At 43.4% G+C, this 57,671-nt stretch carries 48 protein-coding genes and 1 tRNA gene (1 of these 49 running past the window's edge); 18 read left to right on the forward strand and 31 right to left on the reverse strand.

Going from position 1 to position 57,671, the window contains the following annotated elements:
- Positions 1-42 precede the first annotated feature (42 nt).
- From A2W93_03500 to A2W93_03565, 14 genes are all read right to left on the reverse strand, one after another.
- Positions 43-564, reverse strand: coding sequence for a hypothetical protein (locus A2W93_03500; protein OFY56501.1), 522 nt, complete (start codon positions 562-564; stop codon positions 43-45).
- Between the two features lie 58 nt (positions 565-622).
- Complete coding sequence (locus A2W93_03505) at positions 623-880, reverse strand: hypothetical protein (protein ID OFY56502.1); 258 nt, start codon at positions 878-880, stop codon at positions 623-625.
- Between the two features lie 9 nt (positions 881-889).
- On the reverse strand, positions 890-1,483 hold the full coding sequence (locus A2W93_03510) for a hypothetical protein (GenBank protein OFY56503.1): 594 nt from the start codon (positions 1,481-1,483) through the stop codon (positions 890-892).
- On the reverse strand, positions 1,480-2,562 hold the full coding sequence (locus tag A2W93_03515) for a hypothetical protein (protein OFY56504.1): 1,083 nt from the start codon (positions 2,560-2,562) through the stop codon (positions 1,480-1,482). The genes A2W93_03510 and A2W93_03515 overlap by 4 nt, the downstream gene beginning before the upstream one ends.
- The gene (locus A2W93_03520) at positions 2,562-2,750 is read right to left on the reverse strand and encodes a hypothetical protein (protein OFY56505.1); all 189 of its coding nucleotides are present in this window, start codon (positions 2,748-2,750) and stop codon (positions 2,562-2,564) included. The genes A2W93_03515 and A2W93_03520 overlap by 1 nt, the downstream gene beginning before the upstream one ends.
- Complete coding sequence (locus A2W93_03525) at positions 2,747-3,607, reverse strand: hypothetical protein (GenBank protein ID OFY56506.1); 861 nt, start codon at positions 3,605-3,607, stop codon at positions 2,747-2,749. Before A2W93_03525 ends, A2W93_03520 begins: the two co-directional genes overlap by 4 nt.
- A gap of 1 nt (position 3,608) precedes the next feature.
- Positions 3,609-3,932 carry a hypothetical protein gene (locus A2W93_03530; protein OFY56507.1) on the reverse strand — a complete coding sequence of 108 codons (324 nt, stop codon included), beginning with the start codon at positions 3,930-3,932 and terminating at the stop codon, positions 3,609-3,611.
- 1 nt (position 3,933) lies between these two features.
- The gene (locus tag A2W93_03535; GenBank protein ID OFY56508.1) at positions 3,934-4,326 is read right to left on the reverse strand and encodes a hypothetical protein; all 393 of its coding nucleotides are present in this window, start codon (positions 4,324-4,326) and stop codon (positions 3,934-3,936) included.
- A 1-nt stretch (position 4,327) separates the two neighbouring features.
- Entirely contained in the window at positions 4,328-4,711 is a 384-nt protein-coding gene (locus A2W93_03540; GenBank protein OFY56509.1) for a hypothetical protein, read from the reverse strand.
- A gap of 71 nt (positions 4,712-4,782) precedes the next feature.
- The gene (locus A2W93_03545) at positions 4,783-5,493 is read right to left on the reverse strand and encodes a hypothetical protein (GenBank protein OFY56510.1); all 711 of its coding nucleotides are present in this window, start codon (positions 5,491-5,493) and stop codon (positions 4,783-4,785) included.
- A 30-nt stretch (positions 5,494-5,523) separates the two neighbouring features.
- A complete protein-coding gene (locus A2W93_03550; GenBank protein OFY56511.1) occupies positions 5,524-6,048 on the reverse strand; it encodes a hypothetical protein in 525 nt (174 codons plus the stop codon).
- Between the two features lie 34 nt (positions 6,049-6,082).
- Positions 6,083-7,933: a hypothetical protein gene (locus A2W93_03555; protein OFY56512.1), complete on the reverse strand. Its 1,851-nt coding sequence runs from the start codon at positions 7,931-7,933 to the stop codon at positions 6,083-6,085.
- Positions 7,930-8,430, reverse strand: a complete 501-nt coding sequence (locus A2W93_03560; protein OFY56513.1) for a hypothetical protein — start codon at positions 8,428-8,430, stop codon at positions 7,930-7,932. Before A2W93_03560 ends, A2W93_03555 begins: the two co-directional genes overlap by 4 nt.
- A complete protein-coding gene (locus A2W93_03565; GenBank protein ID OFY56514.1) occupies positions 8,427-8,633 on the reverse strand; it encodes a hypothetical protein in 207 nt (68 codons plus the stop codon). Before A2W93_03565 ends, A2W93_03560 begins: the two co-directional genes overlap by 4 nt.
- A 263-nt stretch (positions 8,634-8,896) precedes the next feature.
- Between A2W93_03565 and A2W93_03570 the strand changes: the two genes are divergently transcribed.
- Together A2W93_03570 and A2W93_03575 are read left to right on the forward strand one after the other, a co-directional pair.
- Positions 8,897-9,928, forward strand: coding sequence for a hypothetical protein (locus A2W93_03570; GenBank protein ID OFY56515.1), 1,032 nt, complete (start codon positions 8,897-8,899; stop codon positions 9,926-9,928).
- Between the two features lie 362 nt (positions 9,929-10,290).
- Positions 10,291-10,608 (forward strand): hypothetical protein, encoded by a 318-nt coding sequence (locus A2W93_03575; protein OFY56516.1) that lies wholly within the window; start codon positions 10,291-10,293, stop codon positions 10,606-10,608.
- Here A2W93_03575 and A2W93_03580 read toward each other — a convergent pair.
- The 4 genes from A2W93_03580 to A2W93_03595 form a co-directional block, all read right to left on the reverse strand.
- Complete coding sequence (locus A2W93_03580; protein ID OFY56517.1) at positions 10,593-10,790, reverse strand: hypothetical protein; 198 nt, start codon at positions 10,788-10,790, stop codon at positions 10,593-10,595. The two genes, A2W93_03575 and A2W93_03580, sit on opposite strands and share 16 nt — an antisense overlap.
- 156 nt (positions 10,791-10,946) lie before the next feature.
- Positions 10,947-12,176 carry a hypothetical protein gene (locus A2W93_03585; GenBank protein ID OFY56518.1) on the reverse strand — a complete coding sequence of 410 codons (1,230 nt, stop codon included), beginning with the start codon at positions 12,174-12,176 and terminating at the stop codon, positions 10,947-10,949.
- Positions 12,177-12,415: 239 nt separating this feature from the next.
- Positions 12,416-12,500: transfer RNA gene (locus A2W93_03590), tRNA-Ser, on the reverse strand.
- A gap of 24 nt (positions 12,501-12,524) precedes the next feature.
- Entirely contained in the window at positions 12,525-12,785 is a 261-nt protein-coding gene (locus tag A2W93_03595; GenBank protein OFY56519.1) for a hypothetical protein, read from the reverse strand.
- Here A2W93_03595 and A2W93_03600 point away from each other — a divergent pair.
- Entirely contained in the window at positions 12,784-13,146 is a 363-nt protein-coding gene (locus tag A2W93_03600; GenBank protein OFY56520.1) for a hypothetical protein, read from the forward strand. The genes A2W93_03595 and A2W93_03600 overlap by 2 nt on opposite strands.
- Here A2W93_03600 and A2W93_03605 read toward each other — a convergent pair.
- From A2W93_03605 to A2W93_03615, 3 genes are all read right to left on the reverse strand, one after another.
- Positions 13,135-13,386: a hypothetical protein gene (locus tag A2W93_03605; GenBank protein OFY56521.1), complete on the reverse strand. Its 252-nt coding sequence runs from the start codon at positions 13,384-13,386 to the stop codon at positions 13,135-13,137. The genes A2W93_03600 and A2W93_03605 overlap by 12 nt on opposite strands.
- 63 nt (positions 13,387-13,449) lie before the next feature.
- Positions 13,450-13,758: a hypothetical protein gene (locus tag A2W93_03610; protein OFY56522.1), complete on the reverse strand. Its 309-nt coding sequence runs from the start codon at positions 13,756-13,758 to the stop codon at positions 13,450-13,452.
- 436 nt (positions 13,759-14,194) lie between these two features.
- Positions 14,195-15,064, reverse strand: coding sequence for a hypothetical protein (locus A2W93_03615; GenBank protein ID OFY56523.1), 870 nt, complete (start codon positions 15,062-15,064; stop codon positions 14,195-14,197).
- 299 nt (positions 15,065-15,363) lie between these two features.
- Between A2W93_03615 and A2W93_03620 the strand changes: the two genes are divergently transcribed.
- Entirely contained in the window at positions 15,364-15,981 is a 618-nt protein-coding gene (locus A2W93_03620; GenBank protein ID OFY56524.1) for a hypothetical protein, read from the forward strand.
- A gap of 501 nt (positions 15,982-16,482) precedes the next feature.
- Here the strand turns inward: A2W93_03620 and A2W93_03625 are convergent.
- On the reverse strand, positions 16,483-17,655 hold the full coding sequence (locus A2W93_03625) for a hypothetical protein (protein OFY56525.1): 1,173 nt from the start codon (positions 17,653-17,655) through the stop codon (positions 16,483-16,485).
- Positions 17,656-18,525: 870 nt separating this feature from the next.
- Positions 18,526-19,761, reverse strand: a complete 1,236-nt coding sequence (locus tag A2W93_03630; GenBank protein OFY56548.1) for a peptidase T — start codon at positions 19,759-19,761, stop codon at positions 18,526-18,528.
- A gap of 180 nt (positions 19,762-19,941) precedes the next feature.
- Between A2W93_03630 and A2W93_03635 the strand changes: the two genes are divergently transcribed.
- From A2W93_03635 to A2W93_03655, 5 genes are all read left to right on the forward strand, one after another.
- Entirely contained in the window at positions 19,942-20,121 is a 180-nt protein-coding gene (locus A2W93_03635; GenBank protein OFY56526.1) for a hypothetical protein, read from the forward strand.
- Entirely contained in the window at positions 20,108-21,502 is a 1,395-nt protein-coding gene (locus A2W93_03640; protein ID OFY56527.1) for a Xaa-Pro aminopeptidase, read from the forward strand. Before A2W93_03635 ends, A2W93_03640 begins: the two co-directional genes overlap by 14 nt.
- A 24-nt stretch (positions 21,503-21,526) precedes the next feature.
- Positions 21,527-22,129: a riboflavin synthase subunit alpha gene (locus A2W93_03645; GenBank protein ID OFY56528.1), complete on the forward strand. Its 603-nt coding sequence runs from the start codon at positions 21,527-21,529 to the stop codon at positions 22,127-22,129.
- An 87-nt stretch (positions 22,130-22,216) separates the two neighbouring features.
- On the forward strand, positions 22,217-22,570 hold the full coding sequence (locus A2W93_03650) for a hypothetical protein (GenBank protein OFY56529.1): 354 nt from the start codon (positions 22,217-22,219) through the stop codon (positions 22,568-22,570).
- Between the two features lie 43 nt (positions 22,571-22,613).
- Positions 22,614-23,903, forward strand: a complete 1,290-nt coding sequence (locus tag A2W93_03655) for a hypothetical protein (protein OFY56530.1) — start codon at positions 22,614-22,616, stop codon at positions 23,901-23,903.
- 683 nt (positions 23,904-24,586) lie between these two features.
- Here A2W93_03655 and A2W93_03660 read toward each other — a convergent pair.
- On the reverse strand, positions 24,587-33,562 hold the full coding sequence (locus A2W93_03660; protein ID OFY56531.1) for a hypothetical protein: 8,976 nt from the start codon (positions 33,560-33,562) through the stop codon (positions 24,587-24,589).
- Positions 33,563-33,844: 282 nt separating this feature from the next.
- On the opposite strand from A2W93_03660, the gene A2W93_03665 reads away from it, so the two are divergent.
- The 5 genes from A2W93_03665 to A2W93_03685 all read left to right on the forward strand — a co-directional run bounded on the left by A2W93_03665 (position 33,845) and on the right by A2W93_03685 (position 38,960).
- Complete coding sequence (locus tag A2W93_03665) at positions 33,845-34,891, forward strand: hypothetical protein (GenBank protein OFY56532.1); 1,047 nt, start codon at positions 33,845-33,847, stop codon at positions 34,889-34,891.
- The gene (locus tag A2W93_03670) at positions 34,888-35,631 is read left to right on the forward strand and encodes a hypothetical protein (protein ID OFY56533.1); all 744 of its coding nucleotides are present in this window, start codon (positions 34,888-34,890) and stop codon (positions 35,629-35,631) included. Before A2W93_03665 ends, A2W93_03670 begins: the two co-directional genes overlap by 4 nt.
- 85 nt (positions 35,632-35,716) lie before the next feature.
- A complete protein-coding gene (locus A2W93_03675) occupies positions 35,717-37,930 on the forward strand; it encodes a hypothetical protein (protein ID OFY56534.1) in 2,214 nt (737 codons plus the stop codon).
- 93 nt (positions 37,931-38,023) lie between these two features.
- Positions 38,024-38,437: a hypothetical protein gene (locus tag A2W93_03680; GenBank protein ID OFY56535.1), complete on the forward strand. Its 414-nt coding sequence runs from the start codon at positions 38,024-38,026 to the stop codon at positions 38,435-38,437.
- A gap of 145 nt (positions 38,438-38,582) precedes the next feature.
- On the forward strand, positions 38,583-38,960 hold the full coding sequence (locus tag A2W93_03685; GenBank protein ID OFY56536.1) for a hypothetical protein: 378 nt from the start codon (positions 38,583-38,585) through the stop codon (positions 38,958-38,960).
- Positions 38,961-38,977: 17 nt separating this feature from the next.
- On the opposite strand, the gene A2W93_03690 is transcribed toward A2W93_03685, so the two are convergent.
- From A2W93_03690 to A2W93_03710, 5 genes are all read right to left on the reverse strand, one after another.
- On the reverse strand, positions 38,978-39,997 hold the full coding sequence (locus A2W93_03690) for a hypothetical protein (protein OFY56537.1): 1,020 nt from the start codon (positions 39,995-39,997) through the stop codon (positions 38,978-38,980).
- 10 nt (positions 39,998-40,007) lie between these two features.
- The gene (locus A2W93_03695) at positions 40,008-44,153 is read right to left on the reverse strand and encodes a hypothetical protein (GenBank protein OFY56538.1); all 4,146 of its coding nucleotides are present in this window, start codon (positions 44,151-44,153) and stop codon (positions 40,008-40,010) included.
- 57 nt (positions 44,154-44,210) lie between these two features.
- Positions 44,211-44,552 carry a hypothetical protein gene (locus A2W93_03700; GenBank protein ID OFY56539.1) on the reverse strand — a complete coding sequence of 114 codons (342 nt, stop codon included), beginning with the start codon at positions 44,550-44,552 and terminating at the stop codon, positions 44,211-44,213.
- 368 nt (positions 44,553-44,920) lie between these two features.
- On the reverse strand, positions 44,921-45,415 hold the full coding sequence (locus A2W93_03705) for a hypothetical protein (protein ID OFY56540.1): 495 nt from the start codon (positions 45,413-45,415) through the stop codon (positions 44,921-44,923).
- Positions 45,416-45,417: 2 nt separating this feature from the next.
- Positions 45,418-46,263 (reverse strand): hypothetical protein, encoded by an 846-nt coding sequence (locus A2W93_03710; protein ID OFY56541.1) that lies wholly within the window; start codon positions 46,261-46,263, stop codon positions 45,418-45,420.
- A 2-nt stretch (positions 46,264-46,265) separates the two neighbouring features.
- On the opposite strand from A2W93_03710, the gene A2W93_03715 reads away from it, so the two are divergent.
- The 4 genes from A2W93_03715 to A2W93_03730 all read left to right on the forward strand — a co-directional run bounded on the left by A2W93_03715 (position 46,266) and on the right by A2W93_03730 (position 49,481).
- Entirely contained in the window at positions 46,266-46,685 is a 420-nt protein-coding gene (locus A2W93_03715) for a hypothetical protein (protein OFY56542.1), read from the forward strand.
- A gap of 249 nt (positions 46,686-46,934) precedes the next feature.
- Positions 46,935-48,179: an MFS transporter gene (locus A2W93_03720; protein ID OFY56543.1), complete on the forward strand. Its 1,245-nt coding sequence runs from the start codon at positions 46,935-46,937 to the stop codon at positions 48,177-48,179.
- Positions 48,180-48,315: 136 nt separating this feature from the next.
- Positions 48,316-48,924 (forward strand): hypothetical protein, encoded by a 609-nt coding sequence (locus A2W93_03725; protein ID OFY56544.1) that lies wholly within the window; start codon positions 48,316-48,318, stop codon positions 48,922-48,924.
- On the forward strand, positions 48,918-49,481 hold the full coding sequence (locus tag A2W93_03730; GenBank protein ID OFY56545.1) for a hypothetical protein: 564 nt from the start codon (positions 48,918-48,920) through the stop codon (positions 49,479-49,481). Before A2W93_03725 ends, A2W93_03730 begins: the two co-directional genes overlap by 7 nt.
- 214 nt (positions 49,482-49,695) lie before the next feature.
- Here A2W93_03730 and A2W93_03735 read toward each other — a convergent pair whose 3' ends face one another.
- Together A2W93_03735 and A2W93_03740 are read right to left on the reverse strand one after the other, a co-directional pair.
- A complete protein-coding gene (locus A2W93_03735) occupies positions 49,696-55,779 on the reverse strand; it encodes a hypothetical protein (protein OFY56546.1) in 6,084 nt (2,027 codons plus the stop codon).
- A gap of 233 nt (positions 55,780-56,012) precedes the next feature.
- A protein-coding gene (locus tag A2W93_03740) for a hypothetical protein (protein ID OFY56547.1) crosses the window boundary here: on the reverse strand, positions 56,013-57,671 show its 3' portion. The gene runs 7,287 nt beyond the window's last position; the window shows 1,659 of its 8,946 coding nt (coding positions 7,288-8,946); the start codon falls outside the window, past its right edge; the stop codon is at positions 56,013-56,015.

The raw sequence follows: 57,671 nt of genomic DNA on the forward strand, positions 1-57,671 counted from the left end.
TTGCAAGGGCTGTCAGAGCTGCTACTATCCACCAGACCCTTTTCATTTTACAATTTTTATGGTTTTTGAATACTCGATTTTACAATTTGGGTTTTTGCAGGTGATGGCCTGCTGCAATTTTCGGCGTGAGAAAATCCATAGCCAAGGCTTAACGCGATCGCCTTTGTAAATGACCTGGATCAGGCTGTCTCGGCTTTCAATATGTACCCGCTGTGTGTCTGCTATGGCAATGCCCGACACCGTATAAAAAGCATCACAGTAATTGAAAACTCGTACCGGAATGGTGTCGTATATCAGGCTGTCGCGAAGAGTGGTCACAATGTCTTTCTGTTCATGAATGACTGTTTCGGAATATTGGTCAACGCGACCAGGCTTGATTTTCAGATTGCGGATTTCTGCTAAAATTTCCGGATAAATTTCTTTTAGCTCATCGTATTTCAGTTGAATAGCATCCACTTTTGCGACCAATATCCCGTTGCGGGATTTGTAATACTGTACCTCCTGATTTGCGGCAACAAATGATTGTTCCAGTCGAATGCGATTACTACGTTCGCTCTTGTACATTCTGCCCGTTATAAATGAAATAAAGGCAAACAGAAGCACGATGCAGAGCCAGATCAGATTATTGCGGTTTCGTTTCATTATCGTTGTTGTTACTTGGGCGTTTAGTTTCACTCCAGATGTAAGAGGTGAGAATGGTCATGATTCCTGCAACACAGGCCGATGCAAGAACTTCCATGTTGTTGAGTACAGAAACAAAGGCCAGGATTGCCAGAATAATTCCGGCGATCAGACTGATCAGATATCTTTTGGAGCGTTTCATTTCAATTCTTTTTTTTCTTGTTCTTTCGGATGCTTCGCCACAGGAATAGCCCGCCAATTCCGAGGATCATAAATCCAAGCAATCCGGACTTTTTTTTTCATCATCGGATAAAACCTTTTGCAGATACTCAACAGGAATGGCTTTCAGCATGATCTTCTTTGCTTCGCCAACTGTGATTTTTCCATCTTTGTTGATGTCGAGCGCCGGATTTCTTTCCGCTACAATTGAGGCGGGAATTGTTGCTGACTGAATGATGTAGGTGTCTGGTTTTCCAACAGCAGCAGGCCAGAAGGTAATCATGTACAGATCGTAATAGCTTTTCATTCTTCCGGCGTAGGGTTTGAAATATTTGTACACGTAGTCTAACTGCTTCAGATTGGTCATTTTGAAAAGCAGTTGGGTGCTTGTCCCCAGCCACATGGCTGTGGATGGCATAAACTGAATTAATCCGGTTGCGCGATAGGCTGCACGGGTGTATGGGTCAGAATGATCTCCTTTCTGCTTGTTCACCGCCTGAGCATTGATGCCGCTTTCATGCAGCATGACCACCATCAGCCAGTCCGGATTAATACCAAGCTGATCGCAGACTGTTTTCACTTTTGCTGCAAATGCAGACCGGCTCTCGCCTTTGTTGCATACTATTTTATCTGTCAGTATCATTGCTCAATGATTTTTACATGATTTGAATCTACCCACCGTTCTGTGTTGTCCACCGTCAGAAACTTTATGTATTTCGTTTTGCCGCTCGTTAGGCTGGCTATGTATTCGCCGAGCAACACGTATTTTTCAACGGTACAATAAGGCAGCATTTTCTCATTCAGAATTTTTGCATCCGAAATACTTACAACCATTTTTGCCGGAAATCCCTTCACTGTTTTATCGTAATAATCAAGCGGCTTTTTGAAAGTGACGACTGTTTTTGTATTCGGATATTGCAAAAACATCGGTTTGAAATAGTCGTAAATGTCAACGAAGTCTTTGCTGGATGCAATCCACATGGTGTATGACTTTCCTGCATAAGGTTTGAAAGCGGCAGGCAGGCCCTCTTTCTTAACGATGTATCCGACCTGGATAAACTTGACATTGTTTTTTAGATCGAGTTCCTGCTTGCCGGTGGCATAGCCGATGAAATCACCAGGCTTTGCCTGAAACAAAACATTGTTTCCTTTTGAGCTTTCATACCAGGCTTCATGGTAACTGGCATCTGGTGTTTTGCGCACATACACTTCTTTTTTGGCAACAACCATTTGGTTTTTCTTCGCGAAGTTTACCGCGGGCGCGCCTGCTTTTCCGGGAATGGTTGAAATCAGCGTCATGAGTTTCTGATAGTCTTCGGCGCTGAGTTCGTTCTGCAGATCCTGCATCAGGTCACCCCCGTAGAGCTTGTTGTAGGATTTTATTACTTCATCAAAATTGGTGATGTTCTTTGCGGCATCGAATATTTTGCTGGTATTCGTGCGGTCAAAACTTTTCAGAATGGAAACGCCCGAGGGATTGAAAGCATCGTGAATCACCATTGCCTGCCTGACTTCGGGGCTGTCGTCCGCTTTGAATTCAGTATTTTTTTGCTGTGCATTGGCAATCAGTTTCTTCCCGATTTTGTATAGGAAAAATCCACCCAGGCCAATAACGACACCGCCAACCAACACACGCGCAGGGTGCTGCATCACGTAGTCAATTGCGCGTTCAGACCTGGTTTCGCCGGGAGCCTTTTTCGTATTTTCTTTTTTAGCAGCCATCAGATGAACATTTTTGCCTTGCGGACAAGGCTGGGTTTTTCTTTAATTTTCTTTGAAAAGTCGATGAAGTCCTTTGTGGAAAGTTCCTGGCGTGTGGTCTTCATCAGATCAAACATGGCCCGCAGAATTTCCTTTGCTTCATCAGCGCTTTGCGCTTCAATCATTACTTTGAATTCGAAGGTTTTCATGATGCAAAATCTTTTTTCTTTTCTATGTACTCGAGAATTTCTGCTGCCAGACCCCTGTTGCTCTCAATTTCCGAGAAGATTGTAAAGAGTTCTCCAAGCAACTGGTTGTCGACGCTGTACAAAAACTGACTGATCAGAGAAATCACTTCAGTACGTTTCTGATCTTCTGATGAAATAGGTGCAGACCCGCGTGGATGAGTTACAGGTTGTTCCTCAACGATACCGGATTGATCTGATTTTTCAGGAAGTTGTTTCTGCACTTCTTTTTCGTCAATTCCCATGAGTTCGGCAATTGGCTTACTGAGTTTCTCTTTTCTGATGCCGATGCTTTCAAGAATATCACCGAGCATTCCGGCGTAATACCGAAATTGCTTCTTCTTTTCAAGATCGTCCTGCATGTCATTGTTCTGCGTTTCCAGCTCTTCAATCCGGGCTTTCAGCTCGTCGTTTTCATCAGAAAGTTCTTTTACAATCTCCCTCATTTCCACAAACTCATACTCGCGTCTTTTCTCATCAAATCTGCGTTCCACCATAGCGTTAATCTCCGCCTCTCCTAATCCCTGAAAACTTGGACTGGGGGGCGCTTCGATTTTAGGTCGCAAATCGCACACGTTACCGTCAAGCCACTGGCCGCTATCATTGAACAAATCAACCTTTACGATTTCCGGAGTTTCTGTTTTCACCAGATTGTTGATCTTTCGGTTAAGATTCTCGATTGGCTCCTTCTCTAATAGTTTCTGGCTCCTGTTATCGGATACAATAAAAGCGTTGAAACAGACGCCAATTCCTTTGTCGGTTTCTTTTTTTGCCCGGTCATTCAGGCTTTTCAGAAAATATTTTATGCTGCTTGCTGACATGTTACTTGGGTATTACTCTGACAAATTCAATCAACTGTACTGTGTTTTCCGGATTCACAATTTTGATCATTCCGGTGAATTCCCGTATTTGGGCAAAGGCCTGCATGTTGTAGAACTGATCGGCCTTGTAGATAGCGTTGTCTGCATTGATAACCGTGTTATTTGCGAGCTCTTTTGAAACCAGAAACAGATATTCATTGTATGCTTTGTATTCGTATTCCGGTTCATCCGGTTTGGTGAGAATACTCATTGATTCGAAATGGTATTTCTTGTAACCGCGTTCAAGCATCTGCTGGTTGATATAGGAAAGAATGTACGAGTCCATGTTATTTGATTGCTTTACAATTCAGGTAAATATTTACTGTATAGGGAAGAAAAGTACCTTTGTCGTCCATGGCTGTACCTGCATCAAGATAAAATCCACTGATGCGTGTACCGGGGTTTATTTGCTCCTGAACCGGCAGAAAATCATTGTCTTTTTTTATTGGCAAATTGGAGTAGCCAACCACAAAATGAACCAGATGGACTTCTGCTGAATTGATCATCAGACTGAATTCTCCGACATGCTGTATTTCATGGCCGGTGTCAAGAAAATCTTTTACGGTTGCAAGAATACCCAAACAACGGGTTATGTGCGATGGCAATGGCTGATCGATTGAAATAATCTGACCCTTTTTGGTTACTCTGACCGGCAATATAAAATACCTGCGGAAGTCCATGTTACTGATCGTTTTTGAGTTTGATGTAGATGTTCATTGTGTATGGAAAATCAATTCCGTCGCTGAAGCCTCCATCCGAAAACCGGCCTTCAATGATGCTTCCGCCTGCTTCTATCAGTTCATCTTTGTCAAAAATCATGAAGCGCTCGTTGGTGGATGCACTCTGATTTGTGGCCAGCAGCTTTGTTTCGAAGCCTTCCGGGAAAACTTCCTGCTCAGCAATCCGTAGTTCCAGCGTACTACCAAAGTGCGATTCATCTTTCGGCATAGAAACATAAATCCCTTCAACTTTTGAGTAGAGTTTGTCGGTGGCAGCGGAGAACCTTACTGCTTGTCGCGGTGTCTCCACCTTGACTTTGATCATTTGATATTTGGTCAGTTTCATGACTTTGATTTTTTTACAGGAATGGAAAGGGCTACCAGAGCGGATCACCCTTGCCAGGCCTGCAGAACTATTTAGTACTTGGTCACAGATGTTCCGATCAGAATTGCCTTCATGAACATGTTGGCCGGCGCGTTGGCGCCCCATTCAATGTTCAGTTCCATGGCTTGCTGATCAAGAATTACTTTTGGGTTGTCCATCACAAACAGTCCCTTGCGGATGTTCATGCCGGTGGTGTTGAATACTTCGCACGATGTGGAAGGAATCAGTGTGGTGCCGTTTGCTTTGAACTCAAATTCGCCATTGCGGAGAATTTCAGGAATGATGTCGAAGTTCACTTCAGCCACAGTTCTTGTACCGTCAGCAATTCCGGCCAGCAGAATAATTCCGGCCAGCAACATGATGTTGCCTTTTTCAAGCTTGGCTGAGCTGATGTTGCATTGACCCACAATTTTATTGTCGTCATCTTTCAGCATCTTAACGATCTTACTCGTTGCAATGCTTTTCGTGGTGTAGTAGGCGGCATCAACGGCTTGCAATGTCTTTCCTGCAAGTCCCTGTTGAATTTCCTTCGGCAGCCAGTGAAGTCTTTTTTCAAATTCTCCACGACTGTTCTGCGATCCGCTGCCTGCTGCAACGGTCTGTTTGGTTTGAGCCTGAATTTTACGAACAAATTGTTTGCGTTCGTTCAAAGTGGCGCGTTCGATTGCTCCAAGAAGCTCATCTTCTGAAATGGCTCCGAGCAGGTTGTAGTCGCTTGTTGCGATCTGTCCTAAAGTTAACATGGTTATTTGTTTTTTGGTTACTTGATTTTGTTACAGGATTTGTACTTCCTGGATCTCTTCGTAATCAGCCAGCTCACCCATGTCAGCCGGGGCCGATTCTACATCAATGGTTCTGAGATCAGGATTGTATTCGTTCAGAACAGGAAGTTCTGGATTGTAAGGCGCAATGGCCAGGTTGATCGGATCGCGGAATACTCTTTTCAATGGATCAGCGATGTTGAAGTCGCCGAGACCGCTCAGAATGTCCTTTTTCAGGAACACTTTTACAGTTGAGGCAATACCGCTTGCAGCGACACCGCCTGCGATAAGTTTCAGGTTTTTGTCTTTCAGGAAAATGGCTCCACCGATTCCTGCAGAGATCTGCACAATGGGTTTTACCAGAGCTTTCACCTGAAAGCCGGTTGCAGTCTCATCCAACGGCATTACTTTGTCAATGAGTTTTCCTGCGAGGTTGCCGCCGATCATTCCAATAATGATCAGGCCAGGAGTTTTCAATTCTTCAAAAACTGTTTTTACATCCAGTTTTGGCTTTGTTGTTTTTGCATTTGCAGCCATGACTATCGATTTTTAATTTGTGTTTTTTGTTTATTTATGAGAGCTTGATTGCTTTGATTTTTGCTTTCTGCGCTCTTGCATTTGCCTTCGATTTCTTTTGTTTTGGTGGGGCCTTTTTCTTTGCCGGGGCTTGTGGTCCTGATAAATTCTGAGCGCCCGACGCTTTTTTCTTTCCGCTGAGCACCTTGCTCACACCCCAGACGGCAAGCCCTGCCGCACCAATGGCTATCACAGGATTTCTTGTTACCCAACCAAAGAACCCTCCTTCGCCCGATCCATCATCTCCGGAATCACCCGATCCATCATCGGTGGTGTCTGCATTAAAATCCGGATCTGTTTCCATCATTTTGTCGCCCTCCGCAACATTTGCATCCACGTCCATCTGCAGATTATCGGCTTCATCCTGCGACATAATTCCGCTTTCAACCATAATTTTCAGACAGGATGCAATTACGGGTACTGCGGCGGCCAGAGCGGCGGCGGCGGGTGCTGCACCAAGTCCGGTAAGATTGAATTCGGATTCTGCTGTACCACTGAGCCCACCGGCTTTGCCTTTCAGAATGGCGTTTTTCAGCTTATCGCGTTTGCCTTGCAGTTTGTCCGCAAAAAGTTTTTCAACTTTTGCAACGGCATTTTTACTCTTTTCCCATTTGTCTGCAGTGATGCCTTTTGCAGCTGCCTGTTCTTTCGTTGCATAGCCCCATTTGAGCTTGCTGCCCATCTTTTTGATGTTCAGTTTGAGAGCGAGCAGAAATCCGTTTCGCGCTGCAACGGTCACAGGATTGTAGCGGATAAAGGCTTTCCCACCTTTCTTCACAGCTTCGCCAACTTTTTTAAAAAATCCTTTTTTCGTTGGATCTGCTTTTTTCGCTGCTTTCTTTTCGGCTTTGGCTTGCTTTTTTTCTTTTCGTTTTTTTCCGCCCAGCATACCGAGCAATTCTTCGTCGCTCATATCATCCATTTCTGACCAGTCATTATCGAGACCTTCCAGGTCCGAATTCTCAGGCACGAGGTCCAGTTGATAATGCTTGTTCAGCGCATCTTCGTTTTGTGCAAGAATGGCCAGGGCTTTGTCGCGGCTCGGTGTGTTCCAGTTTTCAATGGCATAATCGAGCATTTTCAGAAATGCAGGCGGATAATCCACATTCTGGATCAGCTGCGGTTTTCCGGCAATGATGTTTCTGGTTTTTACAAGGTGGTCATAGATAGCGCTCAGTCGTTCCTGCTGGCTATCTGCACCAAGATTTTCAAGTCCTTCCAGATCGTTCACCAGATCCATAACATTGGATGTGGTGCCGGAAAGGACGGCTACATTAATTCCGTTCAGGCTCATGGTAAAATCTTTTTTAGCGGTGTATGGTTTTTCGTAATTGAAGCGCGACAGCACACAGTCGATGATGTATTCGCCGCTTCCGCTTTCCTTTGGTACGACGACATAAACATGCTGATACATGCCCTGGTCATACTTTGTAATGCGGAACCGGTGCGCGATTTTGAGGTTTGTAAGAATGGATGAAACAAAAATGGAAAAGCAGTCGCAGTCAATTCCGGTCTCACGTTCCGACCAGCTGCGGCTTGGACGGTGCAATTGTTCCAGCCCTTTCTGGTCCAGTTTATATTGAACATGATTGTAGAGAAAATTCCAGATGTTTTCGCACGTTTCGGCCACAGATCTGCCTTTGAGATAAGTCGCTATTTTCTTTGTGTCATCCAGATATTTCCAAACAACTTTCTTCATCAGCTCAACAGTGTCTTCGACTTCACCATCTTTAATAATGACTCTGTCCTTTTCATCCGGAAATCCGAAGAACTGATCAAACCTGCTTCCGTCCTGAATGGAGCGGTAGCCGCTGCTGATGGATTGTATGGACATCTTGTTGCTCATAACATTTTCTCCGGTTCTGATTCGTAAGAAAGTCCGTTGGCATAAAGCGAATACTGCATTTCAAGCGGAATTGATAGGGCTTCACCAACGGCTGTCATGTCTTTTGTTTTGAATGCGGCAATGATCTGCGGAATCTTTGTCAGCAAGCCGCTGATATATCCGACCAGAATATTCCAGGGTACAGCCACTTCAATAGTGTCAATCTTCGTTTCAGCAAGAGGCAGGATTTTAAACACCTTATTTTCCGGGCGTGAACTGGCAATGTATTTCCCATTTGTTGTCAGGGTTATCACCGGCTTTGTAATGTTCATTGTCGTCCGGGTAGGGTTTGCAACATTGATTTCAGTCCTCACAACCAACCCGCGCATATCAATGGCGTGAACGCGCGGATTGGAGAGCGAGGTAACGACCTTCTCGGATATTTTTTTCATTCCAAGAAGCTTGTAGGTCCCGAGAGCAATTACGCTTAAAATTCCTATTTGGAAAATGGGTTTCATTTTCTGCGGGGTTTTCTGATGAAGTCAATCATTATTTTCACGCCGTATCCTACGAGCGCCGAAACGGCAGCATACAGAGCAACCTCAAGGATCGCCTGCGTTGAAATAGTGGCGAAAATGGGGTTGAGGGAAAGTGCTTTTCCCATTCCCCCGGCCATCCCTGATGCCGTTGATACAATCGAATTTGTTTCATTCTGTGACATATCTTTGCGTTTTTGCCCAATGTCGGGCGGTTAGTGATACAAAGATGTGTCGGTGGGCGGGGTGTGGTTGAGTAAAATTGAGCAAAATTGAACGAAAGTGGGCGAAAATGAAATATTTTTGGCGAAAGTTTCTTTTTAAAATATAGTTTATATATTTGGTGAATTGAAAAACTTCATTTTGGTTGAATAGAGTTTAGAGGACAACCGAAAAGGTATTTAATTAATGACGCTTCGCTGAAGAAACAATTAAAATTGAGAGAAGGATGTATAAAGTAGATGTCGAAAACAAGACTTTAAGGCGTTTGAAAAAAACCACCTTTTTTAATGAGAAATTGAAAGAAAGGTATGATATTCAGGAATGGGTTGAAAAAAATCCAGAAATTATAGAAGATGGTTTAATTATAATTGGAAAGGAAGTTCCTCTTCCTTCTGAAATTCGCATTGATTTACTGGCCATCGATAAAAAGTCAAACCTTGTAATTATCGAATTGAAAAGAGATGATTCAGGAAGAAACATGGATTGGCAAGCAATTAAATATGCTTCCTATGTATCTAATTTAAGCAATTCTGATATTTTCAGACAGTATGCTGAATATTTAAGAACAACGGAAGATGAAGCAGAAACATTAATTGAAAAACATATTGAAGCTGAGAATTTTGAAGATCTTAATAATAATCAAAGAATTATATTAGTATCTAAGGATTTTCATTCTGATGTTGTTTCAGCAGTATTATGGTTACGTGATAACGGAATAGAAGTCTCCTGCGTTCGATTTACTCCATATATTGATGAGAAGGGCGATTTGTTTATTGCTCCGACAAAAATGATTCCTTTGCCTGAAGCAGAGGATTACTTGATTAAAAAAGAAAAAAAGCAAAAGGAAGTACGTCAAAAAAAATCAAGTTCGTTTTCTTTGGAAAAGAGTGAATATAAGGACGAACATCTTAAAATGGAAATTGTTTCATCATTAAACAGAAAATCCGATCTTATTCCAAGAGTAATTGTTTTTTTGGAGATCATTGTTGAATTTGACAGAAAATTTGGCAGAGAAGAATTAAAAATTAAACTATTTGAAAAAGGTATTGGAGAAGACATTGGACAGGCAGGTAGGTATTTGAGCAATATATCACAGTTTTTAACAAAAAAGTCAAATCCTCATTTTCGGCAAATAATTAGTTTTGATACAGGTGGAGAGATTGGTCAAGTTAAAACTAATTATTATGTATTAAATGAATATAGAAGTCTGCTAAAAGAAATTTTAAACGAGGTGAGAACTAATAGTCCTGTACAATAATTTGTTTAAAGAGATATTTTTCGGCGCTATTTTGAGGTTCAATTATTTGTGATTTCATAAACCATTATTGCGCGTCTTTACAATTGTGATGTAAATAGAGCAATATATTAACTATAAAGAAAACATATATATTATTGAACAAAGCATTTAAGCATAAACATGCTTGATTATTTTGCTTTAATTGAATGGTTTTTTAAACCTTGCAATAAAGCCTCTGTCATATATTTAAATTCTTAAAGAATAATCATTTCAAATACAACTTTATTATGATAAAGCAATCTTTCAAGTCAATAACCTTGCAACGGACCCCCTGCTATGGGTCTTGTCCTGTATTTTCGCTGGTTATCTTTTCAGATGGGCATGTGCTATATGATGGAGAGCACTTTGTTTCTGAAAAAGGCAAACATTCCTGGACTATCGATGCAGAAGCTATCTCTGCACTAAATGAAGCTATCTGGAAACGTGGGTATTTTACAATGATTGAACAGGCTGAAGCTGAAGAGGTCACCTGCCTCCCGACCTGTGTTACGTCTGTACTTTTGGAGGATGGGAAATACAGAGAGATAAATCACGATTACGGATGTAATAAATTTCCAAAGAAACTGGATGCATTCGAAAATAAAACAGAAAGAATAGCCGGCGCCAAGGAATACATTGGAAAAGTTCAGTTTTCCGAATAACTATCAAAATAATTATCCGGCTCATCCAAAAATTCATAGATCATTTTCACCTGCCATGCGAGCAAAGGACGGCGGGTAAGTTTCAGTTTCTTTTCTATTGGCTTTATCCATTTGCAGAATGTGTTGTAGCAAATTCCGTATTCTTGTGCTAATTCCTTTTTGGTTTTCACGACTTTTGACATGGCATTATTGTTTTTTATCAAAGATACGTGAACATCTGTAAAATGTTGCTACCACTGATTTACATTCTGTTTCGTGCTGCTTTTTGCTGTAGATTGCAAAGTAAAAGGCCACCTGATGGGTGACCTTTTGGGGGTGTGATAAGCTGAAAGAGATCGTCAGAAATCGTCGATGCCGAACTTCTTGGTAAGTTTGCTCATGTCATCGGCGACCTTACTGTCAAGCATTTTTGCATAGATCTCGGTCATTTTAATTGAGCTGTGGCCAAGCATTTTCGAAACACTTTCAATTGGAATACCATTATTCAGTGTTATTGTAGTTGCAAAAGTATGTCTGGCGATATGCGATGTAAGAGGTTTTGTAATGCCACACAAGTCAGCAACTTCTTTAAGATAAGCGTTTAGCTTCTGGTTCGAAAGATTTGGAAGCAACGATTGATTTTTGAGGCAGTATTCATGATTTTCGTACTTCTCAAGAATTTGAAGAGCCTGGGGCAACAAGGGCACATGACAGTCCATATCCGTTTTTGTTCTTTTGGCCATTACCCAAACTTGTCCATCCTCCTTGATTTCGAGATCAGATCTTTTCAACCTCATCAGATCTGAATAAGCATAACCAGTGAAACAACCAAAAAGAAAAATGTCAGCCACCTGTTGCAGCCGTGGAGTTGGGAACTGTTTGTTTCTGATGGCCTTTATTTCTTCTTCGGTCAAGAAACCCTTATCTACTTTTTTCACACGGAGCTTCACATTAATAAACGGGTCAGTTCTAATAAGGCCGCATCCTACAGCGTGCCGGATTATCTTTTTAAAGTTTTTCACGTATTTAATAGACGTATTGTGGTTGCAATTGCGCACAACTTTAAGGTACGTCTCATATTTGAGAATAAACTGTTGGTCAATTTTTCTCAACGGCATGTCCTGTACCTTATACTCCATTTGCATGTAGTCAATCAGATGCTTAAGGCATGTTTCATAACGTTCATAGGTAGCCTTCGAAAAGTCTTTGCCGACAAGCTTCTGTACATTTTTGTTGTGCTCAGAAAATAATTTGACGACGGTTTTTTCATCTTCATTGATTCCCAGATATGAGTTTCTGATTTTTCTGGCAGTCATTTCGATCATTTCTTCCCTGAGAGCAGAAATATGTTCTTCTACCTGCTTTCTGATGTGATGCATGTAATTGTTGATTTCGCGGGCTTCATTGGAGATTCCAAGGGCTCCGTTTTTCTCTGTACTCCATAATTCCGGCCTGATATTTCTCATAATGGCCAATTCAGCGAACGACGAGTCCACTTTGATTCTTAAGTAAATCGGGGCTGTCCCGTTCCTAAGAAGTTTTGTTCTTTTGATGTAGAACGAAAGAACGATTCGATTTCTGGTAAGCATAATACCTCCTTTTTTTAATGATTAAAAATACAACAAGCCGTTCTTCAAAGCAAGTGCAATCTGCTGTATTTCAGCGCATAAAAATCATTTCAGGTGGACTAAGTCCTCTTAATGCAAGTCCACCTGGAATACCACCGGATTTCTTCGTATTAAGACTTATTTTGCAACTTTGCAAAAACAAGAAAGTCGCATTTGGTGCGACTTTCAGGACTTTTCTTTAGTTTGCTAAGTGTACTCAGCGGAGAGACAGGGATTCGAACCCTGGGACCCTTGCGGGTCAACGGTTTTCGAGACCGCCCCGATCGACCACTCTGGCATCTCTCCTTTTTTTCGCTTGGGAGCGCAAATTTACGGATTATTTTTATTCAGTACGTTTTTTTCGATCCATCGCCTGCCCCAGCCCGATTTGAGATACTTCTCGCGCTTCATGGCTCTTGATTTTTCATCATACTCTTCAAGATGAATTCGCACCCATGGCCTGAAGGCCTTTGTCCATGTGCTTTTTCCGGCGTTGTGCGCTTTCAGTCTTTCATCAGGCTGAGCACTCATGCCTACATACAACCTGGCGGTCGGTATGCTTTTTAAGACATAAACGTAGAATTTATCCATGATTTTCTTCGGTTTTTGGCGTGATGTCAAGTGTACCCACTTGACAAACGCCAGCACGTTTGATGCGGAGCATCATCACGTGCCGAGACCGCCCCGATCGACCACTCTGGCATCTCTCCTTTTTCCCGCTTGGGAGCGCAAATTTACGGATAATTTTTATTCAACACGTTTTTTCGTTCCATTGCTGGCCAAAGCTATAATCGAGTACTTCCGCGGAAAAAACGAAAACGCTCATGAAGTGGATGTGATTGTGATGGCAAAGCTACCGGCAATGGGAGGTTTGAAAGACTCGAAGTGTCTTTTATATAACCATCAAACTCAATTAAGAAACAAATCAAATAAATTAAATTTACTCGGCTGACAATCCCCCAATCAACCCCTCAACCACCTCCAGCTCCAATCCCGTCAGCAACACAATATCCTCAACACAGTAACCAGCGTAATGCAATATGATCGCTTCGCGCTTTGTCTCTATGTTTTCCGGATCCTGTAATACCGGAATGGTAAGATTAAACCCACACACAGCGCAGGAATACAGGCTTCGGCCATTCACTGTTCCTTCTTCGCTGAAGTTTTCAGCCTTGCATTTTGGGCAGTACATAATGTTTCGCAATTATTTCGGGCTGGCTAATGAAAACCATGCCACAGCGATATTCATAATAAATTACCAGGCTCTTCTTCTGGTTTTGCGGGGTCTGTAATTGTCTTCTTCGATTATATTTGCGTTGAATGGAACCTCTTTTTGATAAACAGTCTTCCACATATCATATTCCGCCCTTGACAGCTGTTTCTCCGCATAGGCGAGTTCAAGCTTGTTCAGCTTGTTCAGCGTGGTGGGTTTGTCGGATTTAGTCTTTTTAGCAGCGGTCTTTGCGGGTGTGGCTTTAGCAGCTGTGGCCTTTTTGGCCGGGGTTTTTGCAGCGGCTTTTTTGGCTGGAGCTTTAGCAGTGGTCTTTGCAGTAGTTTTTTTCATGGATTTGTTGAAATAGGGTCGCAAAGATAATAATGTTTTGGTTTGATTGATAAAGGTTTAACAGGATGTGGTTTTGCACAAATATATCTTTATGGCGTGTGTTTTTTTGAAGGGGTACTGTTTGGTCTGGAAGAGTCACAGATCAGACGGAATTTAAAATAATTCTCGCTAAAGCAAAAATTAATAAGCATAGAAAAACACCCAGAAAGTAATTTTCCAAATTGACACCAAGTTCAGTTAGAGTCCTTTATTTGCCAATAACCTCATCTTTTAGATTTGTTTTGCATCGTCTCAACAGCCATCTTATTGTTCCCCCTAATTTTTCTATGATTGCGCACATAAAATGCAGATTATAAATTTGGCAATTGTCCCATATTCATCTGATTTTTCTTCATTTTAGCAAGGTCCTATATTTTATATTTTAAAGCACTGATGGCTATACTCCCATCTCTGATTCTGCCGTCTTTCCCTCCATCAGCGCTGTCCACGAAATGCAGTTAAGCACGCCGCCGTCGTCGGCAATGTCGTTGCAATCGAGTTGTTTGATGGTGCAGTCTTTGAAAATTTCTTCGAATATGTACATCGCTGTTTTATCCTCGTCGATATTATATGCCGGAAGCAAAATCAAATTCTCTATTTGCAGATAGTTTATGTAAATGCCGTTTGCCTGCAGATTGGTGCGGTTTCCATAGGGGTTGTATGGAATTTCAATCGTATTCAGGCCGCTGCTGTGAATGGCTTTGTTGAACGCATCTTTGTATCCGCTGTCTTCGCGCACATTGTTGTTTACAATGATGGTCGCCTCATCGGCAAAGCGCACCAGTCCATCGGCATGACCAAACATGTCTTTGGGGTGGGTCGGTAAAAAGAAAATCCGTTCCACTTCGAGCAGGCGGCAGAGTTTGTTTTCCAATTCATCGCGGCTGTAGTTTGGATTCTCCTTAAAGACTTTATCGCACATAAAAACCTTGTCGGATGAATGGACAATATTGCCACCATCAACAATCAGGTCGGATTTTTCAACAGAGATCGGAATATTTTGAAGGATTTTTTCCACATCCGATATTGATTTTTGTTTCTGTTTTCTGCGCAGATAATCGGGGTTGTAGGTGAACTGAACAAAGCGGTCAGCACTCACCTGAACCGGCATGTAGTCGCGCGCCCAGATATCTTTTGTTGGTGACAGAAATTGGAGAACAACGCCGTGTCGTTTCAGCAATACTTCGAGTTTTTCGTAAAACGCTTCGACTTTGATGGGCAAAGAGTCGGCGAGATAAAGGGTGTTTGTTTTATTGTCGGGTATCATAACAGCAAAGGTAATATTCTGCGCTGTTTATTTTTCATTGAAAGTAATATAGAATGCGTCTTTAGTAATTTCAATAAATAATTGTTTGTTGAATGGTTTATTTTATTCTGCTAAGTTTTTTTATGGTTGTTTGATTGCATTGTGTTAAGCTTTTTTTAGCCACCGGGTTGTTGGGAACTCAATTCAATTACCCCCATAGATTTTTTATTTTATACATTTGTTTGGAATGAGCCAATACGCTTTTCTGTAAAAATGAATGGGAAATTTAAAAACGGAGTTTTTTATCTAACACGAATAACATGACAGCACCCGAAGCCAGTACAACTACGCTCAATTTACTCTCAGCATTTGCAGACCGCACAAAAAGAAAGATTATTGCAACCGAAGCTGCATATCCCTCCAATGCTGCGGAACGCGTTGTTCATCACAAAAGAACCTTTTACATGCCAGCGAATGCCGAACAACAGTGTTTTTTGGCGGGTTACAGCGATCCGAAAAGTTTTGAGGAGAATGCAGTTTTTTTTGGCGTATTTTTTCCGGTAACTGCATCGCGCACACAAACACTTCATATTCGGAGAAAAAGTTTTTTGGATAATTTGAGTTTTTCGTTGCGTAAAAGGCGATTGACTTCCGGGAACACTGATTTGGATTCTGCGGCTGTAATCACAGGCACAGACCGCGATTTCATCCTTGAAATATTAAAAAAACCAGATGCGGTTGACGTGATTAAGCAGATTCTTAAGCTGCCGGATGTTTTCAATGTTGGATTGAATGCGGTCGACTTAAGCTTTGTTCCGGCGTTTGAGCAACAATCGAACGTAGGTGTTTTCACGCGGCAGAAATGGGTGATGGATGCTGATACGATTGAAAATTTATTTTCGAAAACAGAAAAGTTGCGCAAAGAAATCCAGAAATAAAAAAGTTTTATGCCTGTTCAAAAAATCTGTCCCCGCTGTAAATCAGACTTTTTGTGTCAACATGAAAACATCTCACAGTGCGCTTGTTCGAAAATATCGATCAATGAAAAAGAGATGGAATTCATAAAAAAACAATACAAGGATTGTTTGTGTGTGAAGTGTCTGCAGGAGTTGAAACTAATGCAAACATAGACACGCTGGGCGTAGTCTTTACAAATGTAATTGCTGGGTTTAGTCTCCAGCCTAAACACAACAGATTATTTCTTTTTGACTACGCCCAGCCTTTGATTCATAGCGCAAAATTGTCGGACGAAAATCGCTGCCATCCTGAGCCACACCGCTGTCATCCTGAGTGATGAAATAAGCAGCATTGCTTGTGGCCAAGCTTCATCGTATCGAAGGAGACAGCGACCGGGAAATCAACCGCGGCGACGTATAACTTCTTTTGATTGAATACAAAATGGAGTTTTCCGAAATACCATTTGCTAAGCCAGACTCACCCTAAAAGCAATATTTTTTTATTTGCATGGTTGCATCTTTATCGCCGAGCGACTCCGCTTTTTTGAAGTCGACACAGGCATCTTCTTTCTTGCCCATGCGTATCTCGCACAGTCCCTTGTATTCAAATGCCTTTGCATATTTTGGATTGAACTGTGCTGTCAAAATAAAATCGTCCAATGCTTCCATGATTTTATCAAGATTGAATTTGGCCATACCCCGGTTGAAATAATAGTAATAAACGGTTGTATCTAGCATGATGGCTTTATCGAAATCAGCTATGGATTCGTTCAGCTGTTTGGTTTCTGAAAGCACCATGGCGCGGCTGAAATAATTGTCGGCCACATCGGGCGCAATCTGCACCGCTTTGTTCAAATCTTCGACAGCGCCAGTTGTATTTCTCATGCGCATTTTTGATAATGCTCTGCGTTTATAATAATCAAAATTGGTGGAATCGATTATAATTGCTGCATTGTAATCATTGATGGATCCTTCGGTATCGCGGGTTTCGGTTTTAATTATTCCGCGATAAAAATAATATTTTGACTCGTTCGGATTTCTCTCAATCGCTTGAGAAAAGTCGCGGATGGCTTCGGTGAAATAACGCATTTCAGCTTGTGAAAGTCCATGATTGAAATAATATTCAGCGTTGGAATCGTCGAGCGCAATTGCTTTATCGAGATCGACAATGGATCCTTCAAAATCTTTCAGATTGTGTTTTGCAAAAGCACGACCGGAATATGCTTCAGCTGACTGCAAGCCGAGTTCAATAGACTTATTGAAATCAGTCAATGCTTCTTTGAACAGTTTTGTTTCGTTGTACAATGTTGCACGAAGCAGATGCGCATCGGCAAAATCGGATTTAATAGTGATTGATTTTGAAACATCGGAGAGAGCTCCATCTTTATCATTCAGCTTCACTTTTGCGGTGGCTCTGTTGTAGTATCCGAGCGATTGTCCGGAATCAAGTTTTACCATCATGTCGAAATCAGACAAGGCGCTGGAATAATCATTCAGTTGCATTTTGGATAGACCGCGATATCGATATGCCTGAACGTATTTTGCATCAGAAAGAATGGCGTTGGTGAATTCGGATGAAGCACTTCGAAAGTCGCCGGCTTTATATTTTAGTAATCCTGCATCGAAGGATTCCTGCGGAGTTTGGGCAATCACCAATACTGTAATAAATTGTAACAGGAGGATACTTAATATTCTCATGTGGTGGGGATTTCCGAGCTTCTACGGACTGATTTACTGAATGTTGCCTTTTTAATACTTATTTAAGATGTTTTTTATCAGCGGGTTAGTTTCATGCATAACTCACAATGCACATAGAGCCGAAGGCATCAAAGAATGCTGCGACCGTGTCACGTTTTACGTGAAGCACCATCCGATGTCCCGTAGGGACAACATATTGGTAGCGCTGGGCAACGCCCCGGGGAAAAGGTGTGCGACATGTCATCACGTGAAACGTGACAAGCTGTTTTACGTGAAGCTCATTTGAATTGGAAGGTCACGCGTCGGAGACGCGCGCCCAATGTCAGTCGCGGCCGTTGTTGCAAACCTCTCTGCGTCTGTCTGTGAGAATAAAATATAATCAGCGTTACTCCGCGTCTGTTTAAGGTGCTTTCGTGGCAAACTTCTCTGCGCCTTTGAGCTCTCTGCGCGAAACCTATGTTTTTTCTCTGCGCCTTTGCGATCTCTGCGCGACCCCCCCTGAATCAGTCTTCATCGCAGATGAAGCTGATTCGAATTAGCGTTCATAACTCCACCGATGCCGAGCAAAATATTTCGCGTGCATAAGCGTTCATTCGCGGAAGAAAAGAAGAAGGTCACGCGTCAGAGACGCGCGCCCAATGTCAGTCGCGGCCGTTGATGCAAACCTCTCTGCGTCTATCTGTGAGAATAAAATTTAATCAGCGTTACTCCGCGTCTGTTTATGGTGCTTTCGTGGCAAACCTCTCAGCGTCCCTTCGCTCTCTGCGCGAAACCCATGTTTTTTCTCTGCGCCTTTGCGATCTCTGCGCGATAATCTCTGCGGACTATTTACGCCTCTTTCGAGGAAACAATAGCAACGATATTCAAAATGGTATCCACTGCTTTCACCATGGTTTCAACAGCCACGAATTCATGTTTGCCGTGAAAATTATGTCCGCCTGCAAACAGATTGGGGCAGGGCAGTCCCATGTAGCTGAGCCGGCTTCCGTCGGTTCCGCCACGGATGGGCTTCACATCGGGAGGAACACCTACATTGCGCATGGCTTGCATGGCGACTTCCACTACATGAAATACCGGTTCAATCATCTCGCGCATGTTGTAATACTGGTCTTTGAGTTCCAGCACAAATACGTCTTTTTTGTATTTTTTATTCAGATATTCGACAATATCTTGCATCTGTTTTTTGCGTCGCTCAAAAATGGTTTTGTCGTGATCGCGAATGATGTACGAAAGCTCTGCCGCTTCTACGGTTGCAGTTAGTCCGGTCAAATGGAAAAACCCGTCGTAATGCTCTGTAAACTCTGGTCTTTCATTCACAGGGAGCATTGAAATAAACTCAGTTGCAAGAAGAGAGGCATTGAGCATTTTATTTTTTGCATATCCCGGATGAATATTGTTTCCTTTGATTGTAATTGTTGCAGCAGCAGCGTTGAAATTTTCATATTCCAGCTCGCCGGGGCCGCCTCCATCCAGGGTGTAAGCAAACGATGCCCCGAATTTATTAACATCGAAATGATCTACCCCTCGCCCGATTTCTTCGTCAGGCGTAAAAGCAATACAGATTTTGCCATGTTTGATCACCGGATGTTCCATCAGATATTCAACGGCGGTCATTATTTCAGCAATGCCGGCTTTATCATCGGCGCCCAGCAAGGTGGTGCCATCAGTGGTGATTAGGGTTTGGCCTTTGTAGCGCAATAAATCGGGAAAATCAACAGGGCTGAGAATAATGTTTTTTTCTGTATTGAGCGTGATGGGGCCACCGTCGTATCCTTCGATAATCTGTGGCTTCACGTCATTTCCGGGCATGTCGGGCGATGTGTCCATGTGCGCAATAAAACCCACGGGAGGAATGTCGCGGTCGATGTTTGACGGGATCGAAGCCATAACATATCCGTTTGCGTCGAGCGATACATCGGTCAGTCCGAACGTTTTAAGTTCCGTTGCGAGTGCATTCGCCAGTACCAGTTGTTTGTTGGAACTGGGGGTCGATTCGCTGTTTGGGTCGCTTTGAGTATCAAGTGCCACATAACGCAGAAAACGGTTGAGTAAAGTCTGTTTCATATCAACAGGAATTAATTCTTTATCAAAAATACAAGTTTCTGCGGAATGGAGCAATAAAATTGTTAATCTGGCTGTTTCAAATACCAAACGTCAGCGCAGAAACATCATTCCAACGTCCGATAGCGACATCGGAGCGGGAGGACGTGGAACCGTTGTTTCTGCTATTGTTACGACGGTTCCATGTCCCGGCATCAAAGCAAATCGCAACCTCATAACGATGCCGGAACGGTGGAATGTCGTAACAAAGCTTTGCCGTACGGCAGCATGTCAAACACACTTTTTCCTTCTTCATTTCCCAAACAAATATTACTTTTGAGAAAATTATCAGCTAATCAAAAAAAACGATATGGAACTTTTTGAAAAACAAGTATATACCGCACGCCGCGAACGCCTGATGAAAAGCGGGCTCAAAGGCATTGCCCTGTTCATCGGCAACACCGAATCACCCATGGACTATCCTTCCAATGGATATCACTTCCGTCAGGACAGCAATTTTTCCTATTTCTTTGGGCTTGACATTCCCGACATGGTTGGTGTCATTGACTTTGACGAAGGAAGGCAACTTCTTTTTGCCAACGATGTTGATATTGAAGATATCATCTGGATGGGCCCGCAGCCTGCTGTGAAAGACCTTGCTGCTAAAGTCGGAATCACCGAAACACATCCGTTTGCTGAGATTGAAACCTATCTTGCAAAAGCGAAAAGCCAAAACCGACCCATTCATTTTACCCCGTCATACCGCGCCGAAAGCAAGATTAAGCTTAACAACTGGTTGGGTATTCCGTTCGGAGAAATGAAAACAATGGCCAGTGTTGATTTGATCAAGTCGGTGGTTTCGTTGCGCGCAATTAAGGAGCAGTGCGAGATTGACGAACTTGAAGTGGCTGCAAAAATTGGTTATGAAATGCACATGATTGCATTTCGTCACGCAAAACCGGGTATTGTTGAACAGGAAATTTGCGGATTGATGGAAGGCGTTGCTTATCAATACGGCAAAGGACCTTCGTTTCCAATCATCCTGTCGGTGCGGGGCGAAACATTGCACAATCACAACCACTCGAATGTGATGCAGGCCGGACAAATGCTTCTGAGCGATGCTGGGGCGCAAAGCAACAAATATTACACATCCGATTACACCCGCACCATGCCGGTGAACGGAAAATTCAACGAGCAACAAAAAATGATTTATCAGATTGTGCTTGATGCAAATAATCATGCGCTGTCAATCACAAAACCCGAAGTGACTTATCAGAGTGTGCATCTCTCGGTGTGTCGCGTCATTGCAGAAGGTCTGAAAAATGCCGGTCTCATGAAAGGCAATGTGGAAGAAGCGGTGAAGGCTGGAGCACATGCCATGTTTTTCCCGCATGGTCTTGGTCACATGATGGGCATGAATGTGCACGACATGGAAGACCTGGGCGAAAATTATGTCGGTTACGACGATGAAGTAAATCGCATTGATCAGTTCGGCACGGCGTATCTCCGCATGGGACGCCGCCTGAAGGCAGGTCATGTGATGACCGATGAACCAGGCATTTATTTTATTCCGGAACTCATCGATCAGTGGAAAGCTGAAAAGAAATTTGAAGATTTTATCAATTATTCCGAAGTGGAAAAATTCAAAACCTTTGGAGGAATCCGCCTTGAGGATGACATTCTGGTGACAGAAGGCGGTTCACGTTTCATCGGTAAGCGGCTTCCAATAACCATTTCGGAAGTTGAAGAAGCAATGAAGAAATAAATCAACGAAATAAAACGACACACTATGTTTAGCGGAATTATAGAAACCATGGGCGAAATCACAAAAGTAACCCGCGAAGGAAGCAATATTCATTTCACTGTAAAATCGGATCTGACCAAGGAATTGAAGATTGATCAGAGCATGAGCCACGATGGGGTTTGTCTCACGGTGGTGAAAGTTGACAAGAAAGCAAAAGAGTATGTTGTAACAGCCATTGATGAAACACTCAATAAAACCTGTCTGCGCAACTGGAAGAAAGGCTATGAGGTGAACCTGGAGCGCAGTATGAAAGCCGATGGTCGCTTCGATGGGCACATTGTTCAGGGACATGTCGATCAAACAGCCACTTGTCTTAAAGTTGAAACCTTTGACGGTAGCTGGAAATATCATTTTGAATACGACCCGAAGCTGAATAATTTCACGGTAACCAAAGGTTCAATCAGTGTGAATGGCGTTAGTCTTACAGTGGTTGACAGCAAGCCCGGCAAGTTTTCTGTTGCCATTATTCCTTACACTTTCGACAACACCAATTTCCACAATTTCAAAAAAGGAACTGTGGTGAATATTGAATTCGATGTGCTCGGAAAATATATGCAGCGCCTCATGGAGCAATACAAACAGGCGTAAGTCGATAGGCGTAAGGCATAAGAAAGGCGTAAGGATTTAGGTGAAAGCTTAAGGCGTAAGAGATTGTTAATAATAAACAGAAATAAAATGGCAATTCAAAAATTTGAAGACATAATCGCGTGGCAGAAAGGCCAGGACTTTGCTTATGAAATTTATCTGGAGTTTAAAGATTTGAGAGATTTTGGATTCAGAGACCAAATACGTAGGGCTGCAGTTTCGATTTCCAACAATATTGCAGAGGGCTTTGATCGCAGGACTGATGCTGATTTCGCTAGATTTATCTATATAGTAATTGGCTCTTGCAGTGAGGTAAAATCAATGATATATCTTGCTGCAAGATTAAATTATATTGAAAAAGAAAAATCTCAGGTACTTCTCGAACAAGCCAATGAAATCTCAAAGATTTCTCGTGGATTAGTAAAATCACTAACTAAGAAGTAGCGATCCTAACGCCAATTTACTTATGCCTAACGCCTAACGCCTTATGCCTTTTTCTCATCCTCGAAAAATTCCTAAGCTGCTCTACGCCCTCGATGACGGGAGCTATTACGACCATCGCTATCTCGAAGCGGTGGGTCGCAGCGGCAATGATATTGTGCGTTTGAAGCCTTCAGATTTCATTCCATTGCCAGAAGGTTCTGAAATATTTTTATTGCAGGGACATTCCGCGATCGGCTTTAACAGCCGTAAGAACGAGATGGAAGTTTTGCAAAACAAAACCGCGCTTAGTGCATTTATCTCGCCGGCACACACGCAGACCTATCTTGCTGCATCGAAGCAAAGAAGGGATGCCGTTGTATTACCGCTCTATGCCTATTCAGCCGTTGGTTTTCTCGACAACAAATTGTGGGCGACTGCCGTGCGGGTCGATCCGGATATAAGACAGGACTGCGAGCAATTTAATCAGGAACTGGTAGAAAAAAACGTTGTTGAAGTTAGAAAGAAATTTCCTAAAAACCGACTTCTGGAGCACATTGCACATTGTGCAACGGTGTATTATTGTCCGGCTGCACGCAACTTTTTTCTATATCGCTGGGAAGCTCCGCTGCCCACAAGTCCTGCCTGTAATTCCCGTTGCATTGGTTGTATTTCGTGGCAGCCTAAATCGTCGGGCATCACGTCGCCGCAAAACAGAATTACCTTTGTGCCAACCCCTGAGGAAATTGCAGATTTGGCGGTTTTTCATATTGCTCATGCGCCCGATCCCATTGTGAGTTTCGGCCAGGGATGCGAGGGTGAGCCACTACAGGTGTGGGAAACAATTCTGGAGTCAATTAAGATCATGCGTTCGAAAACAAAGGACGGTATCATTAATCTGAACACCAACGGAAGTAATCCGATGGCCATCGAAAAGCTTATTGATGCTGGCCTCGACAGCATTCGAATCAGCATGAACAGTGCTCAGGAAAAGCTGTATAATTTGTATCACAATCCAACCAATTATTCATTTTCCGATTTGGCCGAAAGCTGCAAGGTGGCTCGCAGAGCTGGAAAATGGGCGTCGCTGAATTATTTTGTTTTCCCCGGAGTAACGGATACACTTGCTGAAACCGAAGCTCTGTGCCGTTTTCTGGATGAGAACAATCCAACCATGATTCAATGGCGCAACTTTAATATCGATCCGGATTTGTATGGTAACATCGCCAGGGAATTTACCGGCGATGCGCGCGGTGTGGCTGCTCTGATTGAAATGATAAAAACGAAATATCCAAAAATGTATAACGGATATTTTAATCCGGGTGTTGCAATTCAGAAAAAGTATTTGTCGCTTTGATTGTTACCCCTCGAAAGGTTTCAAATCCTTCGAGGGGTAGTCAATTACATTGGGCGCGCGTCTCCTGACTGCAGCGTTTTACGTTGACGCGTGACCATAACTCACCCACAAGCCATTCGAAGAACGTAAGCAGGTTTTAACAAGTCGCACTTCGATACAATGTAGTCTCATGGAGTATGATGCTGAATGCTTCATCACTCAGTGTGACAGATATATTTAGCCCACTGTCATTCTGAGAACACCAGCAAAACGCGTTTTGCAACCTAAATAAAAAATGACACAAAAGCTGCTGTCACGCTGAGCCCCGCCGCTGTCACATTGAGCGGAGTCGAAATGTCGATAGCGGGGTAAACTCCGTCGAAGCGTTGGCAGCGAAAATCAACAACAAAAAGTCTGTAGTATAAGATGAGATCACGGCTCGGAGACCGGGAACTCCATTAGACTTTTTTGTTGATTTTCAGAATTTTAAGCACTTGTGTCATTAGCAGTGTTTGAATATCAGACTTCGAAAAACATAAGACTTCAAATGTATCGAAGAACGACCGTGGGTTTTGTTCGTACTGTGCGATTTCGAAAAAAAAAGGCCACATCGCTGTGACCTTTTTTCAATCATGACAAACAGTAATTATTGTCTAACGACTTTCTTCTCTGGCGCGGATATGTTATCCGTGACGGAGATTCATTTATTGTCGCACAATTCTAACGACTTCATTTCCAATTCTAAGGAAATACACACCTGCCGGATACACGCCCAGATCGAATTCTTTCTTCTGCGTCGATCCGTTTAGGTTATTGTATAGTCCTCTGAACAGCAACTTCCCTTTAGCATCGGTGAGTTCAACAATCGCATCAGCATTTGCTCCGCTTTGGATTATATAAATCATTCCATCTGCCGGATTCGGGAAAACGCTGAATACAATATTTCCATTTTCATCAATCGCATCGCAAGGCTCAATGGTAATGCTTATTGTATCAGCTGACTCACATCCGTCATTCACGGTAACACTCACGTCAAATGTGCTAACACCATGTCCGGTTGAATCAACGGTAAAAGTTTGTCCTGTTGCAGCTCCTTCGCTCCAGAGATAGGTGGCGCCTGTGTTTCCGGCATCAAGAACGATAAATGCATCAGCACAAATGGTGGTGTCGTTTCCTAACCAGACAACTGGAGTTGGATTCACCGTCAATTCAAGAATGTATACACTATCGCATCCTGTCTGGGTTTGCAGACTGTCGTAATAGATTCCTGCAGTTGAGTAATTTGCGGAATGCCAGGTATAGACTTCGCCTTCACACATTGTGTGTGTTTCAGTAAATTCATAAGTTGAGTTAACTGTGAGTTCTAAAACAAACACACTGTCGCAACCAGTCTGGGTTTGCAAACTATCGTAATAAGTTCCAGCAACAGAATAATCGTTTCCACGCCATGTGTATATATCTCCCTGGCACACTTCGACTTCGCTCAGTGTGACATAGGCGGGATTTACGGTGAGATTCAGTACAAATATACTGTCGCAGCCAGTCTGGGTTTGCAGACTATCGTAATAAGTTCCAGCTACAGAATAATCGTTTCCGCGCCATGAGTAAATTTCTCCATTACATACTTCGACTTCGCTCAGTGTGACATATGAAGGATTGACGGTGAGATTCAGTGTATAAACGCTGTCGCAACCGTTCACTGTAGAGTATGATGCATTGTAAATTCCACCGGCTGTGTAGGTGTTCCCATGCCATGTGTAACTATCACCATTGCACATTGAATGACTTTCATTGAACGCAAAAGTTGGATTTACGGTCAGATTCAGTACAAACACACTGTCGCAGCCAGTCTGGGTTTGCAGACTATCGTAGTAAGTTCCGGCAACAGAATAATCGTTTCCACGCCATGAGTAAACATCTCCCTGACACACTTCGACTCCGCTCAGTGTGACATAGGCGGGATTTACGGTGAGATTCAGTGTATAAATACTGTCGCAACCACCCGATGAAATGTACGATGCAGTAAAAGTGCCTGAAGAATTGTACGTGTTTCCATGCCATGTGTATGTTTCTCCGTCGCAAATACTGCTGTTTTCGGTAAATGCAAATCCTGCAACTTCAGAAAGAGTCAGCTCATAAATGCTGTCGCATCCGTTGATGGTGTTGTAGTATTTGGTATAAACACCGGGTGTTGTGTAAGTGGTTCCATGCCAGATGTACGCTGATCCCTGACAAATGGAATGACTTTCATTGAAAAGATACGAAGGTGTCACTGAAAGATTCAACGTGTAAATACTGTCGCATCCGTTTACAGTTGTGTATGCAGCTGTATAAATGCCTGGCGTTGAATATATGGTCCCATGCCAGATGTAGCTATCTCCCTGGCAAACAGAATGGCTTTCGCTGAAAGCGTATTGTGGATTTACAGACAGGTTCAGGGTGTAAACACTATCGCAACCCGTTGAAGAAACATAAGCTGCGGTATAAATTCCCGCAGTATTAAAAGTGTTTCCATGCCAGGAATAACTTTCGCCAATACAGATGCTGTGATCTTCGGAAAACGTATAGCTGGTAGTTTCTGTGAGGTTCAGGGTATAGGTGCTGTCACATCCGTTTACAGAAGTGTAGTTTTTTGTATACACACCAGGAGCTGAATAAGTTGTTCCGTGCCATGTATAACTTGATCCCTGACAAATTGCGTGATTTTCGCTGAAAGCATAAGTTGGACTCACGGTCAGATTAAGCGTATAGATGCTGTCGCAACCGTGAATGGTTGTGTACAGTTTTGTATAAATGCCAGGCAGCGAGTATGTGTTTCCGCGCCAGGAGATGCTTTGGCCCTGACACATGGTTTGATTTTCATTGAAAGAATAAGTCGGCCAGGTATTCAGATTGAGCGTGTAAGTACTGTCACAACCATGAATAGTCGAATATGTTCTGGTATAAACGCCAGCTGAAGAGTATGTAGTTCCTTTCCATGTATAGTTGTCTCCTTCGCACATAGTGTGGCTTTCGTTGAATGAATATGTTGGATACACTTTCAAATCAAGCGTGTAAACACTGTCGCATCCACCTGCCGAAACATAGCTTGCTGCGTATATTCCCGGGGCGGTATACGTGGTTCCATGCCACAGATAGGAGCTGCCAACGCACATGTTGTGGATTTCAGAATAAGCATAGCTGGCAATCTCAGTGAGGTTTAGCGTGTAAATACTATCACATCCGTGAATGGTCGTGTAGCTTTTTGTGTATACTCCCGGTGATGAATAGGTTGTCCCATGCCAGTTATAGCTCGATCCCTGACAAATTGCTTCATTGTCGTTGAAATGATAGGTCGGATGAACAACGAGACTCAGCGTATAAGTGCTGTCGCAACCATGAATGGTTGTGTAATGCTTTTGATAGTTGCCAGAGGCCGTATAGGTAGTTCCATGCCAGGTGTAGCTTTCGCCGCTACAAATTGCATGATTTTCGTTGAATGAATAAGTGGGGTTCGTAGTCAGGTTCAGAACAAACACGCTGTCGCAGCCGCTTTGGGATAGCAAACTGTCGTAATAAGTGCCAGCTGTTGAGTACGTATTGCCGCGCCAGAAGAAGCTTTCACCCATACACACTTCGATTTCGCTTAGTGTGACATACGAAGGATTGACGGTTAGATTCAGCACAAACACACTGTCGCAGCCGGTTTGTGTAAGCAAACTATCATAGTACGTTCCGGTAGCAGTGTATGTATCACCGCGCCAGAAGTAGCTTTCACCGTTGCACACTTCGACTCCGCTCAGTGTGACATACGAAGGATTGACTGTTAGATTTAAAACAAACACACTGTCACAACCGGATTGCGTAAGCAGACTATCGTAGTATGTTCCGGCAACAGAATAATCGTTTCCACGCCAGGTGTAAGACTCTCCATTGCACACTTCGACTCCGCTCAGTGTGACATAGTTCGGATTGACGGTCAGATTCAATGTGTATGTACTATCGCATCCGGTAGAGGAAACATATGTTGCAGTATATGTGCCAGCTGAATTATAGGTGTTTCCTTGCCAGGTGTATGAATCACCAGAACAGATGCTGTGATTTTCGCTGAATGAATACCCGGCAACTTCCGATAGATTGAGCGTGTAAATACTGTCGCAACCGTGAATGGTTGAATATGTTTTTGTGTATACGCCAGCCGCTGAATACGTGGTTCCATGCCATGTGTAGGATGAGCCCTGACAGATGGAATTACTTTCACTGAAAGCGTACGTTGGATTGACAATAAGATTCAGCATAAATACGCTGTCACAGCCGGATTGAGTGAGCAGGCTATCATAATAAGTGCCAGCAACGCTGTATGTATTACCGCGCCAGATGTACGTTTCGCCATTGCACACTTCGACTTCGCTCAATGTAAAATATTTTGGGTTGACTGAAAGATTCAGTGTATAAATGCTGTCACAGCCATTTACTGTTGTGTATGCAGCGGTATAAGTGCCGGCTGTTGAATACGTCGTTCCATGCCAGGTATAGCTTTGTCCTTCACAGATGGAATAATTTTCAACATAGGAAAAGACCGGATTCACACTTAGGTTCAGTATGTATGTGCTGTCGCATCCTGACCCGGATGTGTACACAACCGGATACGTTCCTGCAGTCGTATACGTGTTGCCCTGCCAGGTGTATGTCTCGCCATCACATATGCTGTGATTTTCAGTGAATGAATATTCGGCAACTTCAGTCAGATTAAGCGTGTAAATACTGTCGCACCCATGAATGGTTGTATAGTTTTTCACATAGGTTCCGGCAGCGGAATAAGTGGTCCCTTGCCACGTGTAGGTCGATCCCTGACAGATTGATTTATTTTCACTGAATGAATAAGTGGGATGAACCGTGAGCGACAATGTGTAGGTGCTGTCGCAGCCATTGCTGGTGGTGTAGGTTTTTGTATAAGTGCCGCTGGTTGTGTACGAGCTTCCATGCCAGTTGTAAGTACTACCCTGACAGATTTCTACCATGTCAAAAAACCCGTAAGCAGGATAAACCGTAAGATTGAGGGTGTATGTACTGTCGCACCCATTCACCGTTGTGTAGTTTCTTGTAAAAAATCCTCCCGTTGTGTAATTGCTTCCATGCCACACATAGCTTTCGCCCTGACACATGCTGTAACTTTCGCTGAATGCATAAACCGGATTTACTGTAAGATTCAGAATAAACACACTGTCGCAGCCCGCCTGCGTTAGCAGACTGTCATAATATGTTCCTGCAACAGAATAGTTGTCACCATGCCATGAATACACTTCGCCCTGACAGACTTCGATTTCGCTCAATGTGACATAAGTGGGATTGACTGTCAGATTCAGGGTGTAAGTGCTGTCGCAACCTTTAGATGTCAAATAGTTTTTTGTGTAAACTCCGGTTGCCGAATACGTGGTTCCTTGCCAGGTATAGCTTTCGCCACTGCAGACTGAATGATTTTCGGCGAATGCGTATTCCGGATTTACTGTCAGATTCAGGGTGTAAGTGCTGTCGCAACCTTTAATTGAAATATAATTTTTCACATAGGTTCCGGCAACGTTGTACGTTGATCCATGCCAGGTGTAACTGTCTCCCGCGCATATGGAGCGGTTCTCCGCATATGAGTAGGATGGATTGACTTTAAGATTGAGTGTATAAACACTGTCGCATCCGCCCGATGACACATAGGACGCTGAATAAATTCCGGCAGAAGTATAAGTGTTGCCATGCCATAAATAGGAGTTGCCCGAGCAAATGGTGTAGGTTTCAGAAAACGCATAGCTTGGAATCTGCGTCAGATTTAATGTATAAATACTGTCGCATCCATGCGAAGAAACATAGGGTTTTGTGTAAACACCGGGAGTGGAATAAGTGGTTCCATGCCAGATGTAGCTTGAGCCCTGACAAACTGCGCGATTTTCGCTGAACGAATATTCCGGATAAACTGTGAGATTTAGTGTGTAAACACTATCGCATCCGTGAATCGTTGTGTAGGTTTTTGTATAAGTTCCCGGTGATGCATAAACGCTTCCCTGCCAATTAATAGTTTCACCCTGACAGATAGCCTGATTTTCGTTGAATGCATAAACAGGATTAACCGCAAGATTCAATGTGAATATGCTGTCGCACCCATGAATGGTTGTGTACGTTTTTGTATATGTTCCTGCGGAGGAATAGGTTGTTCCATGCCAGGTGAAGCTCTGACCCTGACAAATGGAATAATTTTCAACATATGAATACTTAGGAAAAACGGTAAGATTGAGCGTGTAAACACTGTCGCAGCCGCCGGTTGAAATATACGTCTTATTATAAATTCCGGATGTTGAATACGTTGTTCCCTGCCAGATGTATGATTCTCCGCTACACATGCTGTGGTTTTCCGAAAACGCATACGTCGGAATGGCCGTAAGATTCAGCGTGTACGTACTGTCACAACCATTAATGGTGAGATAGTTTTCCGAATACACGCCCGGTGTTGAATACGTGGTTCCATGCCATGTGTAGGACGATCCCTGACAAATAGCTTTGTTTTCGCTGTATGAATAAGTTGCATTTACGGAGAGATTCAACGTATAAATGCTGTCGCAACCGTTGACAGTCGTGTAGCTTTTTGTGTATGTTCCGGGTGTGGCATACGTGCTGCCATGCCAGGTGTAAGTTTGTCCCTGACACACTTCGACTTCGCTCAGTGTGACATAGGTCGGATAAACGGTCACATTCATTGTAACAACCGGAGCACATTGACCAGCGGTTGGGGTGAATGTATAGGTTGCTGTTCCTGCGCTTGCAGTGCTGATTGCAGCGGGGCTCCATGTTCCGGTAATTCCGTTGGTTGAAGTTGTCGGTAATGTTGCCGGGATTGCTTCTTTGCAATAGGAGCCAGCCTGAACAAAGGCCGGAGTTGTATTTGCATTTACCGTGACGCTCATCGTAACTACAGGAGAACAAAGTCCTGCGGCGGGGGTGAACGTATAAACTGTTGTTCCAGCTGTGGCAGTGTTTATTGCAGACGGGCTCCAGGAGCCACTTACGCCGTTTGTTGATGTTGCTGGTAATGATGCGGGTGTTGCTCCAACACAATAAGGTCCAGGCTGTGTGAATGTCGGTGTTACGACCGGATTTACAGTAATCGAAAAAACAGTTGAAAACGCTGCAGGGCAGTTTCCACTAACCACTTCGGCCATGAACAGCCATGTTCCGATGGTTGAAATATCTTCGGACCATGTTTCATCGGTATTGACAATATCAGTCCAGGTTGTACCCCCGTCATTGCTTGTTTGCCAGCGGGTAATGGTTCCGGTATAACCACTTAGCATAATTGCTCCGGTATTGCTGCCCGCACAAATGCTTGTATTAGGACCAGTCAATGTTCCGCCCACCGAAACCAGATCGTTGGTTAGTGTTACTGTATTTGATGTTGGCGAAGTAAGTGATCCATTTACCGTATAACCTTTGTAAGTCCCGGAGGCGAGTCCTGTAAATGTATGCGTGTCTGTTGCCCCAGTCCAGTTGGCAACTGGCGTTCCACTTCCGGTCTCCAGATAAAATGTTTGATTTGCCGAAACGGTAGAAGATAGTGTAACTGTTCCGGTTCCACAACCCGATGCTGCAGTGGCTGTAACAGTAGCTGGAGTCGGACAGTCCATGGTGTGCCAGCCAAGGTGTGTGGCATCGTCAATGGCGTAGGCAGTCCATTCTGCACCAAAGGTTGGAAAACCTGCCGAAGGATTTGTGGTGACTCCGCCAAAAACAGTACTGTTGCGCACCAGTGTCATATTAAGCATTGACATGGTTCCTGAAGTCCAGGCAGTACCAGGGTCTTCGCCAATACGTCCCATGATGTCAACATACGAGGCGGTAGAAATTTTGTACAGTGCCAAAGCGTCATCGCCGTTGTAGAAGGTTGCGGTAGTGATGGTGGTGTCAGTTGTATAAATGGTTGCCAATGAATTTGAATACACTTTTACAGACCCGTTTACCAGCGTTCCGCTCAGCAGATAGTCGGTTGTTGGAGTTGTAGCGCCGTTCGGATACAGGCGCAACCGATAATCGGAGAGATTTACATCAACCCCTGTTCCATTATAAATTTCGATGTACTTGTTGCTGCTTGATCCTTCCACATATTCAGAGATAATAAGGTCAGTGGCACAACCCGCCCCGCCTGCACCACCGGCTATGGTAGAACAAGTTGCAGTTAGTGCTGCAGGCACTGTTTTATAATTTACATTCGAAGCGGAATTGGAATACGGATAAATTTTAAAGTAATAAGTTGTTGATGCTGTCAATCCTGAAAAACTAACGCTCTGAATTCCTGCGCTGATATTCTTAACCAGTGTCGCATCCGATTCCGGTGTTCCGTCAACAGGATCAGTAATAGCAGCCAGACTAATGTTGCTGGCTTTGATCAGATATTTATCCGGAAGAATTGTTCCGATGGCATCGGTCCATGTTAGTGTAATAGATGCGCTGGTGCTGGTTTCGCACGAAAAAGCTGTTGGATGATTTGTGGGTTCCGGTTTTAGTACAGTATAACTATAGATGGCCGAAGTAGTTGAATTACCGTCATTATCGGTAGCAATAATTCTGTACGTCACAGTTGTCCCTGCAACCTGCGCTGGAATGGAGGTTGAAACAATGTAGTTCGGAGCTCCGTTCAGATTCATATTGATGCTGTTGCCGAAGCTGATTCCATCAGTGCACCATTGAAGTACAGCCGTGGAAATACTGCCATCATCGGTGATATCAGCCGTAACCGAAACAGTATTAACCGGGCTCGGGAAAAGAGGAGTCTGAATAATATTGGTAATTACTGGAGCAGTTGAACAGACCGTTGACGTCCATACCAGACACACATATTCCGGATGATCGATGTACGGATTCCGGTTGTGCTGTGGTGTGTTATAGTAAATAGCATTATTTCGATTGACTTCTTTTTGGCTCACCGGATCCTGAATATGCCAGCGCACCAGCATATCGATATACCATTGAAGGTAGTTTCCTCCGGTAGTGGTAATGATGTATTGTGAATCGTAGGTGTAAGTATTTCTCCAAACACTCAAATAGTTCATATACCGTGTGGCCAGATAAAGATATGCGCGTGCAAAATCGCCTTTGTATTCATTGATGGGTTCAAAAACGGAACCTGTAAAACCAGTCAGAGCGCAGGGTCCAACTTTACTTCCATTTGAAGAAGTGTATGTGGGCGCATTTGTTTCGGCAACAATGTAATTGCTTTTTCTGTTGTTGACATACTGATCAGTAGGGGGCAGATGATGGAGATCAGAGTACTGAGGATTTGCTGCATTGTCTAAACCGCCCCACCAGGAATTTGGCATCTGGTGCTCACGCGAATAACAATCACCTTCTGCACTTGCAGTGCCGCATTGGTCTGTGTATAACGTGAAAGTATAGGCAGGAGTTCCGCCTGGAATATCTGAATACATATCCCAGATTACGGTGCCCCCGGTTGTTGTTACATCGGTGTAACTATACGCATCCCACACATCGAAGGCTGTGCTTGTATAGGGCAGTTTGACATGACCGCTGGTGATTATGTCGCGCAGATTGCCACGCAAAACATCGCCGGTGCCGGTAGCTGAATCGTAGTATCCGGCAGGAATTTGTGCGAATAAAAGTTGGCTGGCAAGTAAAGTAAGAGCTAAAAGTAAAAGTCTTTTCATCTGACATTTTTTTTCGTGAGCAAAGCTTGTAAAGATACGTATAGATATATATGGATGTCAAGCATCATTGTTCATTTTTAGACCATTACGCCTGTTTTTTGTTCGAATACGCTGAATATGTATCCGAAAAAGTGTAAAAAATTCAGCATTTTGCTTTTTTTTCAGTGTTCATTTGTCGGTTAATTGGCTGGTTGGCAGTGAAAATGAGCTGGTTTGTAGAAATCGGTAGTGAAGACTCATAATTATTTCCGAAATTAGCATTGTGAACCATTGATAAACAATATGACACTCCGGTTTATTTTTGAAGGATATAAAAACAGGGCACAGCGAATTGCCACGCATGTGGTATTCTGGATTTTTTATGTTTCGCTTTATTCGTTGCTTGTAAGTATTCCTGCCGAAATTACTTTTATGGAGTTGTTCAGAAGATCGCTCTATTTTGTGTGGGTCGACATTCTGGTTACTTATTTTCTTATTTATCTATTACTGCCCAATTTTCTGTTGCGCAGGAAATATGTTTGGTTTGTTCTTTCGTTTATTGGTTTGAGTTTCCTGACAATGATCTTAAACCGGCTTATTAACTACTATTTCTACATTCCAAAATATTTTCCTGAGTGGGCCGATAAAATCAATTTCTGGCGTTTCGATTATTTTGTTTCCATTGTTTCTTCCCTTGCTGTTGCCATTTTTGCTGCAGCCATAAAGTTGCTTAAAATCTGGATTCAGGAAAGAAATCAAAAAAGTTTTCTGCAATTGCAGAATCTTCAAAGCGAAATGGCATTACTCAAAAGTCAGATCAATCCGCATTTTATTTTCAACACACTCAATAACATTGATACGCTGATTTCATTAAATCCGTCGAAAGCCTCGGAGAGTGTTCTTAAATTGAGCGAAATAATGCGATACGTGCTTTATGAGGCAACAGCTGATTATGTGCCGATGCAGAAAGAAATCGATTATCTCAGCAATTATATTTCTTTGCACGAATTGAAATTCGGTCCCGAGTTCATTCGCTTCAACAATGAAATGAAAAACACCAATGAAATAGTAGCGCCCATGTTGTTTATTCCTTTGGTGGAAAATGCAATAAAACATGGCGACAAGCGCGTGTCGTCTCCGGGTATTACCATTCATCTTTTTGAAAAGGAAGACATCGTTTGTTTTGTTGTCAGAAACCATGTTAGCCAGCATGAAACTAACAAAGATGCTTCCGGTGGTATTGGTATGGTTAACCTGAAACGCAGGCTCGAACTGCTTTACCCGCAACGTCACTCTTTTACTACTGAAATCGAAAATGGTATCTTTACTGCAAAAATCTGTCTGCTATGAAACTAAAATGCATTGTGGTTGATGACGAACCATTGGCTGTTGAAAAGCTGAGTGGATATATTTCGCGTGTTCCTTTTCTCGAGCTCCAGGCCTCATTCACCAGTGGCATGGACGCGTTGCAGTTTCTTAAAGACAATTCAACAGACCTACTTTTTCTCGATATTCAAATGGATGATCTAACGGGCATTCAATTGCTCGAGGTGCTGAAAGTCAAGCCACAGGTAGTTTTCACAACCGCCTACAGCGATTATGCAATAAAAGGTTACGAACTGGAAGTGAGCGATTATTTGCTGAAACCGATTTCTTTCGAACGTTTTCTGCAATCAGCCAATCGCGCTTATGACAAGGCTTCTGATAAAATAAAGACGGAAGCAAAAACAGATCAGCCTGTTGCAAATGCTGTTCCGGCGCCGGATTTCATGTTTGTGAAAACAGAATACCGTATGGAAAAAGTGAAGTTCAACGATATTCACTATGTAGAGGGAATGAAGGATTATCTTCGGATTGTTTGTCCCGATAAGCGAATCATGACGCTCACCAATTTCAAAAACATGCTTGACATGTTGCCGGATGAAGCTTTCTGCCGCATTCATAAATCCTATATCATCAATCTTTCAAAAATACAAAGTATTGAGAAAAGTCATGTGGTAGTGCTCAACGAGCGGCTTCCAATTGGCGATAGTTTTCGTAAATCATTTTTCGAATTGCTTGAAAAACTTCGCCTGATAAACAATAAATAAGTTGCTGTTCTCTTTCCTGCGCCAATATTGCAGAAAATGAATATTTTTGTCACCCTGAAATTAATCTGAAAAACAACAATATCAAATGAAACGACTGATTACAATTCTGGCCCTGGTGGGTCTGATGTTCAAGGGAGCCTATGCTGTGGCTCCGCCCGATGAGGGAATGTGGCTGGTGATGTTCATCGGCAAATACAATTATGAAGAAATGAAGCGACTTGGGCTGAAACTTACGGCCGAACAGCTTTACAGTATCAACAATGCAAGTTTAAAAGATGCTATTGTTGGTCTGGGCAGCACAGGAATGGCTCCGGAAGGGTATTTCTGCACCGGCGAAATTGTTTCCGACAAAGGTCTGGTTCTTACCAATCACCATTGCGGATACGATGCAATTCAGACACACAGTACGCTTGAACATGATTATCTCACCAATGGTTTCTGGGCCAAAAGCATGGATCAGGAACTCCCGGTGAAAGACATGACCATGTCGTTTCTGGTGCGCATGGACGATGTGACAGCTCAGGTTCTTGAAAAAGTAACCGACGATATGAGCGACGATGATCGCCAGAGTGCGATTGATGAAGCCAGTGCAAAAATTTCGAAAGAAGCTTCGGAAAAAGGTAAATACGATGCTACTGTAAAAAGCATGTTCGACAACAATGAGTTTTATCTTTTTGTTTATGAAACATACAGCGACATTCGTCTGGCTGGAGCTCCACCCTCAAGCATTGGCAAATTCGGCGGTGACACCGACAACTGGATGTGGCCACGTCATACCGGCGACTTCAGCATGTTCCGAATTTATACTTCTCCCGAAGGAACACCGGCCGCTTACAACGAAAAAAATATTCCGCTTGTACCAAAGCATTCTCTTCCGGTTAGTATCAAAGGCGTTCACAAAGATGATTTCTCAATGATCTTTGGTTTCCCCGGAACCACCAATCGTTATATGACTTCACATGCAGTAGATATGCAGCTGAAGCAAAGCAATCCGGCTGTAGTGAAAATCCGCGACAAGAAACTTGAAATTCTGCGCAGCTACATGGATGCTGATCCAAAAATTAAAATTCAGTATGCTTCGAAATACGCTCAGACAGCCAACTACTGGAAATATTTCATTGGACAGAGCAAAGGTCTTGTGCGTTGGGATGTTTACAACGAAAAGAAAGCCCTGGAAGATGAATTTCAGAAATGGGTGAATGCTGACCAAAATCGCGTAAAAAAATATGGCACATGTATTTCTCAGATCGAAGCGGGATATGTAGACTATGAAAAATATAATCTCTCGATGCAGTATCTCAACGAAGCTGTATTTCAGGGACCCGATTATATTTATTTTTCTTTCGGTGCATTTCAGCTCTATGGTGCTTTGAAACAACAGGCCGAAGCTGATAAAGCCGACAAAGCCAAATACGATGGTGTCATTAAAAATCAGGCGGCTGCGTTTGAAGAAAAACTCGCAGACTTCTTCAAAGACTACAACAATCAGGTCGATAAAGATCAGTTCATTGCATTGCTTGAAATGTATTACAATGATATTCCTGAGGAACAACATCCTTCTATTTTCAAAACGGTGAAAGGGAAAAAATTCAAGGGCAGTTTCAAAGCATGGGGCGAATATGTGTATGCCAACAGTGTTTTTACAGATGAAGCAAAACTGCGCGCTTTCCTGAAAGCTCCTTCCTATAAAGTTATTGCTGCCGATCCCGGTTTTGCAGTTACGCTCAGCATGGTCGATGCCATTCGTGCTCTTTATGGCGACCTCTCTGTAGTTGAAAATCAAATAAATATTGGCAGCCGTCTTTTTGTGGATGGATTGCGCAAAATGCAACCTGACCGCAAATACTATCCCGATGCAAACAGCACGCTACGTATGACCTACGGTACCATTCAGGATTATTATCCGGTTGATGCAGTTCATTACGATTTTCGCACTACGCTTGACGGTGTAATGGAAAAAGAAAATCCTAAGGTTGATGAATTTGTTGTTGAAAAAAGATTGAAAGAACTGTGGGCAGCCAAAGATTTCGGACCTTATGCCGAAGACGGAAAGCTGTATACATGTTTTACTTCTAACAACGATATCACCGGAGGAAACTCCGGAAGCCCTGTAATAAACGGCAATGGCGAACTCATCGGTATTGCATTTGATGGAAACTGGGAAAGCATGAGTGGTGACATTAAGTATGAACCATCGGTTCAGCGCACCATTTCTGTGGATATCCGCTATGTACTTTTTGTTATTGACAAGTATGCAGGCGCCACCAACCTCATCGAAGAAATGAATATTGTGAAGTAATTTGCATAGACATTTTTTTGTTTTACAGCCCTCGCATGGTTCCGAATCATGCGAGGGTTGTTTTTTTTGAAGTATTTTTCATAGCTTTACCCCATGAAAACCACTGATAGAATATTGTCAATTGTGAAAGCATGGCTGATAGTTTTGCCATTATTGCTTTCATCATGTTGGAGTAATAAAAGTGATATTGAGCAAGCTTCCATTTTGTCTAAAGTCGAAATACCGGAGAATTCATTGTGCTTGTACTCAATGCACAGAAATGTGATTCATGAAATCAGCGATGAATTTGTATTTAAAATTTTGCCAAAGAGCAGAGAGGATTTTTGCAAACGATTGGAGAAAAACTCTTACACGAAATTAACTGATACAATTGTTGTGATACGGTTTTGTCCTTTGGGTCATACTGATACAGTCAGAAATGGCTACATGAAATATGACGAGTGTTTGAAAAATTATTACTACGATTCCGATAAAGGATTTTTTTATGTACGCAACATTAATGATTAACAATGTTCTGAGAGAATGATAAGCAAGTAATATTTTTTCTTCGTTTCACTCGGGAAAAACACTCAGGATGACAGCAGGGGGTCCCGCGTGCAGTCATCCTGACAATTACGCGACAAGCACCAGCAAAACGCGTTTTATAATCTGAATGAAAAAAGACAATTTGGCAAACATAATATTCCATCGTCCGATGGCGACGAAGGAGGCGGAGGATATGGAATCGTTATGTTTGCAGCAAAACCGACGATTCCATATTCTACGTTTCTCTCCGAACGATGGAATATCGGTTTTGCCCTTCTGTTTGATTTTTAGAGGTTTATACGAGTGTGTCATTAGCAGTTTCGCTACTGTAGCTATTCTTCATAGGTTGGGCGTAGTCTTTCTAAATATATTTGCCGGGTTGAGTCTCCAGACTCAACCCAACAGATTATCTATTTTAGACTACGCCCAGCCTAAGATGTACAGTGAAAATCAACAAAAGAAAACATTGAGTTCCATGTCGCTGTCTGCGTTTCAGCTATACTGATACAACCGTGATCTCATTTAATACAGCGAAAAACTTTTTGACAGCGGGCTGTATTTTATAAACACTTCGAAGCACCCAAAACCATTGCTGGCCTCTTTCAGCGAGGAGGTGTTTATTTCGTACGCAACTCCGATTCCATAATTTGCATAATCGAACATGATGCGCGCCATCGCTGCATCATTAAGACGATAGGCGCCTCCGAAGCTAAATATGGCACGTGATACCGAATATTTTTCGCTTTGTTTGAGATAGAATTTGAAATCACCTCCGGCTGTCAGCTCATAGGCCGCGCCTTGCAACATGCCAAGTACCCATGGATTGAAAGCTGTTTTTTTATCTTTTCCCAAAGAAAAAAGCAAGTCGGTCATAAACACCATTTTAATGTCGGTCTGTTCTTCGCTCAGTGTAAGACGTTTTCCCTGGTTCAGATGCCAGAATCCGGCTGAAATGGTTCCGCTGCTTTTTGCGAAATGATCAATATTGGGTGCTTCGGACATAAATTTATATGATGTTCCGGCCGATAAATCAAAACTTGCTTTTTGTTGCTGTTCGAAATATTCTCCGTGCAGAATGCCCGGATCGTATTCGTATCCATTGAACTGATCGGTCCACATCAGATCATCGGGATCGAGCGACTCGTAGCGTGTTCCGCTTCCAATGCCGACGGTCATTATTTTTCCTTCGGATAATTTGACATTGGCTGAAGCTCCTAAATGCGCAAGCAGGCTGCTGTAGCTGAATGCCGACTGATTGAAAACAAATCCGCCAATGGATAATGTTGTGTTTGTTGATTTCGAAACGCGCGAGTTTCCGGATATTCCGTAGGTTTGAAATGCTGTGCCCACATTGCGCCACTGGTTGCGATAAGCCATCTGAAAACTCATCTGATTATCCTGTGTTCCGATGAGCCCCGGCGACTGATATTCTATGAAGGCATTGCTAAAACTGAAGTGCGGATCCTGCGCATGAGTCTTGTTGCTGATGACGAAAAATGACATAAGCAACAGTGTGAATAAAATTGTTTTTATTGTTTTCATGTTGCTTTGTTTATCTGATTAAAACAAAATTTCCTTGTCCGTTCACTGCTGTACCATCTCGCAAAGTTCCATCGAACCAATAGCTGTAGATGCCGCTTTCCGACATGGTTCCGTCAAAGTTGCCATCCCATCTTCCGTTTGGATCGGAGGTTTCATATACCAGATTTCCCCACTGATTATACACTTTCAGATTCAATGTTTCAAGACAGCGATTCATTACGCCAAACACATCGTTTTTCTGATCGTTGTTCGGACTGAATGCATTTGGAACGTAGATGCTGCCACAATCTCCGTCCACCATAACGATAACGGTATCGGTAGAAGTGCAACCATATTGGTTGGTTACAAGGAGTATATAGATTGTTGTATCGTCTGCACTGCAAATTGGATTGGCAATAGCTGGATCCGACAAATTATCAGAAGGCAACCACGAATATGTTCCACCACCGCTTCCGTTCAACTGAACAGTTGCACCTTCTTCAATGGTCGTGTCGATGCCAGCATTGGCAGTTGGATTTGGATTAACGATTACGGAAATGCTGTCAATATCTGAGCACCCGCCGTTGGTACCGGTAACAAGATAAGTGGCACTTGTTATTCCGCCAATAGTAATAGAAGAAGTTGCAGCTCCGGTGTTCCAGGCATAAGTGGTGGCGCCGGAAGCGGATAGTACGGTGGTTTCGTTTTCGCAAATTTCCGTATCACCATTGATATTAATATCAGGACTTTGATTTACAACCACTGTTGTATTGGAAGAATTTAAACAACCATTCAAGTCAGTTCCAACCACGGTGTAGGTACCTGCATGAGTAAGTTGTGCAGTTGTGATTTCAGGAGTCTGTGAACTGCTACTAAAACCTGCAGGTCCGGCCCAGTAATAATCTGATGCGCCAAGTGCTGAAAGCATTATACTCTCGCCAGTGCAATACGGGCCTCCGTTCGAACAGCTGACTGTGGGAAGAGAATTTACAGTTACCACAGACGAAGCCGTTGACGTGCATCCTCCCGTTCCTGAAACAACAACGGCATAGGTTCCCGAAATAGCCGGAGTTGCGGCTGTAATAGCTGGATTTGCGGCTGAAGAGTTGAATCCTGCGGGACCGCTCCATGCATACGAAATTCCACCAGTTGCTGTCAGGTTCACGGTCTCACCTGCACAATGTGGTCCATCGTTTATTGCAGATGCAACTGGAATGCTATTTACAACCACGTTGGTGGTTTCACTGTCTGTGCATCCATTGGCAGTGGTAACTATTACCGAATATGTTCCTGCGTGAAGAGTGGTTGATGAAGAAATCGTTGGATTAGCCAGTGAACTGCTGAATCCGTTGGGTCCCGACCATGAATAAGTTGTGCCACCGGTTGCATTCAGTTGAATGTTCTGGCCGGCACAATAGGAGCCGGTGTTCGATGCTGTTGCTGTTGCCTGTGGATACACATTTACATTGATTGCGGATGTCGCAGAATTAAATCCGTCTGAAACCGTGACGGAATAAATTGTGCTGCCAGAAGGAACGAGATACGGATTATCGTCGGTTGATGAAAAACCTGTTGGATTTGATGACCATGAATAGTTATAAGAACCGGATCCACCCGAAGCCAGCGCTGTGAGCGTTACTCCATTTCCGGAACAAACGCCTGGAGCATCAGTTTGTGCAATCACCGAAAGCGCACCGCCACTGACATTGACAGTTACCTGCGATGTTGACATGCAACCTGTAACCTGATCAGTTACTGTAAGCGTGAAAACAGTCGTTGTTGTCAGATTGGTTGTCTGAGGACTCAAAACATTTGGATTTACCAGCGATCCAGAAGGAGACCACGAATACATAAAACTGCCACTACCACCTGAAGCACTTCCCGTCAGGGTTGTGTTGGTTCCAAAAGGAATGGTTTGCGGACTTCCCGCATTTGCAGTGGGGTTTGAATTTATTGCAACGGTAGTGCTGGTGGTCGAACTACAGCCGGCTGCGTTTGTCACCGTAAGATTATAAGGGCCAGCATTGGTTGCAGTTGCATTGCTGATGGAAGGCGAGGCTGAAGAAGAGGTGAACCCGTTAGGCCCGGACCAGAGATACGAAGTTCCTCCGCTGCCAGTCAGGTTGACTGTTGTCCCGACGCATCGGGGTGAGTTTGATGAGGCCGCTGCTGTTGGAGCCTGATTCACATCAAGCGTGTAGTTCAGATATTGGCGGTATCCGCAAACACCGGTAACTTCAAGACTGTAGGTCATGGTAGTAGCCGGATTTACAGAAATATTCTGCGTGGTCTGTCCGCCCGGATACCAATGATAGGCCGTAGCGCCGGGTGGTCCGAAAAGAGTTGTTGTACTACCTGCGCAAATAGGATCCTGTGCTGCAGTTATATTTGGGAACTGAACACCCGATTCAGCGCTGATGGTATAGTTGCAGATATCGCCTGCAAACCCGTCAATCATCAGGTAATAATCGCTGCCGATGGTGAGTCCGCGTGCAGTAATTTCAAAATGAATTCCGCTTTCCTCAAAATTTGAAACAGGCGTAAAAGAAGCACAGGGGCTGCCTGCAGAGAACACCTGCATCTGAATACCTGCACCGGCATAACAATCATACACATCAACATTCAGCACGGCCGAATCATTTGAAGCGGTAAAACGGAGCCAGGAATTGTTGTTGATTTGCACGTCACAATTAGTTGCTCCGCTACCCCAAACACCACCTGCACCAAAAATGCCTCCCTGACAGGTTCCGGCTGTGTAAGTGTATAATGGCGGATTATTTGTTTCAGCATTTCCCCGCATGTTTCCTGGTCTGTCGGGTGTATAAGCTTCGCCGGTCGTTCCTTTGTACCCATTCAAGTCGCAGATGTAGAGCGCGGTTGAACAGGCATCGTTGGTTGGCGTTGTAATACAGAATCCAAAATCACCCGTTGTATTGCCGCTATAAGCCCAGTAACGCAGAAAAACGGTTGATCCGGGCGCAAGTCCTGATGCCAAAATAAATGGCCTCAGATCGTTTGCAGTCAGAGGATAATTATTGTCGTCGGAACAAGCAATCTGTGTGAGCGAGCTGCAGGAGCCGGAGTACAGCGCCATAACTGCATCGCTGAATCCATAACCTGGTTTCGCCATGATGCTTATTACCCCGGAAGAAGGCACTGTGATTGCAAACCAGACATCTTTTGGCTGAGGAGTGTTGCTGAATCCCCCTTGCATGGGGCTGCTGCCGCCCGCACAGGAAGCCGGAGTTGGCGCTGATAAGGTTGTTGTTGCATTCGTTGTGGTAAACGAAAGATAAGCGCATGAAGATGTCACCGGTGGAAGTTGAATAGCATCGCAGGGCTCATCGTTGGTGGGTGTCGGCGTTGGTGTACCGATGATGCAGATATTAAAAATACTACCTCCGTTGCCGGTGTAATAATCGTAAGTGCGGATGTAATAAGTTGTACCGGGAATCAATCCAACGGCACTGATGTTTTCGGCATCACCGCTGAAACCCTGATCAACACAATATAAACTGGTGAGAGTAGCACATGTTCCTGAAAACAATTCCAATACAAGATCTGCTGTTCCGGTCGGAGTAACCTGAATAGTTTGAACTGCATTTGTTGCAACAAAGCGATACCAGACATCATCATCTGCAGTTCCCGCACAACCCGTCTGTGACAGGGTTGCAGAGACCGTCGTTCCGGCAGTTGCAACACAGGTTGCGTTCACGTTAAGTAGGGTTGCATTGCTGCAATTATCGTTGGTCGGCGCCGGAGGTGCAGTAGTTATACACACCGTGAATGTGCCGGAACCAAAACCTGTGAAGTAATGATAAATTCTGATTTTATAAACAACTCCAATGGTAAGACCCGTTGCATAAATGGTTTCAGCTTCGCCCGTGAAACCCTGATCCATACAGTTCATAGATGTCAGAGTTGCACAGTCACCAGAAAAGAGTTGCAACACGGGATCCATTCCTGCAGAAGGGGTTACCGTAATAATGTGACTGGTTGCGGTTGCGGTGAAAGAGTACCATACATCATCGTCGGCGGTACCAACACAACCGGCAATGGTTTGTGTTGCTGTTGCAGTTGTACCCGCAACCGGACTTGAACAATTTAAGGTTATGGGAATGGCACTTGCAGCCGAACATCCGTCGCTCTGCGCCTGTGTTTCAACAGCTGAAAACATTAAAGCTGCGGACACAAACATCCCGAAAATGAATGTCATTTTCATGATATAAGTATTTTATAATTCTTTGAATTCGTTTGGTACAAGACCGGAATCAGCGATCAACCTTTTTACGTCGGCCGCATTCAATCCGTTATCCTGTTCACCGGCTTTTTTATACTCGGAGAAAGTAAAAGTCAGAAGCCCGGCTTTGGTATCATTTTTAAAAACAATTTTTACCTGAACAACGCCGCTGATGTTGTACATGCCGGCTTCTAATTTATCAAGCTGCTGTTGCGTTGCGTCTCCGGTGAAGCTGTATGAATATTTATTTGTTACAGGATTGTCCGAAGTTTGTGCTTGTGCAATGCCTGAGGTCACAAAAAAAATAAACAATGTGAATAAAAGTCCCCCTTTCATAATCACTTTTTTACAAATATACAAATTCTGATAACAAAATCAATTTGTACGTTAAATAAAATGATATTTACTACCAATGGCCAAATTGGTCGATAAATATTAACAAAAAATTTCAGTTCTTTTTCTTGAAGGATTTGTTAGAGGCTGTCTCAAAATTTATTCTTCAGAGCAAAAACAACATTCCACCGTCCGATGCGACGAAGGAGCTGAAGGACATGGAACCGTTGTTTTTGCTATTGTTACGACGGTTCCATGTTCCGGCTGAGCAGCATCTCTTGAAGAGTTCAAAACCCTTCGATGGATTTTTAACCGGCCGGAACGGTGGAATGTCGTAACAAACCGCTATTTTGAGACAGCCTATAATCCAATCATTGCTTCTCCAGATACCACACTTCTTTTTTGTTGTTGCCGTTATCAAGTCCGGCTGCGGTATTATCAAAAGTTGTCCACAGCATTTTTCTGCGGCCATCCCATTCAACTGAATAGGAAAAATAATAATACCAGGGGTAATTGTCAATCATAAACTCAATGCGGGTTACATCGTTGTCGGTTCCGCCCACATCAACGCTCCAGTAATAATCACCGGAACCGGTTCCGCCTGGCAGATTGATGTTTCCGGGATTGCAATACAAATCGTAATGATCGCGCTTTTTGTTCAGGCCTTCGTCAATCAACGTTACAGTGCCGGGATTGACATATGTTGTGTCCAGCACAAAATCATTTGATGCAGAATCAAAATAGGAGACTTCGGCTTTTGTGATATTCCAAACTCCATCCATGCGCGAAGCCATATTGTTGTCGGGTGAGCATGAAGCCAGCCACAGAAGCGCCAAAGCAAAGTGTATGTATAAATATTTTTTCATGATTAATTTCCGATTAAGAATGAAACACCGATACTGAAACGAAGTGCGGAAACATCAGGAAGCACGTAATACTGCTCTGGCAGCGTGTTTTGCGAAGCAATGATTTCGTTGTAGTGATTGTAATCCGTCGGAATAACATCGGTGCCGGGAACTGTATTTGAGCGACCATTATCTTTGTCGTGCAATTGAAAGCTCAGATAATTGGGCTGTTTAAACAATTTTTCTGCGCGAAGCTGAAGTCCGATCCCTTCAGCAATCGGAATCTGCGCCTTGAGTCCAAGAATTCCCGCTACGTACATTCCGGTGAATTGTCCGTTCAGAATCTGATTCAGACTGTAATTTATAGTGCCGTCGGCATATTCGCTGTACGAAATTAAATTGACGCGGCCCACCGTAAAGCCTGCCGTGGCCCATATCCCGGCGAAACCGTCGCCTCCAACACCCAGGTTGAACAGCATGTCGAAATAGCCCGTTCTGAGTTTAAATATGCGTGATTCGCCGGTTTTAAAAAACGCTTTTGTGGTTTCGCGAAAATTGTTGTAGGAAATATCCATTCCAACCGGACCATTCCCGAACGAAAGAGCAATGTATTTGCCGGTTGCGAAATTAAACGGCTTTAATTCCTGCGTTAACGCTTCGGAATGATAGCGATTGTACGAATCGGTAAAATATCCAAAGGTTGTGTAATTGATTTTCGAAAACACAGGACCTGCCGAAAATGCGACATACTGCGCATTTACAACAAGAACTCCAAATATCAAAAACACCGACAAAATGAATTTTTTCATAGGTATCGGATAAATAATTATTTTTGTTTGAAAACGTAAAAATATAAAATCCTGCGACAAAAATGAAAAGGATAAATAAATTATTGCTGTTGTTTTTTGTAATCATAATTACAATGCCTTCCTGCAACCGCTTCGAAGAAGGCTCTTTCAGTATGCGGTCGGTGAAAAGTCGCCTGAGCCGCATCTGGGTTTTGGAGAGCTATTACAAGGATGGCGTCGATCAGACTGAGTTGTGGAATACGCAATATCCACACTATAAAATTGAATACCGCGAAAACTTTACTTACGAAGTTTTTATAGGCAGCGATAGCACCTATTCATATGGAGTTTATTCACTCACGGAATGGTCAAAAAAAATTGTCAGAAAGCCCAATGCTGATCCCACAAGTGAAATTGTTCATGACATTTTGAAACTCAACACCGACGAGCTTTGGACCATAGTTGGAACCGAGGAATTTCATTTTGTGGAGGAGAAAGAATAGTGGAAAGTTGAAAGTTTATAAAATTGGCGTGAAAGCATGCAGCATGCGGTCCATGGCACAATGCACAACGCACAATGCATCATGTGCCGACATTGTCACGTTTTACGTGAAGGCATCAAAGAAAGCTGCGCAGCACCATCCGATAGTCCTCCGCCTCCAGCGGAGTAAACTCCAAAGGCGGATCATGAACGAAGTTCCACACTTTCAAATTAGCACATTATCAAATTTTCAAATTGGTACATTATCATCATGTCAGCACAATTTCAAAAAGACTCCCAATATTTCAAATTCTGCAGCTATGGATTTTTGAAAAATCTGCGGTTTTTCGATCCGTTTATATTTTTGTTTTTTCTTGATAAAGGACTTACATTTTTCGAAATCGGTCTTCTGATCTCGTTTCGCGAAGTGATGGTGTATATAATGGAAATTCCTGCCGGTATTATTGCCGATGTACTTGGCCGGCGAAAAGTGATGATTTTTGCTTTCATTGCCTACATCATTTCCTTTTCGATTTTCTTTTTTGCCAACGCGTTCTGGATGTTCATGCTGTCGTTTATTTTCTATGGCTTCGGCGATGCATTCCGTCAGGGAACACACAAAAGCATGATCATTGATTACCTCCGACTGAAAGGATGGAAAGATCAGAAAACCGCTTACTACGGACATACGCGCTCGTGGTCGCAGATTGGCTCTGCTGTTTCATCGCTCATAGCTGCAGTGATTGTTATTTTCACGGGCGATTATCAAAGTGTTTTTATTTTCAGCACCATTCCCTATTTTCTGAATCTGATCATGATGACCACCTATCCAAAAGAACTGGATGGTGCGATTGTACGACACAATGGAAATGATCTGAAAGAAAATTTTCGTCAGGTGATACGCGATCTTATTACCACTTTTAAAAATCCTGCCGTGTTGAAAGCCGTCGGAAACCTGAGCTTTTACAGTGGTTTCTACAAGGCAACGAAAGATTATCTTCAACCGCTTCTGCAAACCATTGCCGTGTCGATGCCCTTGTTTCTGATGTTGCAGGAAAAGCAACGATCGGCCATTCTGATTGGTTTAATTTTCTTTTTTATTCATCTGGTCACTGCCTTTGCATCGCGCAGTGCAGGCCGTTTTGCGAAAATATTCAACAATGTTGCTGCACCACTAAACATTACATTGATTTCCGGTTTTCTGTTTGGTCTTATTGCTGGAATCTGCTATTCATACGAATGGTTCATCGCTTCAGCAGCGCTTTTTGTGATTATCTATGCAGTTGAGAATTTGCGAAAACCAATTGGAATTAGCTATCTGACCGATAAAATTGATCCGACGGTGCTGAGTAGTTCGCTATCGTTTCAGTCTTTAGCCGAAACAATTATTGCAGCTGGAATTGCGCCCGCCATTGGATGGGTTGCCGATCGTTACAGTATTGGCTGGGGACTGATCGCCGTTTCTGCATTCATGCTGATTCCGGCGTTGCTGGTGAGGATAAAGGTGAAGGCGTAAACCGCCGCAGGCACCCGACAGCTTGTCCGCCCACTGGCGGAATTCCATGTCAGCAAGTCCGCATTCATAATCCTTTCTGGCTGACGATAAAATGTCGGGTAGCAATATTTCGCCAATCGCATTCGTTTTAAATTACATGAGATCCTCCAATCTTCTTTTACTTTTGTTTTGTCTGTCCACCGCAGGCGTCAGTGCGCAAAGCGATAGCCTGACGTCTGCAGGGCAGATTTCGGTTGGAGTGCGGAGCAGTTGGGGATTGGTGTATGAACACGATTGGAACCGCGCTGCATTTGGTTCCGGCGCACAATTTCGTTTAAGGTTTTCAGAAAAAGTAAATTCAGATTGGTTCATCGATTATCTGCAGGGAGATCTGGGCGATATCGCAAAAAGAACCGACGTTCATATCGGCTGGAGTGTGTTATATTATCCGCTGAACAAGAATACAAAACTGCAGCCCTATCTTTTGGCCGGACATTGTTTTGAATTGCTCCGGATTTCGGAAAACACAAACGATGATAATTTTGTAACGCGCAAAAGCGCATCTGTACAGGCCGGAGCGGGTGTGCACCTGCACCTGACGCCTAAAGCCGATATTTCATTTGTCACCCAATATATGATTCACTTCGGAACCAATATAGAAGTTTTGGATAATCCGGTTGAGTTTTATAAGCCCGGCGGAATTGCTCTTCAGGATCATGTGCTCTTGCATTTTTCACTCAATTATCAGATTGCAGATTTATGGTAACCCGAATACTAACCATATTGATTTCTTTCGCAGTTGTTATTCTACAGAATGCCTCAGCACAGAATTCCTCCGCCGGATTGCTTAGGTTCAACGCCGGACTGGCACAAGGTTTCATGCTGACCCACGAAAGTCGCCCATTGTTTGTGGATGGCTTTGCAGAATATTTTTTAGATGATAAAATCAGCATCAAAGGTTCATGCACACAGCTGATAGCCGACCGAATAGAAGACGGTATGCTGAAAAGTTATACGGGCGTTTCGTTCGGAATGGCCTGGCATGCAGGAAATGAATTGAATGACTTTTCAATCGCCATGCAGCCGGGGGTAGTGTATCAATGTCCGGGTCTGATATTCATTAACTATGTTCCGGAACCGAAACTCGCACCGTCTCTTATGTTCACGGCCACATACTCCTTGTTTTTTTCGGATCCTTTTCACTTTTATATTTCTGTGTCCGAATCCAATTCATTCTATCGCGGCGCTCCCAACGGAAACATCAATACCTCGTGGTTCAGCATCACAGGCGGGCTTGGATGGCACCTAAGATTTAAGAAATAAGATTTGAGATATGTGATTTTTGATCTGAAGGAGGAAGTAAACATCGAATCAAGAACACTAAACAAGGAAGTAAGAAGTGAATACCGGATCACGAACACTGAACAAAGAACAAGGAAGGATGAAGTAGGAAGTGAATACCGAATCATGAACACAGAAACTCGAAGCTTATTTTTACTTCAAATTTCGATGTTCAGTGTTCGATGTTCAGAGTTCATTACCGTTCCACCACAACCCGCTTCAACACATAACCTTCAGCGTTTTCAATTTTCAGCATATACACGCCCGGCGCAACGGAATTCAGATCAAACTGAACTGTTTTCTGTGCAGAAATTTGTTCTTTTTGAATGATTTGTCCGAGTGCATCGATGAATGAAAGCGTATAATCATCTTCGGCGGGGAAGGTGATGGTGAGCTGGCCGGAGGTTGGATTGGGGAAGATACTGATGTTGCCGTCGTTTAATGATTCAATGCCTGCGCAATCATCAACCACAATATTGACCGATGCACTGTTTTGGCATCCGTTGGTGTCAGTATAAGTGTATTCTACTGGCCATGTGCCGATGCCGGCTGCGGCAGGATCGAATATGTTTCCACTCATGCCCTGGCCGCTGAAGGTGCCGCCTGCAGGATTTGCGATGAGAGAAGCTGAAGGATTGTAGATGCAAAAAACACTGTCAGTAATATTGATTTCTACAACAGGCAATGGTTGTACAATTAAATTCAGTACATGCACAGAGTCGCATCCATATTGGGTTTGCAAGCTGTCATAATAAATTCCGGAGGTGGAATAGTTGTTACCATGCCATGAAAATACGTCGCCTGTACAAATGTCTGTGTCGTCTGTGATAACAAAATCAGGATGAACAATCAGGTCAAGAACATACAAGCTGTCACAACCGGTCTGTGCCTGCAGCGAATCATAAAATATTCCCGAAGTATTATAATTGTTTCCGCGCCAGAAATATGTTCCACCATCGCAGATTTCAGCATATTCAGTGAACTCGTATGCCTGTTTTACATTCAGATTGAGAATGTAGATGCTGTCGCATCCGTGTGCAGTAAGCAAGCTGTCATAGTAGGTCCCTGAGATATTGAAAGGATTGCCGCGCCAGAAATAATTTTCGTTGCTGCAGATTTCGGCATTTTCCGAGAATTCAAAAGTTGGGTTTACAATGAGGTGAAGCACGTGTATGCTGTCGCAGCCATATGTGGTGCTCAGGCTGTCATAGTAAGTGCCGGTACTGGTGTAGGTGTTTCCGTGCCAGAAGTAATTCTCATTGTCACACACTTCGACTTCGCTCAGTATCACATAGGTTGGGTGCACGATCAGATTGAGAATGAAAACACTGTCGCATCCGTTTTGTGTAGTCAGACTGTCATAATAAATTCCAGTTGTGTCAAGTGTAAATCCTCGCCACGAGTAGGTTTCGTCGTCGCATATTTCGACTTCGCTCAGTGTGACATAGGTCGGGTGTACAATTAGATTGAGAATATAAATGCTGTCGCAGCCATTAACCGAATTCAGATTTTCGTAATAAGTTCCGGCGTTGAAATATGTATTTCCTCTCCACAAGTAGCTTTCGTTATCACAAATCTCGACATTCAATACAAATTCATAAGTTGGGTGGACTTTCAGGTCGAGTACATAAACGCTGTCGCATCCAAAAGCCGCGTTCAGACTGTCATAATAAATGCCCGTATTTTGATATAAATTTCCGCGCCAAAGGAAGTTTTCGTTATCACAAATTTCGGCATGCTGAACAAACTCAAACGTTGGGTGAACCAACAGGGCGAGAATATAGACGCTGTCGCATCCATGAACTGTTGTGAGACTGTCATAATATACGCCGGTGTTGGATAAAATGTTCCCGCGCCAGATGTAGGTTTCGTTGTCGCAAATATGGACAATTTGAGGAATTTCATAGGTCGGATGTACTACGAGATTCAGAACAAAAGTGCTGTCGCATCCGAAAGCTGTGTTTAAATAATCATAGTAGGTTCCTGCGCTGGCGTACGTATTCCCGCGCCAGGTGTAGCTTTCGTGTTTGCATATTTCAGCATTGTGAATGGTTTCGTAATTTGGATGTACGAGCAGATTCAGAATATAAACACTGTCGCAACCGTAGATTGTGAGCAGACTATCATAGTATGTGCCGGTATCGTAAAGCGATTTCCCGCGCCAGGTGTAAACATCATTATCGCATATTTCAGCAGATTGCGGAAATTCAAAAGTCGGATGCACTATGATGTGAAGGATGAAAACGCTGTCACAGCCATGTATTGACGTCAGGCTGTCGCGGTATGTTCCAGCATTATAATATGTATTGCCGCGCCAGAAATAGCTTTCATTATCGCATATTTCAGCAGATTGCGAATATTCAAAAGTCGGATGCACGATCAGATGCAGCACAAAAACGCTGTCGCATCCATATATGGTGTTCAGACTGTCGTAGTAAGCTCCTGCGTCAAAGTATGTATTACCGCGCCAGGTGTAGCTTTGATTGTCGCACACTTCGGCTTCACTAGGTATGACAAAGGTCGGATGTACGATCAAATGCAGAACAAAAACACTGTCGCATCCATACATTGAATTCAGGCTATCGTAGTATATTCCTGCGTCAAAGTATGTTTCGCCTCGCCAGGTGTAGCTTTCATTATCGCACACTTCGACTTCGCTCAGTGTGACATAGGTCGGGTGCACAATCAGATTGAGAATAAAAACACTGTCGCATCCATACATTGAATTCAGGCTATCGTAGTATATTCCTGCGTCAAAGTATGTTTCGCCTCGCCAGGTATAGCTTTCGTTATCGCATATTTCGACTTCGATCGGTGTGACATAGGTCGGATGCACGATCAGATGCAGCACAAAAATGCTGTCGCATCCATATATGGTGTTCAGACTGTCGTAGTAAGTTCCGGCGTCAAAGTATGTATTACCGCGCCAGGTGTAGCTTTGATTGTCGCACACTTCGGCTTCGCTCGGTATGATAAAGGTGGGATGTACGATCAAATGCAGAACAAAAACGCTGTCGCATCCATATACGGTGTTCAGACTATCGTAGTAAGTTCCGGCGGCAAAGTATGTGTTGCCGCGCCAGGTGTAGCTTTCATTATCGCACACTTCGACTTCGCTCAGTGTGACATAGGTCGGATGAACAATCAGATTGAGAATAAAAACACTGTCGCATCCATACATTGAATTCAGGCTATCGTAGTAAGTTCCTGCGTCAAAGTATGTTTCGCCGCGCCAGGTATAGCTTTCATTATCGCAAATTTCGACTTCGATCGGTGTGACATAGGTCGGATGCACGATCAGATTCAGAACAAAAACGCTGTCGCATCCATATACGGTGTTCAAGTTATCGTAGTAAGTTCCGGCGTCAAAGTATGTATTACCGCGCCAGGTATAGCTTTGATTGTCGCACACTTCGGCTTCGCTCAAAGTGACATAGGTCGGGTGCTCTATCAGGTGCAGAATATAAACACTGTCGCATCCATAAATCGTGTTTAAACTATCGTAATATGTTCCGGCATCGAAATAGGTTTTACCGCGCCATGAGAAACTTTCGTTGTCGCACATTTCTGCATAATTATCAAATTCAAATGTTGGGTGAACAATGAGATTAAGCACGTAAACGCTATCGCATCCGTACTGGGTGATCAGGCTGTCATAATAGGTTCCGGCAAGTGTGTAGTTGTCTCCTCTCCAAAACAAGCTTTCATTGTCGCATGTCTCCTTGTTTTCGGTAATCTCATAGTGAGGTCTTACATGTAGAATTGCAGTGTTGGAAATTACGACTGATTCAGGACAGGTTGATGTAATGATGCACCTGTATAAATAATTATTCATACTCGCCGGGACCGCATTCAAATGTAGAGAATCTGTCTGCGAACCAGAGTACATAGAATTGTCCGAGATGTTTACAAAGCCTGCGCCTGGGTTGACCTGCCATTGGTAGGTGAGCCAGTTGCCGGTTGCGAAAGATTTGAAAAAAGTGTTTTCGCCGAGACAAACAGATGCGTCACTGACGGGTCGTACAAACTCCGGAGCATTACAAACTTCAACGAGTTTTGTATAATAAGGATTTTTACCCTTATCGGCATCAAAATCAAATTTCTTCACCAGCAGTCCGGTGGCCGGATCAAATTCAAATAAAACACCAAGGTTGTTGACACCACCGTCTTTTGTCACGCCATACAGTTTGCCTCCCGAGGATTCCAATAATGTTCCTTCCGGATCATTTCCGTTGGCAATACCTGTAAAATCTATTTTTTTTGTAAAAACGGAATTAACCGGATCAAATTCAAAGAGTACGCCCATGTTGCTCACACCGCCATTGGAAGTGAGCCCGTAAAGCATTCCATTCGATGCCAGCGTCAGCGATCCGTAGGGATTGGCTCCGTTGGTGACTCCTGCAAAATCAACTTTATTGGTGAAGGTGTTTGATGTGATATCGTATTCAAAAAGAACGCCCATGTCGTTTAATCCTCCGCTGTAGGTCATGGCATAGAGTTTTCCGTTGCCGGCCATAACAAAATCGCCATATGGATTGGCCCCGGTTGCCAGGCCGTCAAACGAATGTTTTAAAGAAAAGAGGTCGCTGTTATAATTGTATTGAAAGATAATACCAAGGTCATTAATCCCGCCAAAGGATGTCATGCCGTATAAGTCTCCGGTGCTGGTTTCTATAAGTGAGCCGTAAGGATAACTCCCGGTCAGGGCGCTGTCGAGATGCCTTTTGACAATGTTGATTCCTGTCGCGGGATCAAATTCATACAAGGTCCCTTTGTCGTTGATGCCGCCACTATAGGTCATTCCATACAGTTTCCCATTCGCTGCTTCGGACATGTTGCCGACCGGAAAACCTCCGTTTGTTGCATTGTCGTAGTCGAGCACTTTTGTGAAGACATTTCCGATTGGATTAATATTGAAAATTACGCCGAATTCGTTTTGTCCTCCATAGGTCGTATTTCCGTAAAGCATATTATCAGCGGTGTAGATAAGCGATCCGTACGGATACGCGCCGTTTACGGTTATTGCAAAATCAATTTTTTTTGCAAACGAATTTGTTGTGCAATCATACTCAAACAAGACGCCGTTGTTGTTGGGACCCCCGGAGTTTGTTACGCCGTATTGTTTCCCATCGGAAGCGGTCATTAATGATCCAAAGGGGGCGCTTCCCATTGTCAATCCGTCGAAATCCTGTTTGCGGGTCAGGATGCCGGATGTGGGGTCAAAATCAAAGATTACACCTTTGTCGTTGGTTCCTCCACCCGAAGTCATACCCGTTAAAACCCCACATGCATTAATCAGTGTTCCATATGGGGACCTGCCGTTTAATGGTCCGTCAAAATCAATTTTCTTTGTAAAAACAGAAGTGACCGGATTGTATTCAAACAACACTCCGAGGTTGAGGGTGCCTCCCTGGGCAGTCATTCCGTACAACATTCCATTTGAATACTCTGTGAGCGATCCATATGGTCCCCGACCGTTGGCTGCACCTGTGAAATCAATTTTTTTGAGAACTGTTCCGGTGCTGATATTATATTCAAAAAGAACACCCAGACTGGATGTTCCTCCGCGGAAAGTCATTCCATAAAGCAACCCATTTGAAGCTTGCATCAGTGTTCCGTAAGGATTTTTGCCAGTGACTGTACCGTCAAAATCCCATTTTTTTATCAGAATACCCGTAGCCGGATTGAATTCAAACAACACCCCGGAGTTGCTTGCACCACCACCTGAGGTCAGACCGTAAAGCAAGCCATTCGAAGCCAACATCAGAGATCCAAATGGATTACGCCCGGTTGTTGCCGAAACCAAGTCAATTTTTTTGACAAAAACGCTGTTTATGGGATCGTATTCGAATAGCACGCCCGCGTTGCTTGCTCCACCACTCTGTGTCATACCGTATAATTTTCCGTTTGGAGCCAGGGTGAGTGATCCGTAGGGATTTCTACCATCCGTGGTGCCGTTGAATATCACCATTGGGGTAAATATCCCGGTGGTATTATCGAATTCGTACAACACCCCAGCGTCGTTTGGGCCACCGCCGAAAGTCATTCCATAGAGCTTCCCGTTTGTGGCTTCACAGAGCTGACTGTATAATGGATTTCTTCCAGGCAGGTTTATAAAGTTGTATGCAACCTGAAGCGAATCACCGTAACCATTTGTTTTGAAAACAACACCTCCTCCATTGCCACCGGCATAGGTCATGCCCCAGAAAGAACTCTGATATTGAGCGTGGCTGTTGAAAACAAGAAAGAGGAACGCCAGTGCAGTATATAATTTTCTCATAGGCCTGGATTTTGTAATAAACCTGTTAATGTTTAATAAAAAACAAGCATCTAATATAATAGAAATTCTATTAAAATGCAAGTTTTCCCGATATTATAGTACCAGCACTGCTCTCAATAGGTCAAACTAAGCAAATATGTTTGCAAAGCTTTATTAATAATATAGGGTTCGACTTTTTGAAAAATAAAAAGCCCTCGTTTTTGCGAAGGCCTTTTTGTTTAGTTTGATTATTATTATTCAACCACAACCCGCTTCAGCACAAAGCCTTCAGCGTTTTCAATTTTCAGCATATACACGCCCGGCGCAACGGAATTCAGATCAAACTGAACTGTTTTCTGTGCAGAAATTTGTTCTTTTTGAATGAATGAAAGCGTATAATCATCTTCGGCGGGGAAGGTGATGGTGAGCTGGCCGGAGGTTGGGTTGGGGTAAATAGAAACATTGAACAGATCATTTTCATCCAGGCCGGTGCAATCATTCACACTTACGATTGTGGTATCAAATCCGGTGCAGCCGCCACCATTCGTGTAGGAATAGATGATGTTGTGATCGCCTGGGCCGGCAACATCGGGATAAAACATATTTCCACTTACACCTGTTCCATAGAATGTACCCGCCGATGGAATTCCTGACAGATACATCGGATTGTCGGTGAGGCAAAATACCGTGTCGTTGAGAATAAGTGCCACAGCCGGAACCGGAGTTACCGACACCAGTGTGAAGTCCTGATTGCTGCATCCGTATGCGTCGTAGCCGGTTACAGTAAACACATCGCTGTTGGTGACAACAAAAGGAACATTGTTGGTAACGCCGTTATTCCACACAAAAGTTGTTGCAGTACCTGATGCTGTAAGCGTTACAGAGTCGCCTTCACAGACAGTGAGCGCAATGCCGGCATCAACAACAGGAGTAGGTTGCAGCTGCACATGAACGGTGTCATAATCCTTACAACCGGTGAGCAGATCTGTGCCAGTTACAATGTAAGTGTTACTGGCCAGTGGTTGGAAAGACATGCTGTTTACAACGTTGTTATTCCAATTGTACTGATTGGCGGTGCCGCTACCAGTGAGCGAAATGGTGCTGCCTTCGCAGATATTTAAATCCGAACCAGCATAGACAAACGGAAGCTCATGAACGCTCAGAATCAGTTTGTATGTGCTGTCGCAACTGTGCATTGTATTATAATGCGCATAGAATGTTCCGTTGTCCGAATAATTGTTGCCTTGCCATAAATAAGTCTCTCCGTGACAGATAGCATGGTTTTCCTCAATCATATAAATTGGATTTACCTGCAACATCATCGAGTCGGAAGTGATTGATTTTACAGGACATTGCGATGTGAGCACACAACGAAAATGAACACCGTTGATAGTGTCAGGAGCATCATTGATTTGCAGCATTGATGAGGTTGCTCCTGTAAAAACGCTGTTGTTTGAAATATCTGAAAAGCCGCTTCCAGAGCTCATTTGCCATTGGTATGTCAGATAGTTTCCATTGGCAATTACAGTAATCATCTGATCCGATTCGTGACAGACAGAAATATCCGCTGGTTGAGAAATAATTCGCATCACTGCAGGTATTTCCGTCAAGGATGAATACTGCGGCGATGCACCATTTGTACCATCAAAATCATGTGTTTTAATCAATGTATTTAAATTTACATCGTAGCGGAAAATTGTTCCGAAACCATATTCACCGCCTTCGCTGGTCATGCCGAATAGTTTTCCGTCGCAGGTTTTCATCATAGGAGACATAGGTGCAGAGCCAGTCAAAACCGCTGCAAGATTAATTTTTATTGCCTGCATTGAAGAGTTGGGATTGTATTCGTACAGCACTCCAGCGTCGAAAGATCCACCCTCTGAAGTCAAACCATAAAGATTTCCGTTTGCTGC

Source organism: Bacteroidetes bacterium GWF2_43_63 (assembly GCA_001769275.1).
Lineage (GTDB): Bacteria > Bacteroidota > Bacteroidia > Bacteroidales > DTU049 > GWF2-43-63.

Bases quoted from the DNA above. Each gene is read 5' to 3' on its own strand.
- A2W93_03610 (OFY56522.1), bottom strand. From the start codon at position 13,758: ATGAAAAAAACTACTGCAAAGACCACTGCTAAAGCTCCAGCCAAAAAA.
- A2W93_03645 (OFY56528.1), top strand. From the start codon at position 21,527: ATGTTTAGCGGAATTATAGAAACCATGGGCGAAATCACAAAAGTAACC.
- A2W93_03705 (OFY56540.1), bottom strand. From the start codon at position 45,415: ATGAAAAAATATTTATACATACACTTTGCTTTGGCGCTTCTGTGGCTG.
- A2W93_03525 (OFY56506.1), bottom strand. From the start codon at position 3,607: ATGTCAGCAAGCAGCATAAAATATTTTCTGAAAAGCCTGAATGACCGG.
- A2W93_03615 (OFY56523.1), bottom strand. From the start codon at position 15,064: ATGATACCCGACAATAAAACAAACACCCTTTATCTCGCCGACTCTTTG.
- A2W93_03670 (OFY56533.1), top strand. From the start codon at position 34,888: ATGAAACTAAAATGCATTGTGGTTGATGACGAACCATTGGCTGTTGAA.
- A2W93_03680 (OFY56535.1), top strand. From the start codon at position 38,024: ATGAAAACCACTGATAGAATATTGTCAATTGTGAAAGCATGGCTGATA.
- A2W93_03630 (OFY56548.1), bottom strand. From the start codon at position 19,761: ATGAAACAGACTTTACTCAACCGTTTTCTGCGTTATGTGGCACTTGAT.
- A2W93_03720 (OFY56543.1), top strand. From the start codon at position 46,935: ATGTCAGCACAATTTCAAAAAGACTCCCAATATTTCAAATTCTGCAGC.
- A2W93_03535 (OFY56508.1), bottom strand. From the start codon at position 4,326: ATGGACTTCCGCAGGTATTTTATATTGCCGGTCAGAGTAACCAAAAAG.
- A2W93_03515 (OFY56504.1), bottom strand. From the start codon at position 2,562: ATGGCTGCTAAAAAAGAAAATACGAAAAAGGCTCCCGGCGAAACCAGG.
- A2W93_03640 (OFY56527.1), top strand. From the start codon at position 20,108: ATGGAACTTTTTGAAAAACAAGTATATACCGCACGCCGCGAACGCCTG.
- A2W93_03605 (OFY56521.1), bottom strand. From the start codon at position 13,386: ATGTACTGCCCAAAATGCAAGGCTGAAAACTTCAGCGAAGAAGGAACA.
- A2W93_03635 (OFY56526.1), top strand. From the start codon at position 19,942: ATGTCCCGGCATCAAAGCAAATCGCAACCTCATAACGATGCCGGAACG.
- A2W93_03660 (OFY56531.1), bottom strand. From the start codon at position 33,562: ATGAAAAGACTTTTACTTTTAGCTCTTACTTTACTTGCCAGCCAACTT.
- A2W93_03690 (OFY56537.1), bottom strand. From the start codon at position 39,997: ATGAAAACAATAAAAACAATTTTATTCACACTGTTGCTTATGTCATTT.
- A2W93_03560 (OFY56513.1), bottom strand. From the start codon at position 8,430: ATGAAACCCATTTTCCAAATAGGAATTTTAAGCGTAATTGCTCTCGGG.
- A2W93_03545 (OFY56510.1), bottom strand. From the start codon at position 5,493: ATGTTAACTTTAGGACAGATCGCAACAAGCGACTACAACCTGCTCGGA.
- A2W93_03530 (OFY56507.1), bottom strand. From the start codon at position 3,932: ATGGACTCGTACATTCTTTCCTATATCAACCAGCAGATGCTTGAACGC.
- A2W93_03650 (OFY56529.1), top strand. From the start codon at position 22,217: ATGGCAATTCAAAAATTTGAAGACATAATCGCGTGGCAGAAAGGCCAG.
- A2W93_03500 (OFY56501.1), bottom strand. From the start codon at position 564: ATGTACAAGAGCGAACGTAGTAATCGCATTCGACTGGAACAATCATTT.
- A2W93_03570 (OFY56515.1), top strand. From the start codon at position 8,897: ATGTATAAAGTAGATGTCGAAAACAAGACTTTAAGGCGTTTGAAAAAA.
- A2W93_03675 (OFY56534.1), top strand. From the start codon at position 35,717: ATGAAACGACTGATTACAATTCTGGCCCTGGTGGGTCTGATGTTCAAG.
- A2W93_03555 (OFY56512.1), bottom strand. From the start codon at position 7,933: ATGAGCAACAAGATGTCCATACAATCCATCAGCAGCGGCTACCGCTCC.
- A2W93_03540 (OFY56509.1), bottom strand. From the start codon at position 4,711: ATGAAACTGACCAAATATCAAATGATCAAAGTCAAGGTGGAGACACCG.
- A2W93_03585 (OFY56518.1), bottom strand. From the start codon at position 12,176: ATGCTTACCAGAAATCGAATCGTTCTTTCGTTCTACATCAAAAGAACA.
- A2W93_03595 (OFY56519.1), bottom strand. From the start codon at position 12,785: ATGGATAAATTCTACGTTTATGTCTTAAAAAGCATACCGACCGCCAGG.
- A2W93_03715 (OFY56542.1), top strand. From the start codon at position 46,266: ATGAAAAGGATAAATAAATTATTGCTGTTGTTTTTTGTAATCATAATT.
- A2W93_03580 (OFY56517.1), bottom strand. From the start codon at position 10,790: ATGTCAAAAGTCGTGAAAACCAAAAAGGAATTAGCACAAGAATACGGA.
- A2W93_03600 (OFY56520.1), top strand. From the start codon at position 12,784: ATGATTTTCTTCGGTTTTTGGCGTGATGTCAAGTGTACCCACTTGACA.
- A2W93_03620 (OFY56524.1), top strand. From the start codon at position 15,364: ATGACAGCACCCGAAGCCAGTACAACTACGCTCAATTTACTCTCAGCA.
- A2W93_03510 (OFY56503.1), bottom strand. From the start codon at position 1,483: ATGATACTGACAGATAAAATAGTATGCAACAAAGGCGAGAGCCGGTCT.
- A2W93_03665 (OFY56532.1), top strand. From the start codon at position 33,845: ATGACACTCCGGTTTATTTTTGAAGGATATAAAAACAGGGCACAGCGA.
- A2W93_03550 (OFY56511.1), bottom strand. From the start codon at position 6,048: ATGGCTGCAAATGCAAAAACAACAAAGCCAAAACTGGATGTAAAAACA.
- A2W93_03695 (OFY56538.1), bottom strand. From the start codon at position 44,153: ATGTTTTCAGCTGTTGAAACACAGGCGCAGAGCGACGGATGTTCGGCT.
- A2W93_03565 (OFY56514.1), bottom strand. From the start codon at position 8,633: ATGTCACAGAATGAAACAAATTCGATTGTATCAACGGCATCAGGGATG.
- A2W93_03700 (OFY56539.1), bottom strand. From the start codon at position 44,552: ATGAAAGGGGGACTTTTATTCACATTGTTTATTTTTTTTGTGACCTCA.
- A2W93_03520 (OFY56505.1), bottom strand. From the start codon at position 2,750: ATGAAAACCTTCGAATTCAAAGTAATGATTGAAGCGCAAAGCGCTGAT.
- A2W93_03735 (OFY56546.1), bottom strand. From the start codon at position 55,779: ATGAGAAAATTATATACTGCACTGGCGTTCCTCTTTCTTGTTTTCAAC.
- A2W93_03725 (OFY56544.1), top strand. From the start codon at position 48,316: ATGAGATCCTCCAATCTTCTTTTACTTTTGTTTTGTCTGTCCACCGCA.
- A2W93_03655 (OFY56530.1), top strand. From the start codon at position 22,614: ATGCCTTTTTCTCATCCTCGAAAAATTCCTAAGCTGCTCTACGCCCTC.
- A2W93_03730 (OFY56545.1), top strand. From the start codon at position 48,918: ATGGTAACCCGAATACTAACCATATTGATTTCTTTCGCAGTTGTTATT.
- A2W93_03685 (OFY56536.1), top strand. From the start codon at position 38,583: ATGAAAAAAGACAATTTGGCAAACATAATATTCCATCGTCCGATGGCG.